Genomic DNA, 57,671 nt, shown 5'->3' with positions numbered 1-57,671 from the left:
CAGCATCTTGATGAACAGAACGTAGGAGCCAGCCTAAGTAATCAGCATCATGCTTTGGCGGATTTATGCTTTTTGGTGATGATAGCGGGAGAACAGAGTACCCTCTTTCTTTTATAAGATCTATCATATCTCCTGGTTGAGGTATAGAAGAAAAAGAGACTTGATGGCCAAAGAATTTCAGGCTATCTGATAATGCAAGGCAGCGCATAATGTGGCCGCTACCAATCCAAGTTGATGCATCTGCGCGTATAACAATTTTCATATTATTTATTTACAATGCTAAAAAGAAGCTTTGCGTATTCCCAATCATCATTCGTGTCTATATCTTGAGCGCGGTGTCTAGGAATCAAAACAGCTTTTGAGTGAGGTAAAAAGATAGGTAATTTCTTCTTGAACGCATCTGCTTTCCCCCAATAAAATTGCCCGGCGTCATGATATGCTTCTTCTAAATCTTGAGAGCGTACTTGTTCATTCCCAGGCATAAACATACTAACATTAAACTCGTGATCAACTTTCAGCGCACGTTGTATTGGAAATGCAAAGCTAGTTGCACTGAATGCATACATGACATTCTGGAGTTGAAGTAAATCTAACCCACGGGCTAAATCTTTAGCATCAAGAAAAGGGGCTGTAGCATATATACAGCAAGCATCGGATACTTCCCATTTTTGCTGCTCACACCAAATTAATGCATGCTGAATGACATCAAGTGTTGTTGCATGATCATCAGAAATATTTACAGGGCGAATGAATGGCACATCAGCACCATACTGTTTTGCCACATAGGTAATTTCGTTATCATCAGTAGATACAATTACTTTATCAAAACATCCTGAATTTATAGCTGCATGTATTGAGTAAGCAATGATGGGTTTTCCATGAAAATCTTTAATATTTTTTCTTGGAATTCGTTTACTACCACCTCGAGCAGGGATAATAGCTAGTCTCATGCAATTAGTTCCTTACGCTGATGCCATTACTTAGTAAAAACTGCTTAGCTAAATTTGGTGTCTGCTCTGTAAAATGGTAGATGGCAGAAGCAGCTATTGCATCAATACCTGTTTTATCAAATGCCTCATACATATCTTGATAGTCTTTTATTCCCCCTGCTCCAATGACAGGAATATTTACAGTATCTGCCGCTAATTTTAACAATTGAAGGTCACACCCTTGTAACGTACCATCAAATTCTATTCTGGTGACTAATAATTCACCAGCACCAAATTGCTCAACCATTTTTGCAGCATCAACTAGTGTATAGCTAGTCTCGTTCTTACCCGAATGAGTAAAAATTTTGTATTCATTGTTAATCAATTTCACATCAAGGGAAACAATGAGGCACTGACTACCAAATATTTCAGCTGCTTCTTTTATTAGGCTGGGGTTGGTAATTGCAGATGTATTTAAAACAACTTTATCGGCACCTAATAAGAGAATTTTTCGGATCTGTTCTACAGTAGATATGCCTCCACCGACAGAGAATGGCATAAAACATTCATTTGCTATATCACAAATTAATTGATAGTCAGGCTCTCTACCTTCTGAAGTGGCTTTAATATCGAGAAAGACTAGCTCGTCAACATTTCTCATATTATACACTTTGACTGTTTGCATAACTGAGCCAGTACGACGCCAAGAGTTAAATCCTTCACCTTTGACTAGGCCAAAGTCAGAATAAAGCATAGTTGGAATGATTCTTCGTTTTAGCATGCTTATAGCTCCAAGAAGTTTTTTAATAGCTTGAGGCCATATTGTTGGCTTTTTTCAGGATGGAATTGTGTTCCATAAATATTATCCTTATGAACAGCGCATGTAAATGTTTCACCATGTTGAGTCTGTGCGATAGTATGTATCTCGTATTGTGTTTTAAAATAATAGCTATGGACAAAATAAAAATCAGAATTAGAAGGAATGTTGGTAAATATGGGAGACTCTAGGCTGTAACTAACTGAGTTCCAACCAACATGTGGAACTCGTATATCTTTTTTTTGTGATTGCAAGTGAGATACCGTTCCTGGAATTAGATTCAATCCCTTAGTTTTTCCATGCTCTTGGCCTTCTGTAGCTAAAATTTGCATTCCAAGACAAATTCCTAGAGTTGGAATTTTATCCTCTAAAGCCGACTGAATAATTGCGGCTTCAAGGCCACGGCTTCTTATTTCAGTCATTGCTTTATTGAAAGAACCAACACCAGGCAAGATAATTTTATCTGCAACCATGATATCTTGCGCAGTTGATGCGATTTTTGAATTAAAACCGCAAGCAGAAATAGCTCTTTTTATAGAGCCAATATTCCCCATTCCATAATCTACAATATATACCATCATAATCAATTAATTATCATAGTTGATTTTTATTAGGTTACCTTTCGCATCTCGAATCAAATTTTCTTGGCGATCAGTTTTAAATAATTTTTTATTTGTAAACCTATCACAAATTTGGTCAAATTCCTCTTTAGTTATATCTATTTCGTTCAATATGCTTTCTAGTGGGCGTTTTAAATAAACAGATGGATAGTTTCCATCGTTTTCTTTTAAAAACTCAACAATATCACTTCTCTCCAAACGGCCTCGCCTAATATGATTATTAGCTTGATCTGTTGATCTTCCAAATCCATATTTTAAATATTTGAAGTAGTCATGTATGCGATGATAATAGTTATCTAAGTTCTCATAGTTTACGAGACTGCCTTCAGTTGGAGTTGGATAAGTTTCAAATCCATAAGCCTGCGCAAGTAAAGTATTATTGTATCCATCCCAAGGAAAGTAGTAACCAAGGAAAATACCTGTCACTTTAACTCGTTTTAGCTCATCATCTGAAGGATAAAAATATGGAATTAAGTTATTTCTTGTGATTCCATCTTGGCCTATAAGGTCTGCGACTCGCATGCCTAACATCCCACCAAATTCTTCCAACCATCTACGGTCTAGTATGTTATTTTCAGCTGCTGAAGCTGGTCCTCCATACTCATGTTGAGAGTTTTCCCCCCAAATAATTAGTGGAATATTCTTTTCTACAGCGACTTGAATTGGGATAGTAAAAATAGTTACATGTTCAGCCCATTGAATGTCACCCACTTCTCGGAGTGCTAAACGGGATAGTTTGCGGCGAATTTTTGGATTTGGTGTAACATTAATATGATCAACACCTAAGAGCTTCAAATTTTCTAAATTACGCCGACCAATTTCAGATAAAGAATCTGTTTCGGCTGTTACACAAAGAGGGTTAAGTCCAGTTTGTAGCACTCGTATTACTTGATAAGTACTATCTTTGCCACCACTTACAGGTATAATACAGTCATAATTTGAACCATCAGTAGATTTATATCTATTGGTTATTTCTATAAATTCTTTTTTACGTTCTTCCCAATTAATCTCACTACGAGATTCGTAATTAATACATGCACTACATTTACCTTCATCATTAAACCAGATATCTGGTTTAGTTTCTGGATACATACAGGTGTTACAGTATTTGATTTTCTTCATGTTATGCCTATTAATTAATTTTAATGATTTGTTTCAAGCAGTTAACAATTTTAAGTTGCTGCTCATTGCTCATTGAATGAAAAATTGGTAAGGATATTGCTTCTTTATAGTAATTTTCTGAATTAGGAAAGTCACCAAGTTTAAACCCTAGTTTTTTATAGTAAGGCTGAGTATGCACAGGTATGTAATGTAAATTTACACCAATGCCTTGTTCTCTTAACTGGTCAAAAACCTCTTTGTGAGATAGAGATATTTTATCTAATTGTAGCTTGATGACATATAAATGTAATCCAGAATAAGTATTTTCGAGCTGGTATGGTAAAGTGATAGGTAAATCAGCTAATAATGTATTATATTGAAAAGATAACTTATGTCTCGACTCTACAAACTTATTTAGTCGCTGGATTTGAGAAATACCTAATGCAGCTTGGAGTTCAGTCATTCTATAATTAAAACCAAGCTCAATTTGTTGGTAGTACCAATCTCCATGTGTCTCGCCTTCCATTTCAGATGGGTTTCTTGTAATTCCATGGCTGCGAAATAATGCCATTCTTTCTGCGAGTTTTGGATCATTTGTCAGTGCTGCTCCGCCTTCTGCTGTGGTGATTATTTTTACAGGATGAAAGCTAAAAATTGTAATATCAGAAAACTCACAATTCCCAATAGGGCTATTATGATACTTCCCACCTATAGCATGAGATGCATCTTCTATTATTTTGAAACCGTATTCTTTAGATAGTTCATATATAGCTTCCATGTCACATGGTTGACCGCATAAATGAACAGGAATAATAATTTTAGGGAGGCGGTTTTCAGATTTAGCTTGCGCAAGTTTTTCGGCTAATTTTTTCGGACAAATGTTATATGTTTTGGGATCTATATCTACAAAGTCTACTTGAGCCCCGCAGTATAAGCCACAGTTAGCAGACGCAACAAAAGTAATTGGCGACGTCCATAGCCAATCATTTGGGCCTAGGCCTAATGCTAGACATGCAATATGTAAAGCGGAGGTGGCGCTATTAACTGCTAATGCGTAATTAGCACCTGTATGCTCAATTAATTTTTGTTCAAACGCAGGAACTTTAGGGCCTTGAGTAAGAAAATCTGATTTTAATACATCAATGACGGCATCTATATCTTGCTGACTTATTTCTTGCTTTCCATATGGGATCATTTTATCTCTCACACAGTGAAGTTAGGGTCAACATGAGTTTTAATTAGCGCACGTAAACTCTCTATTGATTCCCATTCTGTATTAGTTCCAGAATTGTATTTAAATCCAAATGGCACTTTTTGGGCATTATGGTGCTTTAAGTAATCCTCTTCAGTATAGGTAAATGAAACTGATGGTAAAATGGCATAATACTTACCAAAGTCTATAGTATTTAATGCGTCAGTATCTGTTATCATTTCTTCATGTAATTTTTCGCCAGGGCGTATTCCTACAATTTCAATTTTGCTATTTGGAGAAATGGCTTTAGCGATATCAATAATTCTATATGATGGGATCTTAGGAACAAAAATTTCACCACCTAAATGGTTTTCTAAAGCATACATAACCATATTTACTCCATCTTGGAGAGAAATATTGAATCGGGTCATTTCTTCATGAGTAATGGGTAATATGTTATCTGCTCGTTTATTTAAAAAGAAAGGAATTACAGAGCCTCGAGAGCCCATTACATTACCATAACGCACGACACTGAATTTACTGTTTTTTGAGCCTTTAATGTTATTTGCGGCTGTGAATAGTTTGTCGGATGCTAACTTAGTAGCGCCGTACAAATTTATAGGTGCACAGGCCTTATCTGTAGATAAGGCAACTACATCATTTACGCCACACTGAAGAGCTGCTTGAATAACATTTTCTGCACCATCAATATTAGTACGTATGCACTCAGTAGGATTATATTCAGCAGTATCAACTTGCTTGATTGCGGCAGCGTGTATAATAACATCAACGCCTTCACAGGCTTGAATCATGCGGTTACGGTCACGAACATCCCCAATAAAAAAACGTAATTGAGGATAAAGGGGGGTAGGGTATTGCTGTTTGAGCTCAAATTGCTTTAACTCATCTCGAGAAAATATAATCATTTTTTTAACTTGGGGGAATCTATCTAAAATTGTTTTTACGAATTGTTTTCCGAACGAACCTGTTCCGCCAGTAATAAGTACTGTTTTATTATTTAACATATTGAATTCCTATTAATTTATTTAATCTAAAATTTTTCTACCAGTTACAATTTATACTATAGATATCTGAATCAAGTAAAAGATATCTTATTGAGATATTTTAATTCCCTCCTCTAATGGTGAATCATTACGTTATATCAATAACATTTACTTAGTGAGGGAGGGGATACAGTGGTAGGATTGTTAACTTTACAGAATCAATCTTTGTTAAATTGAATAAAAATAATAAATTAATATAATTTTTCTTCATAAATGTTTGTACAATAAGCATGAAAGATTAACTATTTTAAAAACGGTATTTAGTTGCGATAGCTTTAGCTTTTTTTAATTGATGAGTATAACTAAGGTATAAATATCCATAGCTACCGCACTAGGTTTTTGGCTCCCAGGACGCCTATAGAATTCTCTAATCTTATCCACCATATTGATTTTCCAGTACTTTTATCTGTCGTAACAAAAAGTAACGGGGGATAAGATTTTGTAACTATTTTGGGGGAGAATAAACTGTAAGCTTCCCCGGGTCAAGCTTAATACGCTGCTTGTTTAATTAATTGATAAAATAAGGCGGCCAATCAGGGGTTTTGATGGTTTTTTGTTAGAATCGTTTCTGTGATTGGATTTGAGGTTATTTACTGGGTGAGAGTCAAGTTCGGTAGACTTAAGAAGGATTCAGTTAGCTGTTTAATTAAATGAGGGTGTGAAAATGTTATCTTTTCTGATCTGTGGGGATGCTTTGAAGGGTTTAGAATAATATAATTTTTTATTAAGTTCTTTCTCCTATATCATAATCCTGTGTTTTTGGAGTAGAGCCATTCAGTTCAGTACATAAGGCATTTCCTCCATTCAATGTTGTCCACAATGATAGTCCGCTATTTATACTTCCTATTTTTCTAGAATATTGGTTAACTTTAACACCATTACATTGTGAAGAAATTCTTTATAATTTTATTCACTTGAGGTCCAATATTAATTTTTTGATATTACGGGGGTTGATGGCGGTTAAGAATGAGCCTAAAGAAACGCCGATACATAGGATGAATAATTTTATGGATATAGATTCATCCAGAAGGAAGTAAGCAAAGAATATTGCCCAAACGGTGTAGGTGATGTTTAAAGCCATCGCACGAATGGGTTGGAGTATGCTGATTGCTCGATAGTAGAAGAGGTATGATACGGTAGTTGTCAGTGAGGTTATTAGTAGCAGGCTGGATAGTGTTAAACTTGAGAAGATGTGTATTGCATTAGGTAGTGAGAATATGAAGGTTATGATAAGGATAATATAACCTACCGAAGAGGAGAGTTGTCTTATAAAATAGGCGATGTCAGCCGGGATGTTTTTGTTCATTCCGTAGGAGCTGATAACAACTTCAGATCCCCAGCCCAATGCGCAGATAAAGGCAAAAAGGAAACCTGTCCAGTTAGATATTGTTTGGGTTGTTGTTGAATAGCCTAGTATTATGGTACATACAACGGCTAATATTAGGCCTAATGTTCCTATCAGGTGAATTTTATCTTTAAATAGGCAGAATGATATTAGAGAACCAATGGCAGGGTAGGTTGCAGCAATAATTGCTGTATAACCAACACCAATATGTTGAATTGCCAGGATATAACAAGACATGCCTATTGGGCCACCCAGCATAGCGGCCAGTACGATTATCCAGTATTTTTTATTCTTGGTGATGGCGATTATTGTCCGATATTTTTGTTGATATAATAGGTATATAAACATGTATGCACATGAAATCAGGTCATTTAAGAAGGCAATGATTATAGGAATGAGGAAATAAGAGGAAAGAGTGTTGCTTTTTAATAAAATAGCTAAAAGAACACCAGTGAGTCCCCAAAAAATACCAGAGAATAATCCATAGGCATTGGCTGTTATTTTATGGTTTGCGAGCATAGCTATTTGGATACTTTTTCATAAGTTTATCGGCTCATATTAAGAAGTTAATTCCATAATTTCTATTTTCCTTTTTTGAGGCTAGAATTGAAGGAAGTATAATGCATATGATATATCCAATGATGAGGTTTTTGTTGGCTTGTTATTTTAATTTTTTGAATTATATGATTTTTAATGACTTGTATGTTAAAAATTTTATAGGATTGTTGTTTAGCCAGATGGTTAATGTCGGCAATATGGCTTTCAGTCGGCTCTATGACATGAATATATTAACAGATGCTGTGTATGAGCGGATGTAGCCGGTGAGAAAGCGTCGATGCTATTTTAAAAGATCGTAAGTACAATCTTCTTTGGGTTGAAACTCAATAGGCGCATTAATAAGAGTCTTTCTGATGTTTTCGAAATCATAATTTTCGCAAGATATCTTTAAGTCATTTAATAATGAATCTAATTTATCCCAAGGTAAAAATATTTCGTTTGCCGTCATTATCCTGGGGTGATTGGTGATAGAAACGTTATCACCAATGAGTAACTCTTCATAAAGTTTTTCACCTGGTCTTAATCCTGTTATTTTGATTTCTATGTCACCATGAGGGTTGGTTGTATCTTTAACTGTCAGGCCAGAGAGGTTAATCATTTTTCGGGCAAGGTCATAAATTTTTACTGATTCGCCCATATCCAGAACAAAAACGTCGCCGTTGTTACCCATCGCTCCTGCCTGGATGACTAATTGGGCGGCTTCTGGGATAGTCATGAAGTAACGTGTGATATCTTTGTGAGTTAGTGTTATTGGTCCACCATTTGCCATTTGTTGCTCGAAAAGGGGTACCACTGAGCCAGATGAGCCAAGTACGTTGCCGAAACGAACCATCGAGAATTTTGTATGGCTGTTTTCTTTAGCAAAGGCTTGCAGTATAAGTTCTGCAAATCTTTTTGTTGCTCCCATTGTATTGGTCGGGCGGACAGCTTTGTCGGTAGAGATTAATACAAATTTTTCAACTTTTTGCTTAATTGCTGCTTGTGCAAGTGAGAGTGTGCCAAAGATATTATTATTTATACCCTCCAGTGTGTTCATTTCTACCAGTGGGACGTGTTTATATGCAGCAGCATGGTATATTGTGTTAATATTGAATTTGTTTATGATTTTGTTTATTTTTTCTGAGTCTTTTATATCACCTAGAATTGGAATGATATTTATATTGAGATCTCTTTCTAGATTTATTTTTTGCAGATCCATTTCTATTGAGTAAAGGCAATACTCTGTTAGCTCAAATAATATTATCTGAGATGGTGACTGGTTGATGATTTGTCTACACAGTTCAGATCCTATTGAGCCGCCAGCTCCTGTAATAAGGACGTTTTTATTTTTGATGTTTTTGCTGAGTAAATCTTGTAATGGGTTAACTTGTTCTCTTCCTAGCAGATCGTTAATAGAAACCCGTTTTAGTGAGTTTATTTGGGCTTTTCCTTCAACCAGATCGTTGAAGCTTGGAATGGTGAGTATTTCACAATGTTCTTTTTGAAGTCTTTCAAGTATTTTTTTTCTATCAGATATTGATGCACTAGGTATGGCGAGTAATATTTTCTTTATGTTATATTTTTCTACTAAAGATGTTATTCCTCCTGGAGGGAAGACATAAACTCCATGAATAGATAAATTATGTAATTTAGTGTTATCATCAATAAAAGCAATAGGATTGAACTCTCTATGCTCTCTTAATATCGGTAGAAGTTGCCGGCCAGATTCTCCTGCTCCATATATAATTACTGGAGAGCCTTTATCTTTTAATAAATTACGCAGTGTCCTGTATAAGAATCTTGTACCACAGAGTGATATTACTAGAAAAGAGAAGTAAATAATCGGTACAGTTCTGGGTAAGAATGCCTGTTGATATAAGGAGAGTGCTGCTAGTAATAGAGAAGATAGAAATGAACCGATAATAGCCCATTTTAATATACTCATATTAACGTATTTTATTATAGATCGGTAAAAGCCAATTTTTAAGAAAATAAAGAGCGTGCAGGGGATGACAAATATAATAACTAGCCAATGTTGTAAACTAGAGATTGGCACTTCTCTATCAAGACGTAGCCACATACTTAACCAGTATGAAATACTGATCATCAGTATATCTACTGCCAGGAGAGTTATGGTTTTTATTAATCTATCTTGGCTAAATACTATTCTTTTATTCATAATTTTTAATTACCTAAAAACTACTTTATAAATGGTTTTAAAAATAATATTCAGATCATGGAAAAATGATTTGTCATTAACATATTCTAAGTAGTATTTGGCTTTTATAGGCATCACAATATCAATATAGGCTTGATGAGGATTTGCATATTTAGCTAATATTTGATTTTCATCAATCATTTCTATAGAAGCCAAATCTGTTATCCCAGGTTTGACAGATAATATTTTGTTTCTTACGTCATCTGGGTATTTATCCATAAATTGTGGGACTTCTGGTCTTGGCCCGACTAGACTCATTTTTCCTTGAACAACATCAATGAGTTGAGCTAATTCATCAAGTTTGTATTTGCGTATAAATTTTCCAGAGTTTGTAATACGTCGATCATGACCTACAGTGAGTTGGCCTTTTTGTTCTGAACCGGTAGTCATACTTCTAAATTTGTGAATATAAAAATCTTTATTATATTGACCTACGCGCTTTTGCCGGAAAAAAATAGGCCCTTCCGAGTCTATTTTTATCCAAATGGCAATTGCGATTAATATAGGAGAGAGAATAATTAGCCCAATTGAAGATGCAATGAAATCAAAAACTGTTTTTATTATTGAATAAGTTATTTTCATTTATTCAAGAATCCCTTTAATTGTTTTGATAACGTAGATCTGGTCTTCTTGGGTCATTTTTGTGTATAAAGGAATGGATACAATTCTTTTAAAGTTTTCTTCTGCTACAGGAAAGTTTTTTTTATCAAGAGAATAGGTGTTTTTCCATATGGGTTGTTTATGTAGTGGGATAAAATGGACAGAGCAACCTATATTTTTTTCTGCCATTTTTATGATAAAGTCGTCTCTTGATATCTTAACTTTATCATTCAGTCTGATAGTATATAAATGCCAGGCATGCTGGCTATTAGGTTCTTTAGGTTTAGTCGGTAAAATAATGGGTAAGTTTTTTAATTCACTATCGTAAAATTTAGCCATCTCTTCCCTTTTCTTCTGAAAAGAGTCTATTTTCTGTAATTGGTGAATACCAATGGCTGCACAAATATCTGGCATATTATATTTATAGCCTGGTTCAATCACTTCGTAGTACCAGGCGGGTGTTTTAGATTGATATCTGTCAAAAGCATCTTTGCTAATGCCGTGGAGACGCATGATTTTTGCTCTTTTTATAATATCTGGATTTCGGGTTACTAGCATCCCGCCTTCAGCCGTTGTCATGGTCTTATTGGCGTAGAAACTAAATACGGTGACATCGGTGTCCAGAGTGCCAATTTTTTTTCCTTTGTATAAGGTTGGGAATGAATGAGCGGCATCTTCAACTATTCGTAGATTGAATTCTTTAGCTAGAGCAATGATTTCATCCATATCACAGGATAAACCGGCAAAGTGTACTGGTATAATCGCTTTAGTTTTGGATGTGATTGCTTTTCTTATTGCGGTTGGATCAATATTCAGGCTGTTAGGTAAAGAATCAACAAAAATAGGGTGAGCACCCAGATAACGGACAACTTCTGCCGTTGCAGTAAAGGTGTAGGTAGGGACGATGATTTCATCACCAGGTTGGATACCAATGGCTTCCAACGCTAAATGTAATCCAGCCGTTGCTGAATTTACCGCGATTGCTTCAACATCAGAATCTAAATATTGAGCAAAATCTTGTTCAAATCTTCTGGCTTTAGGCCCAGTAGTTATCCAACCCGTTTTAAGTGAGTCAATGACTTCATCAATTTCTTCTTGGCCGAGCTCTGGAAGTGCGAAAGGGAGAAAAAAAGAGTTCATGATATAATCCTTATCTTTTATTTTTTACGTGGAATTTCTTATTGAATATAATTTTCATTATTCCAATGAGATACCCTGATCCATAAGATAAATGTATGCACAGAAATATTAAGGGTAAGGACATGTAATTTTTTTTATTTTTAATATGGGCTTTTATTGATATCAGTAAAGCCAGAGATAAATAGATAAAAATACAACTTATATATAGATATAAAAATATTGGGTTAATGAATGAGAAGATTAGCCCCAGGATTAACCCTAAAACAAAAGTCGGTGGTATTAATTGTCGGAATGATGTTGTTTTTTTTAATTTTAAATTGACTAATGGTTTAAATAAACCGTATTGATAGAACATAGAGCAGATTTTTTTAATTGAATCTCTGGGATAGTAATCAATAATAACATCTGGCACAAGATATATATTACCTCCATGTTTTATAATTCTGCTGTTAAATTCATCATCCTGGTTTCTAGTTAAATCCTCGTCAAATAGCCCTATTTTATCGAATATATTTCTTCTGAAAAAACCAAAAGGTACTGTATCAACTTTTTTTATATTATTGACACCAATTCGAAAATGGGAATTACCCATGCCAAAGTGACTACTTAAGGCATATGCAATAGTATGAGCAGTAATCGTAGGATTGCATGGTTTTGTACTAAGAACTCCACCTATATTATCAATGTCAAATTGTTTTGATAAATTATATAGTTTGGATAAGTAGTTGCTAGGATAGTTAGAATGAGCATCAATTCTGGCTATATATTCTCCTGATGAATTTTTTATACCAATATTCAGAGCAGTAGGTACATGTTTCTCAGGGTTGTATAGTAGCTTGATGAATTCATATTTCTCGGTATAACTTTGAATGATTTTTAAAGTACCGTCTGAGCTATAGCCATCTATAAAGATAATCTCTAATTGTTCGGTAGGATAATCTTGTTTTAGAAGTGATTCGATACATCCTTTTATATATTTCTCTTCATTTAATATAGGGCAAATTACTGATATATTTATCATGATTGAATAATAACCTCTATTTGGACAGTAATAATAGTTATTTAAGTGTAATTTCTATATTTTGTTCAAATCTTCTGGCTTTGGGCCGGTAATTATCCAACCAGTTTTAAGTCAATCAATAATTTTATCTATTTTAGATTGTTTAATTTCAGGTAATGCGAAAGAACAGCCTTTGTTATTTGTGATTTATTATTGCCTTTAAGAATTTATTTGATAAATTATTATATGTGTGGTTTTTTAATGCGTATTTTGTACCGTTATTTCTTAATTCAATTTTCTTTTCCTTTGGGAGTTTATTTAATTTAAGTAATCCATTCGCAATGGCTTGCGGCGATTCAGGTGGGATAGATAATCCGCAATTTGCATCAGCAACAATGTCATTACCCGCTTCAACAGAATGTAATACTATGCATCCTGCCATCATATAATCTATAAGTTTATTCGGTGAAATCCCAAATCTATATATAGATTTTCTATGCCAACCTATATAAGCAATATCGAATAATGGGAGCAGAGCAGGGATCTGTGTTTTCGGTATTGGATCACTAAAGGTAATGTTTCTCAAATTAAGTAAATTAGCTTGTTTTACCAGATTTTCTTTTTCCAGCCCAGAGCCTACCAGCAGAAAATGAAAGTTTTGTTCTTCTAATAATTTTGCAGCATCAATCAGGTAGTTCATGGCATTGGGTTTTCCAAGCGATCCGGCATAACCCACAATGATTTTATTCTCTGCTTTGCAGTGATTGATTATTGCTTTGATATGAGGTGAAATAGGATCGATATTTTCAGTTTGCCAATCATTTTCAACGATACCATTAGGTATAATATGCAATTTTTTCAGGTCTAAGCCATGTTTTTTCATATGATCATGTACATTAGGGAGTATTGAAATTACCGTATCTGAATGGCGATAAGCATAATTTTCAGCAAATTGACATAATCTTATGAAAGGATGTTTTGGCGACATGCCGCCTATTTCGATAGGAGAGAGAGGCCATAAATCGTGAACTTCATAAACTAATTTAGCTTTAGCCTTTTTTGCCAGGTGTTTTGCGATCCAAATGTCCAAGGGGTAAGTACTTGATGCAATAACGATATCTGGTTTATTCTCTTTTATTATATTATTTGTATCGAACCATATCTGCTTTAAGAAAGAGAATATATTTTTTATCCGGCCTAATCCATTATTATAGTAATTAGGGGTCGGATACCAGATAAACTTTAATCCACAAATATTTTCGGTGGTTTTTTTATTTTCTGTGAGTTCGGGTTGTTTTGTACGGACATGGGAATAAGAAGCTGCAAATATGGTAATATTATGTCCAGATTTAAGCCACTCTTGGCCTAGATAATATGGTCGAAATTCCATACCAAGATCTGGCGAACCGGCATAATGGTTTATGTAGACTATATTCATAGTGATTTTTCTAATTCGTCAGCAATTTTTATGGCAGCAACGCCGCCACCATATATAGATTGAACAGCGTGTATATTAGTATTAATCATATTATGAACTGATTGGGTTATTTTTTTATTCTCAGCATCGGATAATTTGTTCACACCTGTTTCAATTAATTCTACCCATTCAGTTTGATCTCTCACTGTTACACACGGTTTTCTAAAGAAAAAAGCTTCCTTTTGTAGTCCTCCACTATCGGTAATAACCAGATCTGTATTTTTAAGTAGCCATAACATTTCTAAATATCCAACCGGTTCGATTAAGTGAACATCTAAATGTAAGTTATATTTCTCCAACATTTTTTTAGTTCTTGGGTGAAGAGGAAGCACAACGGGGTAAATTGTTTTATGTATGTCATTTAATGCGTTCACTATTTCAGTTAATCGTTTTTGATTATCCGTATTTTCAGCGCGATGGAGTGTTGTTAATATGAAATGTTGTGTGGGAATAAGTTCATCAGGTCTTTTTGCTATTCGGCTAAAATATAAAGCAGCATCTTCCATTACATCACCCACTTTTTTTATATTAACCGGCTTTGAACTGAATCCTTCTCGTTGTAGGTTATTGATTGCTGTCTCTGTGGGACAGAAAAGAATTGAGCTAACATTATCTGTGAGTATTCTATTGATCTCTTCTGGCATCTCCATATTAAAGCTACGTAAACCGGCTTCAATATGGATCACTGGAATATGTAATTTGGATGCAGATAATGCTCCCGCTAAAGTAGAGTTCGTATCACCATATACCATGACTGCATCGGGTTTTACTGTGATAAGTACCTTTTCAATTTCAATTAACATTTTTCCTGTCATTTCACCGTGCGTGCCACCATGAATATTGAGAGTGTAATCAGGTTGAGGAATTTTTAATTGATTGAAAAAGATATCAGACATATTAGTATCAAAATGCTGGCCGGTATGAATGATAATTTCTTTAAATTTATTATGATTTTGTAAGGCGCGAGACACCGGGCTGGCTTTAATGAATTGGGGTCTTGCTCCTAATACCGTTATGATTTTCTTCATATTTGATTAATTTCCAAATTGTTGATAAAATTCAACAAGTTTATTTTGTTCAATATCCCAATTGTATTTTTTATTTACTGCTAAAAACCCGTTATTACCCATTTTTTCCGCTATATCATAGTTACTCGATAAATAATCTATCGCATCAGCTAACTCTTTAGGGTTTAATGGATCAATACAAATTCCACAATTGTTTGTGACAATAATATCTTTCCATAATGTGAAATTTGAAGCGATAACGGGAATGCCTGCACTCATATATTCGAACATTTTATTCGGTTGGGCATCGATATGATTGGGTAATGGATGAAATAGAACAATTCCAGCAATAGATTTAGATAAAAGTTCTTTTGTTTCTATCCGATTTAGAAAGCCAAGTTCATCTATTTTATGCCAATTCCCCATGCTTTTTATTTTATTTTCTAAATCTTGTTCAGAGAAACTGCCTGCTAATTTCATTTTTGTGTCAGTTTTCAGGTAAGATATTGATTCCACCATTTCTTCTATGCATCTAATGGCAGATATGCCTCCTACATAGCATATTTGTTTTTCTTTCTTATCCCAATTATTGTTATTATTACTTAGTTCGCCTAATATTGGGTAATTATTAATGTCTATTGTGTTTTTATTTAATTTTAAGTATTTATCTCTTATTGCGGGTGTCGCAGTAATAATTCCGTTAAATTTAGGGATAGCATAATTTTCATAGAGGGAGAATGTTTTAGAGATAATTGTTTTTGTTAATTTATTTAAATAAGGTTTACTAAGAATCTGTTTGGGGACATCTTCATGGGCATCAAAGATGACTGTTTTACCTTTCTTTTTAAGTCGTAATCCTATAGGTATTAATTCCGGATCATGGAAATGATATAGGTCAGAATCTAATTCTAACGCTTTTTTATAAACTCGTTCGGTTGTTTTAAAGATTCTATTTAATCGGCCTGGCAGCATATCCACGTCAATGATAGTTATATTATTCTTTACTTCATTACCTTTACCATCTGCAACAATAAGAGATACTTCATGTTTTTTTTGTAAACCAGAACATTCTTTTAGGAAAATACGTGTATCAAAACGCGGATGTGCCGATGTCATATGTGTGATTTTCATAAGGAGTTCTTGTTATTTTTCGTAGGAAATAAGAATAATAGTATGCTTAATATTAGCAGCCCATATGTCAGGAGTAGTGCTGTAATTGCCGTGTTTGATGCCGTGTATACGAACGGTAAATATAATGTTGTTGAAAATTCAAATGGAACTTTTTTTGCACTCAGGTTCATTGCGAAGATGAGCATATTAAATATAAAGAAATTTATTATTAAGCCAATGACACCATATCTGGCTATACCGTCCCCAATAAAGCCAGTATTTGCAGATCCTATGGTGCCATAATATATATGAGAAATTATTTTGGGTGCGTCTTTAGTGAATTCCTTATTATTATTGAAGGTATAATCATAAAAATAAAAGGTATTTAATGTTGGTGTGAAGAATATTCTGCGTAACCAGTGTATAAGTGGGTCATAGAAATCGAAAATAAAATACAGTAATCCGGCAGCAAGGAATGTGTAGAGGATTATATTTATCACGGAGTTACTTATGTTTCTTTTCCCTTTTATATAGAAGAATAGTGTTATAACGGTGAGATTCATGAATGCGATACTTTTTAATCCTGAAGAGCAATAGATTAAATAAGAAATTATAATGCTTATTGCAATAAACAGATATTTAACAAAACCTCTTACATAAAATGAAGCTAATAATAATAAGGGTGAAATTACGTATCCCCCACTTGTTATAATATACATGGTTAATAATGATGTATTTTCTTTAAAGTTTTCTCTCACTGAATAAACTTTAAATATATTAGGTGGTATTAAACTGAATGCAGGGTTAGTAATAACAAAGAATAAAACAATAATACCGCATCCTATTATAATTATTTTATATAAATCCCAGGGGATTTGTAGTTTTGGTAACGTAATTCTATTTATTATTCGAAAGAATAATATAGACAATAAAAATAATATATTTATTGTGGATATGAAAATCACTGAGTATATAGAAGCTGAATTAATTAAAGGGAATATAATTGATATGGGTATGATGTAAATTATATATATTAACCATAAGAAAACCATAATTGGATTTTTTTGGTTATTAAGTAAGATTAGTGGTAGTAATGATATCCAGCAGAATAAGATACTTAAGTGACCTTGTGGGCTAATATTATAGCCTTTTACCTCTTGGAATGTGTCTAATATAAGCACAGCATTCAGATATATAATTACCTGATATAGGAATATTTTTAGTATTATTTTGATTTTGTTTTGCATTTTTTTCTAATGAAAAAGTAAATGATTGATAATACTAATATGGACAGAAAGTACATGGTGATAAACTGATAGTATGCCCAACTGATAGGTCCATGTTTTATGTAATAATAGCCGATATTAGACACGGATTTATTCCAATTGTTATATAAGTTTATTATTTCTTTGTTTTTAAAATGTTGATTTCTATTTATAAGATCTTTTAACAGAAGGGTATGTATTCTATGATATTTCATATTGCTTGGGTTACCAATTAAATCATAGCTCGACCATTCATTTTTTATGTCGAATTTAAATATATTGCTACTGATTGATTGATATAAACTTTCTGACTTTCTTTCACTTTTATCTATATTAAGATGATTTTCGAAGGATTCAATGCCATAAGTAGAGTAAATCATTCCATTTAATACAAAAGCCAATGTGTCTGAACTTGCTTTAGGATCAACATATTCTTCAATCCAGGGCATATTATTTAAAGTGGTTAGGCTACCCCCTTTATTGATCGGCGCTAGTGATGATTTGTACAGTAAATGGGAGGTTAATAGATACTTATCATCACTGAAATAGTCATGCGCTCTCAATAAGAGAATTATTGCATATGCATCGGTTAATCCAGACCACCAAGGGGCGGAGAGTTTATTATTTTCATATCCTTTATATGGCCAATCAAAATCATATAAATAATGATTTTCACCTTGGAATAACTGGATGTTGTTTAATAGCCAATCGGCTGAGAATTTAAAATTAGCAATTAATTCCTCTTTATTGAATTTAGGTGGTGGCACGTTCCATCCTGGTAAGGAGGAATCCGTTCTCCATAATATATTGGTATTATCTTTTCCTGAGCCTAAAGAAGAGTATATTATTCCATAGTGAACGACATAAAACGGAGATAGAAACGGCTCGGGAATATGTGGTGAATGTGATAGGGGAAAGCCATTGCTATTAAATTCGCGTTGAGTAAATTTCCCGTTTATGACTAAATTTCTGACACTACTATTGAATTCATCTAATTCATAAGCATATTTATTGAATGCATAGCTCACAAGCATCACGATAATGATATAGGGAATTATTTTCATTATTTTCTTTTTTTTCTGCATGTTAACCTTCTTTTTTGCGTATGAACGATAATTTTAAAATATAAGCAGTACTGATCAGATAAAGTGTAAGACTGGTGAATGAGAATAATAGAATGGAGAGATAAATGTCTCCTAATATATATCCAATGGAAAGAGCCATAAATCTTAATATAATAGATGTTGTTTGAATAAATAAATTGCTCTTCTGGTATTCATAAATGGATAAATATATTGATAATGATGAATATATTATTTGTCCAGATAAATGAGGTATTAGGCATAATAGATATTTACCTGATTCATGCCATTCTTCACCAAAAATAAATGTTATAATTGGTATGCCAACCAAGTATGTTACTGTGGCAAATAAGAGAGAAATGAGTGTTAGGTAATAGCATGTTTTTTTGATTTTTAAGAAAGATGATGCAGGCGTACCTTTTAAATATCCTTGTAATATAGATGAAACTGTTTGGTTTAGTAGTGTAATCGGTGCACCTGATATTTTAGATGCGATTAAATAAAATCCTGCGGATTTTAGCCCGTAGGCAGACATTATAAACAATTGAGGGAGTTCATTACTAACCGTATTAATTAAGCTGGCAGGGAAGTCATAAACTGGAAATTTGTAATATTTCTTAGCAAGTAGTCTTATTTTTCTAAACTCGTTTTTCCTTATCATCAGGCGATATTGAGATTTTTTACTCAAAAATAGCACACCTAATGATTGGCCTAATATTTGCCCCAGGATAAGACTGCTTGCGCCTAAACTAGCGATACCCCCGATTATTTGAACACTAATCATCGTGACCGTTTGAGCTATTTTAGTGATAGAGAACTCACGGTATTGTTTTTTTCTTATGCTGTTGAAGCTCATTGCTCTATAAAACCCATAAGTAATAATACCTAGAGGTATATAGTATAGGTGGTTTCCTATAATTATTTTTTCTGGGATGTTAACTATTGCAAAAGTAGTGATTACTATAAAACTAATGATGATTGAAATTATACAAGATAATGTGACTAATGAATTAATTTCACGTTCTTTTTCTGATGCGCTGATTGAAAATTCATAACGGAGGCAAGCACCTACTGCCAAAATACTTAAAATGGAGGAAAGTGAAGCATAAATCCCTAATTCTTCAGGTGAAAATAATCTTGTCAGTACTGGTGTTGATAGCAGTAGTAATATCTGGCTTATTAATGACGAAAGTAATAAGCCAGATAGATTCCTTAGAAATTTATTATTCATAGAATTTAAATTGAGCTGGAGATTTTGTTAATTAAATCTATGGATAAATAAGGATGCATAGGCAAACTAATCACTTCCTGGGCTATTTCATCACCGACAGGCAGAGCAATATTGCTGGCAACCGCAGGTTGTTTATTCAAGGGAATGGGGTAATGCACCGCGGTTGGAATGCCTTGTTCTTTTAGTCTGCGTTGCAATTCATCGCGGTTTTTAACCCGAATAGTATATTGTGCATAGGCAGAGAGATTGTGGGGTTCAATATATGGTGTGGTTGTGATGCCGATTTTGTTTAACGCTTGATTGTAGTTTTCTGCCACACATTGACGTAATGCTATTTCTTCCTCAAAGATGTCCAGTTTGGGCAGCAGAATGGCCGCTTGTAGCGTATCTAAACGGCTGTTAATGCCTATTCGGATATGATGGTATCGTCTGTCTTGACCATGACGGGCAATTTGACGAATAATTTTCGCCAGTTCTTCATCGTTGGTGAAAATAGCCCCGCCATCACCGTAGCACCCTAAGGGCTTGCTGGGGAAGAAGCTGGTGCACGAGAGTGTGGTTAAATTGCAGGAGCGCTTATCTTTATAAGTTGCGCCAAAACTTTGGGCCGCGTCTTCTATTACGGTCAGGTTGTATTTTTCTGCGATGGCATTAATTTCATCAAAATCGGCACATTGGCCGAATAAAGAAACCGGAATAATTGCCTTGGTTTTCGGGGTAATCGCGGCTTCCAGCAGGGCCGGATCTACGTTATAGGTTGTGGGCTTGACGTCAACATAGACCGGAATGCCACCCAGTAGCGCAACGGTTTCCGCGGTGGCGATATAGGTAAATCCGGGGGTGATAACTTCGTCGCCGGGTTTGAGGCCAATGGCCATTAAGGCAATTTGCAGGGCATCGGTGCCGTTCGCACAGGTAATACAATATTTGGCCCCGGTGTAGGCCATCAGCTTTTCTTCTAATTCCGCCACTTCGGGCCCTAAAATATATTTTCCGTGGGTGAGGACTTTCTGGATATTCGCGTCAATTTTATCTTTAATTCTGCGTTGCTGGGCCGCGAGATCGGTGAATTGCATTGTTCTTTACCTTTTATACTTTAATTCGGGTCACGGTATGATGGTTGAGTTGATAAATATGCTGCGTGTGCGGGCAGGTTGTTATGGCTTGCCCGTGCAGCGGTAAATCTAATTGTTCACCAAATTCACTCATCCAGCCAATGTGTTTGGCCGGCACGCCGACCATCAGGGCATAATCCGGTACATCTTTATTGACGACCGCACCGGCACCAATAAAGGCATAGGCACCGATGGTGATACCACACACAATGGTGCAGTTGGCACCTAATGTGGCACCTGTTTTCACCCGGGTGGTTTTATATTCACTTTTTCTTTCAATCAATGAACGTGGATTATACACATTGGTAAATACCATGCTTGGGCCACAAAATACCCCCTCTTCTAAATGCACGTTGTCATAAACAGAGACGTTATTTTGTATTTTGCAATGATTGCCGAGGGTGACTTGATTACCAATAAAGACATTTTGTCCTAAAGAGCAGCCTTCACCAATTTGGGCACCGGAACACACATGGGTAAAATGCCAAATGCGGCTGTTTTTCCCGATTTGCGCCCCTTCATCAACGATGGCACTGGGATGTATCATTACGTGTTCAGTTGACATGAGATCTTTTCCCTTTATTTAATACGTTAAAGGTAACGAGATGGTTTTATTATCTCTGGCTGAGAGATAGGCAGCGATAAGCAGTTCTAATGATTTTAATCCTTCCCGGCCATCCGTAATGGGATTAGCTTCGCCTTTCATGACCTCAATGACATTTTGATAATAAAGTGGGTGACCAAAGCCATAAACGGAAGTGGTTTCATAATTTGCTTCTTTGACTTGCCGGTCATACTCTTTTTCGTCGGAAAAATGCCACTCCTGGATTTCATTGACGGCTAAACCTCCCACCCGGACGGTGCCTTTTTCACCCAGAATGGTGATGGAGCCTTCAAGGTTTTGAGGATAAGTGCACAGGGTGACGGCCATCGAGCCTAATGTTCCGTCTCGCCAGCGGATGTTCAGTACCCCGGTATCTTCGGTTTCGATATCCAGGTGGGTTGATGTCATGGCCTGTACATCTTTGACCGGGCCGATTAACCATTCAATTAAGTCAACATAATGGCTGGCCTGATTCATGAAGGCACCGCCATCAAATTCCCATGTGCCCCGCCAGGCGGCTTGATCGTAATATTCTTGCGGTCGGGTCCAGAAAACATTGAGGTGAACCAGATGGATTTTACCAAACCGTTTTTCACTGACCGCCCGTTTCAGTAATTGTAATGTGGCGTTCAAGCGATTCTGTTTGACGACGAAGAGACGTTTTCCGGCTTTATCTGCGGCTTTGACCATGTTTTCGCCATCGGCCAGTCGTGTCGCCATGGGCTTTTCTGTGACGACATGAAAGCCTTTATTAAAGCAGGCAATGGCTTGTTCGGGATGCAGCCCGGAGGGGGTGGTCAGGATAATGATATCGGCAGTGATATTATCCAGCATCGCATTGAGGCTGCTAAAACCCGGGACGCCGGTTGTTTCTATCGCCGCTTTTAATACCGTTTGATCGTTATCACAGATTGCCACTAATTCAGCGTTTTCCTGATGTGTTGCCAGAGAATGAAAGTGATTTTTAGCAATTCTGCCACAACCCACTAAAGCGAATTTTATTTTTCGGTCTTTAATTATGTTAAGCATGGTTTGTCCTGGATTAAGCTTTGATCACGTTTGGGTGATTTGGGGAATATTTACCGCGGGTATCAACGATTAGTTTTGCGTTATTGATGATGAGTTCATAATTAAATTTGTCGTGATCGGTGGCTAAAATAACGCAGTCAAATTCTTTTAGGTTCTTTTCAGTGACAGGCTGGCTGATTAAGTTAAAATGGTGTTCACGCATTTTAGGGAATGCCGGGACGTGAGGATCGGAATATTCTACGTTGGCACCCAGTTCTTTTAATTTCTCCATGATATGTACCGAAGGGCTTTCTCGCATGTCATCGACATTCTTTTTATAGGCGATACCTAAAACTAAAATGCGGCTATTATTAATGGATTTATTCGCTTTATTCAGGGCTAAGACGGTTTTGGAAACAACATAGTCGGGCATGGATGAGTTGACTTCACCGGAGAGTTCAATAAAGCGGGTATTGATACCGTATTCTCTGGCTTTCCAGGTTAAATAGAAGGGATCAATGGGGATGCAATGACCGCCTAATCCCGGGCCGGGGTAATAGGGGACAAAGCCGAAAGGTTTGGTTGCAGCGGCTTTAATCACTTCATGGATATCAATGCCCATTTTGTCGGCAACCAGTTTCATTTCGTTGACTAAACCAATGTTGACCGCCCGGTGTATATTCTCAAGCAATTTAGTCATTTCGGCCGCTTTGGTTGAACTGACGGGAACCACCCGGTCAATGGCTTGTTGGTAAACGGCCATCCCGGCTTTTAAGCAGTTTTCAGTATGACCGCCAATGACTTTTGGGATGGTGCGGGTTTCGAAATCAGGATTACCAGGGTCTTCGCGTTCGGGTGAATAGACCAGGAAGATATCTTCACCCACGGTTAATCCGTTTTCTTCCACCCGAGGTAATAACTCCTCTTCGGTGGTGCCGGGATAAGTGGTACTTTCCAAGGAGAGGAGTTGTCCGGCTCTTAAATGGGGTTTTATCATTTCGGTGGTGTTAATCACGAAACTGATATCGGGTTCCCGGTATTTATTTAACGGCGTGGGGACGCAAAGAATAATCGCATCGCATTCGGTTATTTTTTCGAAATCTGTTGTAGCTTCAAAACCGGTATGGATGGCCTGATTAATTTTGGTTGCGGGAATATGTTCAATATAACTTTGACCTTGATTTAATTTATCTGTTTTTGCTTTATCAATATCAAACCCAATAACTTTAAAGCCAATATCGTTATATCTCAGCATTAAAGGTAGGCCAACATAGCCAAGGCCAACAATGGCAATAATGGCTGTTTTATTATCAAATTTATCGGTGAGAATGTTTAGTGATGACATATTTTGCCTTTAATATTATGACCTGAAAATGAACTTGTGAAAATAAATAATATTTCGCAGTTTTTAATTAGGATGCTATTTATTTTCACAAGTGCTATTTGGCAGATGAAACTTTAACAGGCTATTTTTAAATAGTTTACGTAAAGTCTATTGTTGAAATAATAAATAGTGAAATAATAATAAAGCTACCGCACTAGGTTATTGGTTCCCAGAAATCCATATAATTCTATAAATTCATTTAATATTTTGATTTTTCAGTGTTTTTTTTCTGCCGCTTGTCGTAGCAATAAGCAGGTAAAGATAAGGTTTATTAATGATTATTAAAAAGAGTAAACTGTCAGCCCTTCTGGGTCAAGCCTGACAGAATACTTGTTTGATGAATTGATAGAATAAGGTTAGGCGATCTTGATATTTGTATTACCGCCCATGAAGCGGTAGCCAGATGACCAGACGTAAGCCGCCTAATGGGCTGTCTTCAGCACGTACCCAGCCGCGGTGCTGGCTAACGGCGGTTTCAACAATCGCCAGGCCAAGGCCTGTGCCGCCGGATTCCCGGTCGCGGGCTTCGTCTGTACGGTAGAAAGGACGGAATATGTGTTCGCGGTCTTCCGGGTTGACGCCTGGGCCATCATCATCAACGGTAATGGTGATCCCTTGATGATCAGCATGGAATGTGACCGCAATATGGTGGTGGGAGTAGCGTAAGGCATTACGCACGATATTTTCAAAAGCACTGCCAAGCGCTAATGGGTTGCAGTAAATGGTCCAGGAGCCCGGTGGTAAGGTTGCCTCAAGGGTTTTATCCATTTGTTCAGCTTCGAAGATGGCGTTATCAAGAATATCGTTCCATAAATCGGTTATTTTGATATTTTCCCGCAGGAGTTCGTTTTTATGCTGGCTGCGGGAGAGCACTAGCAGATCGTTAATCATGCTGTCCAGACGTTGGGCTTCTGTCTCGATTCTTTCCAATTCTTTGCTTTCACCGTGGCGGCGGCGAAGTAATGCCGTTGCCAGTTGCAGACGGGTAAGAGGCGTGCGCAGTTCATGGGAGATGTCGGAGATGAGCCGTTGTTGTGCTGTAACCATTCTCTCTAATACCCTGATCATTTGGTTAAAGCTGTTACCTGCCGCCAAAAACTCTTGTGGTCCAGCTTCCAATTCGGGATGCTGACGCAGATTACCTTTCGCAACGTCGTCTGCGGCATTTTTTAATTTACGGGCAGGTTTGGCTAAACTCCATGCCAGCCATAATAGTAATGGCGCACTGATTAACATGGTGGCCGTTAATAATAATAGTGGCCGGTCAAACATCAGGTTAATAAAGTCTGATTGCGGGCTGTTCGCCGGGCGAACTAAATAAAGTTGGTAATGATCTTCCCCATCCCGGATAGAAAATGGTCCTAACATCTCAGAACGGCCATATTTTTTCTTTTTCGGATGATCCGCGTTATCGGATTGGCCGATAAAGTTGCGGACAACTTGCATTTCGCTTCTCTGGGCACCAATAATCCGTCCTTCACTCGTCGCCAGTATTAGGCGTTGTCCTGGTGGTGCCCATTTTTCAATTGCGCGAAATAAACGGCGCCACCAAAGTAAATCATTAGCCGGATCTTGAGCTAATTCTGCTTCAATATGTTGTTCCAGCATGACGCCCTGCCGGTATTCATTTTCCAGCAGGGAGGTTAGTTGCCGGGAATCCAGTTTCGGCACCATTAAGACCAACATCAGGACTAATGCCAGGGTAAACCAGAAAATGGCGAAGATGCGTGCTGTTAGACTGTTTATCATGTTGGGGAAATCATTAAATATCCGCGGCCACGTAACGTTTTAAACCATTGCAGGCCATCCTCCCGTTCAGGTAATTTACGGCGCAGGTTGGAAATATGCATATCAATTGCCCGGTCAAACGGAGTCAGTCGTTTACCTAATACTTCCTGGCTCAGTTGTTCGCGGGAAACAACTTTGCCTAAGTGTTGAGCCAATAAATAGAGTAGGGTGAATTCAGTCCCGGTTAAATCTAATATTTGATTAGCAAAGCTGGCTTCCTGTCGGCCTGGGTTTAAGTGCAGTTTATCAACCTGAACGGGAGGAGGGCCGTTTTCTGTCTGTTGCTGTTCACTCCAGTTTGAACGGCGCAGAATAGCGCGTATACGTGCTACCAATTCACGATCGTTAAATGGTTTGGCGAGATAGTCGTCTGCCCCTAATTCCAGTCCCAGAACACGATCTAAATCGCTTCCACGTGCTGTCAGCATAATCACCGGGGTTTGATGGTCTAGCCGGAGTTCTTTCAGCGTTGTAATGCCATTTTTACGCGGCATCATAATGTCGAGTAATAGCAGATCAATTGAATCGTCAAGGAATTTTAATGCCTGCTCTCCGTCATGAGCGATAACAACGTTAAATCCTTCCATTTCAAGTAATTCTTTTAATAGTGATGTCAGTTCTCGGTCATCATCAACTAATAGGATTTTATGCATTGATTACTTCCTCCAAGAGCAAAATACGATAACGAACTTTGCTATTCCACGACTTTACGTTCTTTTACAAGCTCTGACGCTAGTTTGCAGCCACGTAGGTATAGTTGTCTACAATTTGAATCGAATAGCATCGTTCGGGGAAACGAGGAGTTGTTTAATGCGTAACATAGCAGTGTCAGTTTTAGCGTCAATATTTGTTCTTGGTTCGACGGCATCTTTAGCTGAAACAGCAAGTATAGTACACGCTGCTACGATACCGGGTCATTGTGTACCTTGTGGTTATAAAAGTGAGGGGAACCATCATTACCGTAATAGTGAAATCGGTGATAACGACCATATGTTTAATGGTATTACTTTGACTGAGCAACAGCGTCAGCAAATGCGTGATTTGATGGGGCAAAAACATCAACAGCATTCATCAATGTCCATGAGTCGTGCAGAACGTGAAGAGATGCGTAAGCTGGTCACTGCGAAAGATTTTAATGAAGTGGCAGTAAAGGCTCAGGTTGAAAAGATGCTCAAATATAATGTTGAACGTCAGGTAGAAATGGCCCGTATTCATCATCAGATGTATCAGTTGCTGACTCCTGAGCAGCAGGTGCAATTGGAGCAACATCATCAGCAGCGTATGTCTCAGTTACCGAACTGATTTGTAATACCCATAGCAGTTAAGCAGTAAAGTAAATAGTAGCAAACGAAATTTTTCCTTGCCATAGACACCATCCCTGTCTTTCAGGCCCTTTTTAGGGCCTTTTTTTTCAGTCACTTACAACGCATTTCTTTGTAAAACAACAACATAAAAAAGTATGAGGGGGTTGGAAAGTATACGAAAGTTTTTGAGTGTGGACGCTTGGTGGACGTTCGCCACACTCTCTAGCTTTATTCTACTTCTATCCCACCCTTAAGAGGGTTTAATGTAATGGCATGTTGCAGATAGTCCGGGGCAAGGTGTGCATAGACCATTGTTTGGATTATGCTGGCGTGTCCTGATATCTGTTGTAATGCAATTATATTCCCTCCATTCATCATTAAGTGGCTGGCAAAAGTGAGCCTGAGGACATGAGTTGCTTGTCCTTTAGGTAAGTCGGGCTTTACTACATGTAAGATCTTACAGAAATTTATGTAGTCAACATTGAACAGCTTGCCCATTTTCTTTTTGCCGCGAATTTCTTTCTCTAATTTGTCAGAAATGGGAACGATGCGTTGATCTCCATTTTTGGTATTTAGAAAAATTACACGGCCTTTTAGTACCTGTTGAGCGGCCAGACTTTCCGCTTCCCCCCAGCGAGCGCCAGTGCTAAGGCAAAGTAAAGCCAGCTTTTTTTCCTCTTTATTTAGAGAATTAAGCAGTAGTTCTATCTCTGGTGTTGTGAGATAGGTCATAGCAACATTTTTCTCGCTTATTCCATCAGCCAGCCGTTTTCCCCGATGTTCCATGATGACTCTCTTTGTGAGGTGACCTATTGTGGGGTTGTTAAGCTGCCTCATTGTTTTGGTGAGATGTCGCTTCTCTATTGCTCCATTGTCTGTGTTTTGTCCGTAATATAGCCACCAAATATTGATGAAATCACTCAGTTGTGTCTTATCATTCGTGGTGGATGGTTCACTAAATAAAGCACGTTAATTCGGCAACAGTGGTCGTAGTGGTCTATGCTGTTGCGCCAGAGGTAATCCCCAGCTAGGTTGATATGCTCCTACCCCAGCGATAACAGATACTGCAATAGTGACTTATCGAGGGTACTTTCCTGTTCGGCCTTGATAAATGAAGATGGTTCAACCGTAAAGGTGGTCGTCGCCAACTGACGTGGAAAAAGCTGAATCTGATCCTGAAAATGATGGGTTATCCAACGAAATGGAAAACCCGATCAATATTCAGGGCTCGCTGAATATGTGTGGGGGTTCTGATCTGTTGGGAGCCGGATGCGGTAGTTCCGCACGTCCGGTTCTAAGGAGGGGTCCGTCCGGGTAACCGGCGGGTCTACTCAACTCAAGCCCCAATTAACAAACTTAAGAAGCGAAAAATGACGTCATTGTTTGACATCATAATGGGACCAAAATAGAATGATATCATCAAATGACGTCAATGGGATGAAAGATGATTAAGGTTAAAGAGCTGAGTTCAAAGCACCGCAAGATCCTTGCGGATGTGCTGACCATCCCGCCGAAATCCGGCATAAAATGGGCTGATGTAGTCAGCCTGATTAACAAACTGGGGGGGAAGATCAAGAACGGCAACGGATCACGCCGGAAGTTTATCCTCATGGGCTCAGTCTATCAGACTCATCAACCTCATCCTGGTAACGTAATGGATAAAGGCGCAGTCAATGGCCTTCGTGAGTGGTTCGAAAATGTAATAGGAGTCGAACATGATTAAAAGCAACAACATTATGACTATCGACGGCCATCCCGCTTCTGTTACCTACGAAGCAGAAATTAGGGCCTTTCGCGGCAAATTTCTGGATGTCACCGGATATTGTGATTTCGTATCAAACAGTATTGACGGGCTTGAAAAAGAGGGACAAATCTCACTGGCTGAATATATAGAAACGTGCGAGGAAGAGGGAATTAACCCATTCAAGGAAGAGGGCAAGCTAAAATCTTTTACTCTTCGTTATCCTGGCTGGCTGGAAGCTCGCTTGACTGCGGTGACAATATCACACGCAGTCTCAAAGAACCAGTTCATAGTTCAGCTGCTTGAGCGGGAACTTCAATAAAATAGATAACGCCGGACAGTGACGAAACTTGTTTTTATTGCTGCTTGGGGTTGTTGGGGTCTACTCAACCACCCCAGCGATAACAGATACTGCAATAGTGACTTATGTTAATCATAAACTTAACCGTCAGTTATTAAAAATGTAGTTAATGTGGGCTATACTGGTCCCTACATTTGTTGGTTTTTTACTTTTGCTTAATGCTTTGAAGTGATCTGCGGTGTTTCGTCATTGTCGCCGTAGAGAACAATCTCTGACGTGTCGATTTCATCTTCCAGTTGGCGCAAGTCGTAGTTCGTCTGTAAGCGCATCCAAAACGCTGGAGTTACGCCGATGTTTTTAGCAAACTAGCGAACGCCAACCCCCCAAATCCTCCAGCATGTTGGATACCATAACGCCCGGATGAGAAACAATAGCTTGTCTCATTAGTGATAATCCTCCAAGTTTAAAGTATAAGCATCACCATTTTTAAATTCGAACATGATGTGCCAGTTATGTTCTGATAGTTAACAGCGATTTATGATTTTCATATCGAAGATCATCGTTATCATAAATCAGGCTGCAATTCAGACCTGCTAACTATAATTTCCCATAAGTAGCGTGGAAATTTTTAAGTGTGGACACTTTTGAGTGCTACGGTTGCTTAACAACGTAGCATCCGCCCGCTCAAAGAAGATGACGGGGGTGATTCATCTGTTGATGAAGGATACGCGCAATCAGAATATCGGTATCCCGGATAGTATAGAAAACCGTGTGGCGGTGAAACTCAACCCGCATTACACCTGGGACAGATGGGTATTCCCTCCCTATATGTGGCATCTCAGCTAGCGTGTCAAAAAATGCTTCCAGTGCCTCCGTATAATGGTCAGCTTGAGCTTCACTGAACTGCAAAAGTGTATAATCATAAATCCCAGCAAAATCTTCAGCAGCCTGATCCGTGAGCTTATACATTATGTCTGCGTTTCCGTTGTTCCGCTATATCCCGTAGGGTCAGCGAGCTTTCCCCACTTTCCAAGCCAGCAATAACCGCCTTGCGTACAATCTCATCGTAAGTTTCTTGTTGCTCCAGCAAACGCAGAGCTGAACGCATAACTTCACTGGCATTTCCATAACGACCACTTTCAATCATGTGCTGTACGAACCTGTCAAGCTGTTCGCCCATACTGACAGTAGTAATTTTTCTCATATCTCACCAATGTATTAATAGTTAATACGTCAAGTATACGGCAGATCAGGCCGCATTACCAACGTTCTGCTTAGTCCTACCAACCCGATCAGTAATGTTATCATCTTGATATTTTGGGCTGTTGCTGCCAAAAAACACTATATTTGCACTTTCTGCAACCCACGAAAACGGGTATAACGGTGTCTGTGATGTTGCTTCGCATCCGCAAAACTGCGCTCTATCACCTCCTTTCGTCGTTTGTAGATCTTTATTCCCCCATAGGGTTAATCGGTTTTCTCTGGCCTGTTCTTTACTGGTCTCCCAGATATGGCGGGTTATCATTTTTTTGTTTTCTTTGAAAACAACATTGTTGTTATAGGCTATTGTGCTAATGTGACAACACAAATGACAACATGAACTAAGGAGGATGAATGGAGACGATTCATTTTCGTATTGATGAAGAAACCAAGCGTTTAGCCATGCAAACTGCCAAACGCCATCAGACAGACTTAACAAAGTTAATGAGACAAAAAGCCGAAGAGTTGGCGAATGAAGAACGTGAGTATCAAAAAAATACCCATGTTCACTGGTTAGAAGCGGAAATTGAGAAAGCAATTGACCGATGTGAAAACGGCTTGGCTCATTTTATTGATGATTCAGAAAGTCATCGCCGGATGGCTCTACTGCGTAATAAGTTGAGCAGGGGATAAAGTGATACGTATTTCATGGGAAGAAACCGCCCACACTGACCGGGAGCAAATTTATCTCTACTTCTTTGAACAGGCTGAGTTGTTATTGGCTGATGAAATTAATACAAAATTTTCGGAAATGGCTGAACTTTTGAAAGTTAGCCCATATGTAGGCATAAAGGCTCGTAACAGCCCAGATGAACGTTATAGAAAACTCGTTGTCCCTCATTTTCCTTTCATCATGCTCTACCGTTACGATGAGGATATAGAAAATATAAAAATTCTCAGAATATTGCACACCTCCAGAAGAATAACCGGGCTTTTTTAAGTTACTTACAACACATTTCTTTGCAAAACAGCAACATAAAAAGTATGAGGGGGTTAGAAAGTATACGAAAGTTTTTGAGTGTGGACGCTCTCTAGCTCAACCCCTCCATTAAGAGGATTTAATGTAATGGCGTGTTGCAGATAGTCCGGGGCAAGGTGTGCATAGACCATTCTGTCAGCACCGCCATTGTTGGGCTGGCCTGTACAGCGGATGATGCTGATACCAAAATCTTTCCCTCCTCCCTCCGGCAGGTTTTTTTATTGTTGTTATTCTAACCAATCCTGTTTATCTTATTTCATTTAACTTAAGTGGATTTGATTGTTCATTTGTTTTTTGAAAGGGAAATGATATGTCTGGTAATGAGGTAAAAGATAGGCGTCCGATAAAAACACGTAATGCAATATGGGTCGGGAAAACGGCTAAATGGCTGCAATATAGAGGGGTGACACCAAATGGCATATCTGTTGCCAGTGTTGTTTTTGCTGTATTAGCTGGGTTGTGTTTTGCGGTTTGTTTTCTGATCAGACCTTTCTGGCTAACTTCAATTTTATTGATTACTGGGGCGCTACTTATTCAAGCCAGGCTAATGTGTAATTTATTGGATGGGGTGGTTGCTGTTGAAGGAGGATTGAAGACGGCTGCCGGCGCTGTTTTTAATGATCTTCCAGATCGTATTGCGGATTCTTTTATTCTGATTGGATTGGGATATGGTTTAACACTTTTTCCATTTGCGATTTCTCTTGGCTGTATTGCTGCATTATTGGCTGTTTTGACAGCTTATATTCGTTTATTAGGTGGTACTTGTGGTTTACCTCAGCGTTTCCTTGGCCCCATGGCGAAACAGCACCGGATGGCATTAATTACGGTTGGTTCAATCGTCGCCGCTTTTTTATCTCAGTTATGGGGCCAGTATCTTTTGTTTGCGATATTAGTTGTTATTACATTAGGTTGTCTCTGGACATGTATTCGGCGAACCAGAGTCATATTGGCTGAGTTGCAAGAGAAGGATGCTTGTAATGAATAGATCACAAGAAGTGACATTGGTAAGTAAAGGGATGGGCTCTTTTCTGTCCGGGCTTTGCCGTTTATTAACCGGGGTGAGTATTCGTTGGATTGGGTGTAAGCCATCGGTAGTTGCCCGGATTTATTATGCCAATCACACCAGCCATTTGGATGGATTAGTTATTTGGGCCGGATTTCCCCGGGTATTACGCTATCGGGTGCATCCGGTCGCTGCCCGTGATTATTGGAGTAAGACGGGTCTGCGCAGATATTTTATCAATAAAGTTTTTCGGGCTGTCCTGATTGATCGCAAAGGGGAGGATGGTTTAAAAGAAAATACGCTTATACCAATGGAGGATGTATTGAGACGTGGGGAGTCTTTGATCTTGTTCCCGGAAGGGACGCGGGGAAGTGGCGAGCAAATCAATAAGTTTAAAGGTGGTCTGTATTATTTAGCCAAGAAATACCCTGATGTTGAGCTTATTCCTGTCTATCTGGAGAATTTAAACCGGGTTTTGCCAAAAGGTTCGGCACTTGTTGTTCCGGTTATTTGTTCGGCGACATTTGGCCAGCCTTTGGAAAAATTAGATGAAAACGAGGAAAAAGCTGATTTTCTACAGCGGGCTCGCCTGGCATTGGAGGCGTTAATACTATGACCATACTTAATAATAAATTGCTTTTGTTACTGGGTGGCATGTTTGTGCCGTTAATTGTTGCCAGTATTGTTGGGGCAATGTTGGCCTCTAAGCATTCAGGGGGAAGCCATCCGACAATTGAGAATCTGAATGCCCGCATCCGTGGTTGGTGGGGAATGTGCATTGTTTGTGTGTTGTCCGTCATTGTTGGGCCAATCGGTTCAGTTTTATTATTTGCAAGTATGTCATTTTTTGCTTTACGGGAATTTTTCACTTTGACACCAACACGACGAAGTGACCATGAGGCCATGTTCTGGTGTTTCTTTATTTTCATGCCATTGCAATATATTGCTGTTGGTATTCAGTGGTATGGCGTGTTTTCTATTTTCATTCCTGTTTATGTTTTCCTGTTTTTACCTGCCCGTATTGCTTTGGCTGGCGATACGACAAACTTTCTGGAGCGGACAGCTAAAATACAGTGGGGAATGTTAGTTGCTGTATTCTGTATTAGCCATGCGCCTGCTTTATTGATGTTGGATATTCCAGGCTATGAAGGGGAGAATGTCGAATTATTACTGTTTTTAATGATTGTGGTGCAGATGTCGGATGTTTTGCAGTATGTGTTTGGTAAATTGTTTGGTAAACATCCGATTGTGCCTAAGTTAAGCCCGAATAAAACCGTTGAAGGTTTTGCCGGCGGCATTTTGGCTTCCGTTTTATTGGGAATGTCACTTTACTGGGTAACGCCATTTTCTCCGTGGGAGGCAGGTTTGATGTCGTTGGCGATTACGTTGATGGGTTTTATCGGCGGTTTGTGTATGTCAGCGATAAAACGCGATAGTGGCATCAAAGATTTTGGTGAAATGATTGAAGGTCATGGCGGAATGTTAGACAGAATCGATTCTTTATGTTTTGCCGCCCCAGTATTTTTCCATCTGACACGTTATTTCTATACGTAGTGGAAAGATACCAGTGTAATGAATGAGGGTTATAGATGATTGATCAGTACTGTGGTGTAGGTTGCCACAGTGCTGGCCTCTTTTTTATTGCTGATAAGGCGTATTCCTGATCAGTATGAGGAGTCGCGGAGTTATAATTAAATTATTTTCAGTTAAATTGATCTCAAAAAGGGATCCATTGTTAATGCAGACTTGGTTTTTTACCGTATTATATGCAAGGTTGAATCAATTCAGCATGATTGCCTCAGTGCGCTGGGCGATAACAGGTTAAAAAGGCAGATTTCTGTTTCAGGCAAAGTGATAGCATACGAAGTCCGCCGTTAGCGGGTTTGCAATTATTACATCTACAAGTTTAGAGGTCATCATGATCAACGAGATCAAAAGAATCGGTGTCTTAACGAGTGGCGGTGATGCGCCGGGTATGAATGCGGCTATTCGTGGTGTGGTTCGTGCAGGATTAACCGAAGGGTTAGAGGTTTTCGGTATTTATGATGGCTATCTTGGCTTGTATGAAAACCGCATGAAGAAACTTGACCGTTTCAGTGTATCCGACATGATTAACCGCGGTGGTACTTTTCTGGGTTCAGCTCGTTTCCCTGAGTTCAGGGATGAGAAAGTTCGTGCTATCGCTATTGAGAACATGAGAAAAATCGGTCTTGATGCATTGGTAGTTATTGGCGGTGATGGTTCTTATCTTGGGGCGAAGAAACTGACCGAAGCCGGTTTCCCATGTATCGGTTTGCCGGGGACCATTGATAATGATGTGGCGGGTACGGACTATACCATCGGCTATTTCACCGCGCTAGAAACGGTTGTTGAAGCCATTGACCGTCTGCGTGATACTTCAACTTCCCACAAACGTATTTCCATTGTTGAAGTGATGGGGCGTTATTGTGGTGATCTTACTCTGTCAGCCGCTATTGCAGGGGGGTGTGAGTTTATCGTTTTGCCTGAAGTCTCATTTAGTCGTAATGAACTGGTGGCTGAGATTAAAGCAGGTATTGATAAAGGTAAACGCCATGCGATCGTTGCGATTACCGAGCATGTTTGTGATGTCTATGAACTTGCGCGGCATATCGAAAAAGAGACTCATCATGAAACCCGTGCAACCGTCTTAGGCCATATTCAGCGTGGTGGCTCCCCAGTCGCTTACGACCGTATTCTGGCTTCCCGTATGGGGGCATATTCCATTCAATTACTGTTGGAAGGTTATGGTGGCCGTTGTGTTGGTATCCAGAACGAGAAACTTGTTCATCATGACATCATTGATGCAGTGCAGAATATGAAACGTGTGTTTAAACAGGATTGGCTGGAAACTGCGAAAAAGCTGTATTGATCACGTCAATACAAGCAAATTTAAATCTGTTGCAGCCTCTCTGGAGGCTGTAATTACTTTTCAGTATATTCCTCTTGCATATAAGTAAATGTTTTTAATTATTTCTGAGTGATAACGCTTTCTGTCAGCCTTGAATTTCATAACAGTGAAAACAGTTTGTGGAGAGATTCAAATGAGAGTCAGATGGCATGTGGCATTGGCGTTACTGTTGATGACCGGTAGCAGTGTATGGGCAAAGAATCTTCAACTTCTTAATGTTTCCTATGATCCAACCAGAGAGTTATATCAGCAATATAATCAAGCTTTCAGTGATTATTGGCAGCAGAAAACCGGGGATAAAGTGACAATCCGGCAATCTCATGGCGGTTCCGGTAAGCAGGCAACATCTGTTATCAATGGCCTTGAGGCGGATGTGGTGACACTGGCTCTGGCCTATGATGTGGATGCCATTGCCGAGCGTGGCCGGATAGATAAAGGATGGATTAAGCGTTTACCCGATAATTCTGCTCCTTATACTTCAACAATTGTTTTTCTGGTGCGGAAAGGCAATCCAAAACAAATTAAAGACTGGCCGGATTTAATTCGTCCAGGTGTGGCTGTTGTGACACCAAATCCAAAAACATCAGGCGGCGCACGCTGGAATTATCTGGCTGCGTGGGGCTATGGGTTGGCGCATAACAATCAGGATCAGAATAAAGCCAAAGCGTTTGTTAAAGCGCTTTACCAGAATGTTGAAGTGCTGGATTCCGGCGCGCGAGGAGCGACCAATACTTTTGTTGAACGTGGGATCGGCGATGTCTTAATTGCCTGGGAGAATGAAGCTTTATTGGCTATCAATGAGCTTGATAAAGATAAATTCGAAATTGTGACACCCAGCGTTTCAATCCTTGCTGAACCGACAGTTTCTGTTGTTGATAAGGTAGTGGATAAACGTGGCAGTCGTCAGTTGGCAACGGAATACTTGCAATACCTTTACTCTCCTGTTGGGCAGGAGATAGCGGCTAAAAACTATTATCGCCCACGTGATAAAGCCATTGCCGATAAATACCGGGCCTTTTTCCCGGAATTGACGTTATTTACGGTCGATAAAGTATTTGATGGCTGGGGAAAAGCGCAAAAAGTGCATTTTGTGACTGGCGGTGTATTTGATGAGATTATTCAACGTCAGCAGTGAATAACCGCCGTAGGTGTACGGCGGACAATGATCACTAAAATTTGAATCAGGCTCTTTTCGCTGCGGCGGCGGCTTTTACGATAACAGCGAAAGCGTCAGCTTTCAGGGAAGCGCCGCCAACCAGTGCACCGTCAATATCCGGCTGGGTGAATAATTCAGCCGCGTTACCTGCGTTCACAGAACCACCGTACTGGATAATCACTTGCTCTGCGATTGCCGCGTCGCTCTTCGCAATGTGGTCACGAATAAATTTGTGCACAGCCTGAGCTTGCGCTGGGGTTGCTGATTTACCGGTACCAATCGCCCAAACGGGTTCGTAAGCGATTACCGCATCTTGGAAGGCTTCTACACCTAATGTGTTCAGAACAGCATCAATTTGTCTTGCGCATACGGTTTCAGTTTGGCCGGCTTCATTTTCCTGTTCAGTTTCACCGATACACAGAACCGGGATCAGACCTTGTTCTTTAAGAACGGCAAATTTTTTCGCAATGAATTCGTCACTTTCTTTATGGTAAGTACGGCGTTCAGAGTGGCCGATAATGATGTATTCTGCGTCAATGTCTTTCAGCATTTCAGCGGAAGTTTCACCGGTAAATGCGCCAGACAGGTTGACGTCAACATCTTGTGCGCCCAGAGCCATGTGGCTGCCAATCAGCGCTTGTTTAGCCTGAGAGAGATAAAGTGCTGGTGGCGCGATAGCGACTTCACAGCCAGCAATATGGTTCAGTTCTTTACGCAGGCCAGTGATAAGCTCGTTGACCATATGGGTGCTGCCATTCAATTTCCAGTTACCCATAACTAATGGATGTCGCATGTTTTTTCCTCCAACCAGAGAATTTTTAAGTAGTGGATTGAATGAAATTCATTCTTGGGATCAAGTCGTTAGATCAGTGGTCCACAGTATAGTGATCATTACAAACAATAGCTTTGCTTTTTATCACTAATTTTGATTAGTTTTCTGGTCCAGATAACGATAGCTTAATCGGTTCAATGGCAAAAGTAAGCGCTTTTTCGCGACTGTTTACCACAATATAGAGAATGGCGCCGATATTGTGGCGGTAAAATGGCAATTTTTTGCTGTTTTTCAGTAAATTATCAATATTTTCTTTGCCTTGCTCCGGTGAAAGGGTCGGATTAAAATGGCGCATTAACGCTATCATGTACTGCTCTGTCAGAATTTGATTTTTCTGAGTTTCTGTTTCATTTTCTGAGAGCAGTAATGTCAGTTGCAGACTTTTGATTTTTTCACTTCCCCGTTCCAATACCGCCGAGGAGTAAAGTTTCTCATTGATTTTGCTGGCTGCCCGTGTCAGTGGCAGATAAATGTCTTTGCCGGTAATGACCCGATACTCGTGTAGTGGCAATGCCGGGTTGCGGCGATTATATTTTTCACGAAACTGCGGAATGGTTTCATCAAAAGAGGGGGCATTTGGCAGAAGGTAGGCCGCTTGTACGATGGGGCCAGTTGTTTTGGATTTATCGGCATGGGTTACTAACGGTAAGCCCGCGCTGCTTGCCATTAACGTTATCGCCAGAAATTTATAAATGTCCATTTTCATGTTGCCGCTCGCTTGGGTTAAACTGCACCGAAAAATAGAATACACGATTGGAAAAGAATAGATGACATTACAACAATGGGGTTTTTCATTTAAAGGGCGAATTGGGCGACGGGAATTCTGGATTGGCATCGGTGTTTGTCTGGCCTTGATGTTTGTTATCTTGACTATTCAGGGAATGAGTTCTTTGACCATGCACTATGCTGTTTTTGCGCTGGTTTTGGTAATGTATCCCGCAGCGGCAATAATGACGAAGCGTTTGCATGATCGCAATAAACGAGGAGGCTGGTCGCTGCTTTTATTGCTGGCATGGTTGCTGATTGCCGCTGATTGGGGTGGAATGGAACCCTTTTGGCAATGGGGGATTGGCCGTTTTATCCCCACATTAATCATCGTTATGATGGTGCTTGATTGCGGTGTATTCCGTGGCACGGATGGGCCAAACCAGTTTGGTGAGGGGGCAGAAAAAGTGGATTTTATTTCTGCCAAAGATGATTAAAATTACCAGTACTGTTCGCTGGTGATATGCCCTGGTTTGCGGCGCAGGTGTTTTGCCATTCCACGCTGCTCTTTTAGCCGTTGTTGGGTATCTTTCACCATTTGGGGGTTACCGCATAGCATAATATGGCTGTTGTCGCTGTTCATCGGCAGCCCGACAGCCGCCTCAAGTTCGCCATTTTCAATCAATGCCGGAATACGGCCAGTTAATGAGCTAGGATTTTGCTCGCGGCTGACAATCGTCTGAATTCGTAATTTGCCATTGAAGCGCTGCACTAATTGTTCCATTAAGGGCAGGTAGCTTAAATCTTGTGTTAGCCTGACTGCATGCACTAATACGATGTTCTCGAATCTGTCCAGATAATCCCCTTGCTGAAGGATTGACAGATAAGGGCCAATGGCTGTCCCCGTTGAAAGCATCCATAATGTTTTGCAATCCGGTATTTCATCAAGAATAAAAAATCCGGCGGCTTGTTCTGTAACTAATAGGTCATCACCGGGTTGCAGTGCTGCTAATCGTGGGCTGAGTTTGCCTTCAGGAACCGTCACTAAATAGAATTCAAGATTATTATCTGTCGGCGCATTAACGTAAGAGTAGGCCCGTTGAACCCGTTCATCCTCTATTTCCAGCGCTAGTTTAGCGAATTGACCCGCGGTAAACTCTTCAACCGGTGCATGCATCCTGATGCTGAATAAGGTATCCGTCCAGTGAATCACTTGTGTGACTTTTCCTGTAATCCAGTTTGCCATTGGGATTAATCTCCTATCCTGAAACCCCGGAACAGTTTGTTTTTATGCCGTGATTTTAGTCTATCGATATAAATACCATTATCGATTCTGTGTCATAGGGAAATGAATCTGTTTTCTTAATTTCTGGTTTGAATAGTTGAGGTTATCTTAATAGCCGATAAGAATTTCAGTAGAAAATTCAGAAAACTAACAGTTTGCCATGCTATAGATTTTATCTATAAATGTAGAGATAAATTATCAAAGGAATATTCTGATCCTATCTACGAGATAATAAAAAGTTTGTCGAAATTAGGCTTTACGTTAGATCTTAATGTTCGATTCAGTTTTAAAAGAAAATTTCTGAAAATAGGAAAGAAATAGAATTTCAAAGGGTGGAAAATTCCACCCTTTCTTTATCTTTCTATCTATCAGCAAATCTTAGTTTTTATCTTCCCAGACTTGCGCGCGGGCAACCGCTTTTTTCCAGCCATTGTATTTGTAATTACGCTCGGTGGTTTCAATACCCGGACGGAATTCTTTCTCAATGGTGGCTTTGCTTTTCACTTCATCCAGATCTTGCCAGTAGCCTACAGCCAATCCGGCGAGGAATGCGGCTCCTAGTGCAGTGCTTTCACGCACTATAGGGCGTTCTACGCGGGTACCTAGGATATCTGATTGGAATTGCATCAGGAAGTTATTAGCAACGGCACCTCCGTCTACACGCAGGGCTTGCAATCGGGTACCTGCATCCGCTTGCATGGCATCCAGTACATCACGGGTCTGATAGGCAATGGATTCCAGTGTTGCACGGATAATGTGATTGCTGTTTGTGCCACGGGTCAGGCCGAAAATGGCACCACGGGCGTAAGGGTCCCAGTAGGGCGCGCCAAGACCGGTAAAAGCGGGAACCACATACACGCCGTTGCTGTTTTTAACTTTGGTGGCAAAGTATTCGGAGTCAGCCGCATCAGCAATAAGTTTCAGCTCATCACGCAGCCACTGAATAGAGGCACCACCAACGAAAACCGCACCTTCAAGCGCATAGTTCACTTCGCCGCGGGGACCACAGGCAATGGTTGTCAGTAAGCCGTGGTTGGAGCGTACGGCATCTGTACCCGTGTTCATCAGCAGGAAACAGCCTGTTCCGTAGGTGTTTTTCGCCATACCGGGCTGGACACAAAGCTGACCATACAGTGCTGCCTGTTGGTCACCGGCAATGCCGGCGATGGGGATCCGGGTGCCGCCTTTACCGCCAATGTTGGTCTGACCATAAATCTCAGAAGATGAATGAACAGTGGGTAGCATGGCTCGTGGGATTTGTAACTCATCAAGAATATGTTGATCCCACTCCAGATTGTGAATATTGAACAGCATCGTACGGGACGCGTTGGTGTAGTCCGTAACGTGGACACGGCCCTGGGTCATTTTCCATACCAGCCAAGTGTCTACAGTACCAAACAGTAGCTCGCCTTTTTCTGCCCGCTCACGGGCACCTTCAACATGATCCAGAATCCATTTTGCTTTGGTGCCAGAGAAGTAAGGGTCCACGACCAATCCTGTGTTCTGGCGAATATATTCTTCCAGACCTTCTTTTTGTTTCAGTTTGGTACAGGCATCTGCGGTACGACGACATTGCCAAACAATGGCATTGTAGATGGGTTTACCGGTTTCCTTTTCCCAAATAATTGTTGTTTCACGTTGGTTGGTAATGCCAATGCCGGCAATCTGATCAGAACTAATATCCGCTTTCGCTAGTACTTCTACCAGCGTTGAGCTTTGGGTTGCCCAAATTTCCATGGGATCATGTTCGACCCAGCCCGGTTTAGGATAAATTTGAGTAAATTCTCTTTGGGAAATAGAGATAATATTGGCATCGTGATCAAGAATGACTGCCCGGGAACTGGTCGTTCCCTGATCAAGAGCGACAATATATTTTTTCTCAATCATATTTTTTGTTGTCATGATAATAACCTGTTCTGGTAATGCTCTACTTTAGGCTTTCTTTTTGTTTTGGTCTTTAGTCTTGTTGGCATCAGATGGTAAATGGCGGCCAATAAGTTTGCGGTAGCCGAATGCTCCTATAATACCGCCGATAATCGGTGCGGTCAGAGTAACCAGACAGTAAGGGATTTCACGTCCACCAGTCAGGGCGATATCTCTCCAACCTGCCAGATAAGCAACGAGTTTAGGACCAAAGTCACGGGCTGGGTTCAGGGCGAAGCCGGTTAATGGGCCAAAGGCGCCACCAATAACGGCAATCAGAATACCAATCAATAACGGAGCCAGAGGCCCGCGCGGAACACCGTTACCATCGTCAGTCAGTGACAGAATCAGACACAGTAGCGCTGCGGCAATGATGGCTTCTACCATAAATGCTTGAGAAATAGATAGTGATGCCATCGGGTAAGTGGAGAATACACCTGCTGTAAACAGGCTTTCAGGGGTACCGCGAACGATATTATGGACTTGCTCGTAATCAAGGAATACGCTGTAGTACATCATATAGATGATAGCGGCAGCGATAAAACCACCGATCATTTGGGCAATAATAAAAGGAACGACTTTTTTGCCCTCGAAACGGGCAAACAGCCATAAGGCAATTGTCACCGCCGGGTTAAGGTGACCACCGGAAACACCTGCGGTGAGATAAACTGCCAGTGCGACACCCATCCCCCAAATAATACTGATTTCCCACAAGCCCAGTTGTGCGCCAGCAATACGGGCAGCGGCAACACAACCTACGCCAAAGAAAACCAATAGTGCGGTACCAAGAAACTCAGCGATACATTGTCCGGTTAATGTCGTGCTAGTGGTTTGGCTCATATGTTCTATCCTACGAAGAAGATTTTAGAGTGGTAATTATTTTCGCCTTTCAGCATTGAAAGGAAGGTGTTGTAAATTTATCGTTAATGCGCGGAAACGAGAAATAGCGAAATTGAAATGTGTGTGTTGTGTCAACAAAATGAGCAATTCCGCATTTTTCTGGCGTTTTGCTAAAAATTAAAGTGTAAGGCACTTTGTAGTTTTTATTTGATAGTTATTTTTCAAGTGTTGGGGATGTTGCTAGACAGGGGCGCTTCGGCTACATACAATCAGACGATTGCTTATAAGGGGGAACCGAGAATGTCATTTGAAGTTTTTGAAAAGCTGGAAGCCAAGGTTCAGCAGGCGATTGATACTATTACCCTGCTACAAATGGAAATTGAAGAATTAAAAGAAAAAAATAAGTCTTTGTCTCAGGAGATTGAAACCGCAGCCAGCAGCCGCGAGTCTCTGGTTCATGAGAATGAGCAATTACAACAAGAGCAGCAAGTATGGCAGGAGCGTTTGCGTGCCTTGTTAGGCAAAATGGAAGATGTCCAGTAATTACACATTGCTGGCAGACAAAAAAGGGCGATCCAAAAAATCGCCCTTGGTTTTATTACGCTGTCGTTAGATGATCTCTTCATCTTCGCTGTCATCAAGTGCCAATGGCTCTTCGGATAGAATGATACCCGTATTGTCAGCATACAGATAATCGCCAGAGAAGAAGGTTACACTACCGAAATTTACCCGGATATCGCTTGCACCGGTTCCTTCATCACGACAACCGGCAGGGATGGCCGCTATAGCCTGAATACCAAGGTCGAGCTCTGCCAATTGGTCAACCTGACGTACTGCACCGTAAATGACGATGCCTTCCCATCCATTTTGCACAGCGAGTTGTGCCAGTTCTGCGTCAATCAATGCCTGACGTACAGAACCACCACCATCTATCAGTAAAATACGGCCGTGACCGTTGTCTTCAAGTAGGTCGTAAATTAACCCGTTGTCTTCAAAACATTTGACTGTGATGATTTGACCACCAAATGAAGTACGCCCACCAAAATTGGAGAACATAGGCTCTACCACATTTACTTCTTCTTGATAGATGTCACAAAGCTCGGAAGTATCATATTTCATAGGATTTACGTCTGGTTAAGGTATGGAACAGTAAGTATATCCCTTTCAGGCTGATGTTAGCAAAATCATCAATAATTAAGAACAAGCCCAGCCGAAAACAGAATGTTAGTCAGCAATGCCGCTTTAACCATGTGTTCCAGCATTGGGCGGATGCCTTCTGGTGTGGGTTCATTAAACACATGCCACATGTGTTTGATTAACAAAGGTAATGCGAGCAGGAACAGCCAACCGGACCAGCCCGGCAGGTTTTGTATGGTAAACAAGACCAAACAGAAGATTGCTCCGATGATGAGGCAGGCATGGTAGTAGCGGGCTTTTTGGGGGCCGAGGCGGACAGCAAGGGTGTTTTTGCCATTCCGTTTGTCATCTTCAATATCACGCAAATTGTTAATATTTAAAACAGCAGCGGAAAGAAGACCACAGGCGGTGGCTGGCAGCATAACAATTGAGTCAAAAAAACCCGCTTGAAGGTAATAAGCCCCGGCAACACTTAACCAGCCAAAGAATATCAATACGGAAATATCGCCAAGTCCTATATAGCCATAGGGTTTTGTGCCGACGGTATAGGTAATTGCGGCAACAATTGCCAGCAGACCAAGGACCAGAAAACCGAATATGTCCCTGGGTTTTTCACAAGCAACGGCAATAAGGGCAATGCCGGACAGGCAAGCCAACAGCACCGTAATCTCTAGCGCTTTTTTCATCTGTGAGGCGGTGATAACGCCTTTTTGCATACCGCGTAGTGGCCCGATACGTTTTTCAGTATCACTTCCTTTGATAACATCGCCGTAATCATTGGCAAGATTGGACAGGATTTGTAATATCGCTGCTGTTAACAGAGCCAGTAAGGCGACAGGCAGCTTGAAATGTCCTGTCCAGACAGCAAGGGCGGAGCCGGTAATAATGGCTGCGAGGGCGAGTGGTAGCGTTTTAGGGCGTAAACTCTCTAGCCATGCTTGAGTTTGACTGACGGAAGTTGGTGAGTTCATTTCTACGTTAACTTACTCCTTCAAATATTATAAAAAATAAATGGGAGGCAAGCCTCCCATCAATAATTATAGCGGATAAGAAACCGTATATTACGATTATAGGATAAATCGGCTCAGATCTTCATCTGCAACCAGCTCATCTAAATGTTCTTTGACGTAATTGGCATCAATATCAACTGATTGACCAGGACGTTCGCTGGCGTCAAAAGAGATATCTTCCATCAATCGCTCAAGAACAGTATGCAAGCGACGGGCACCGATATTTTCGGTTGATTCGTTTACCCGCCATGCCGATTCAGCGATTTTGCGGATGCCATCAGCGGTGAAGCTGATGTTCATTCCTTCTGTTGCCATCAGCGCTTTGTACTGTTCCGTCAGGGATGCATTGGGTTCAGTCAGAATACGTTCAAAATCTTCTGTGGTTAATGCCTGTAATTCCACACGGATTGGCAGACGCCCTTGTAATTCAGGGATTAGATCTGAAGGGCTGGAAACCTGGAATGCGCCGGAGGCGATAAACAGGATATGGTCTGTTTTTACCATGCCGTGTTTGGTGGATACTGTACAGCCTTCCACCAGTGGCAACAGGTCACGCTGAACACCTTCACGGGAAACGTCAGGGCCTGAGGTCTGGCCGCGTTTGCAGATTTTGTCGATTTCATCAATGAAGACGATACCGTGCTGTTCAACCGAATCAATGGCCTGTTGTTTCAATTCTTCCGGGTTAACCAGTTTAGCGGCTTCTTCTTCCACCAGCAGTTTGAAAGCATCTTTGATTTTCAGCTTACGGGATTTATGTTTTTGACCGGCAAGGTTCTGGAACATGGATTGCAATTGGTTAGTCATCTCTTCCATGCCAGGAGGTGCCATGATCTCTACGCCCACCGGTGTGGTGGCAACATCGATCTCGATTTCTTTGTCATCAAGCTGGCCTTCACGTAACTTCTTACGGAATGCCTGACGAGCGGCTGAAGGCTCAGATTGCGTCTCCGCTTGTCCCCAGTTATTTTTTGCTGGTGGGATTAAGACATCCAGAATGCGCTCTTCTGCCAACTCTTCAGCTCGGTAACGGTTTTTTTCAATGGATTGCAGACGAACCATTTTAACCGCAGCATCGGTCAGATCGCGGATGATGGAGTCTACTTCTTTACCAACATAGCCAACTTCGGTGAATTTTGTCGCTTCAACTTTGATGAATGGCGCGTTCGCCAGTTTTGCTAGCCGCCGGGCGATTTCGGTTTTACCGACACCTGTTGGGCCAATCATCAGAATATTTTTAGGCGTCACTTCATAACGCAGCATTTCATTCAGCTGCATACGACGCCAGCGGTTACGGAGTGCGATAGCTACAGCACGTTTCGCTTTGTCCTGACCAATGATGTGGTTGTCAAGTTCGCTGACAATTTCGCGTGGAGTCATTTCAGACATACTATCTACCCTTACGCTTTTGAAGGAAGTTCTTCGAAGTTGTGATTATGGTTGGTGTAAATACAGATATCACCGGCAATTGTCAGTGCTTTCTCTGCAATTTCTCTGGCACTGAGATCGGTATTTTCCAGCATTGCCCGTGCAGCGGATTGCGCGTATGGACCACCGGAACCAATGGCAATCAGGTCATTTTCCGGCTGAATGACATCGCCGTTACCTGTAATGATCAGGGAGGTATTTTCATCTGCGACTGCCAGCAATGCTTCCAGTTTGCGTAGCATGCGGTCGGTCCGCCAGTCTTTGGCAAGTTCAACGGCTGCCTTGGTCAGATGCCCTTGATGCATTTCAAGTTTACGTTCAAACAGTTCAAACAGAGTAAAAGCGTCTGCTGTACCGCCAGCAAAACCCGCGATTACTTTGTCATTATAGAGGCGGCGAACTTTGCGGACATTGCCTTTCATGACGGTATTACCCATCGTTGCCTGTCCATCACCACCGATTACGACTTGGCCGTTACGGCGAACACTTACGATTGTAGTCACGAGTAAGCCCTTGGTTACAAAAATAGATAAATGTGGCGCACGGTACTTTCGACAGTGTATATGGCTATCGAAAATACCGTGTGCACGGTGTTAGCAGTATAAATGGGGGAGAATTATCATTTTTCAACCCCCAGTAACACGGAGAATGCAACCGGGTACGCCAGCGCCTTTCAGGCGTTCCTGCATTTTTCCTGCGGTGCTTTTACTGTAAGGGCCAAGAACGACACGATGCCAGCCGTCTCCGGTGGTGATTTGGCTTTCAATACCCGCAAATGCCAGGCTGGCGCGTACTGACTCAGCTTGGTCCATATTGCGGAATGAACCACATTGCAAAATCATACGTTGTGCATTTTCTGTTGGTTTAGGCTTGCTGGTTTCAGCCGTTGGCGGTGTCTGTGGCTGAACTGGCTGAGTCTGTATTTGTTGTTGTGGCAATGTTTGCTGAGGTTGCGGATGTGGTCTTGTTTCCAGCGGTTGTTGCGTCTCTGCTGATGGTTTGATGATCACTTGTGAACGCGGCACTTGAACGCCATTGTATGGAACTTCTGGCAGTGAGGTCGCTGGTTGACGCATATCTGCCTGCATTTGTTCAAGTAATTGTCGTTGTTCTGCGGTCAGCTGAGTTCGTGAATTTGTCTGCCCACCGGATGATGGCTCACGTGGCGTCGCGATACCAACAGGGCGGTTTTCCAATTCTTTGATATAGCGCCAGCGCTCTTCTGGTTTGGGCGGTAAACCATTATTTTGTTGAGGATGTTTTGGTAGTACGTCTGGCGCGCTTTTTTGTCCATTATGGGTAATAAAGTAAAGGCCGCTAATAAAGATAACAACCAATGCTACCGCGACTGCCAGAGTGGTTTTTGGCAGACCCTGGGACTGGTGTTTTTTCTTATCGGTGTTTTTACGGTGGGCGTTTGAACGCCCGCGACTCACATAATCTCGTTGTGCCACTGTCTAATTCGCTGAGTTATTTAAATAAAAGGAAATAAACGACATGTTACTTAACCTGGCGTTATTTGCCTAGCTTTTAGGCGAACAGGTGCTTTGCCGGATGATTAATTCAGATTCCAGTAATTGAGAACCGCCAGATGTTGTATGGCCCTGGATTTGATCCAACAACAATAACATTGCTTTTTGACCAATCTCATAACGGGGTTGTCCAACGGTTGTTAATGGCGGATCGCTGTACATGGCCAGGCTTAAGTTATCAAACCCAATGATGGATAAATCTTGCGGTATTCTTAAGCCCATTCTTTTAGCCTGCCACATAACGCCAATCGCCATCACATCGCTGTGGCAGAAAATAGCTGTTGGGGGTTCTGGCAGAGACATCAGCTGCTCGGTCAGCTTTGCGCCGCTTTCATGGGTAAAGTTACCCTGGACGATATAATCTTCACGGATTGTCCCGCCAGAACGACGCAACGCCTGAATATATCCCTGAAGTCGGTAGCGGCAAAGCAGGATATCGTCCGGCCCGGAGATACAGGCAATGTGTTTATGCCCCAGTGTTTGCAGGTAATGAGTGGCATTGAATGCTGCGGTCAGGTTATCAATATGAATAGTCGGCAGTTCCAGCTCTGGTGCAAATTCGTTTGCCATTACCATAGGGGGCAGGTTTTTTTGTTCTTCTTTACTGGCGTCAAACGGGATATTGGATCCAAGCAGCAACAGGCCATCAATTTGTTTGGTGACAATCAGGTTGAGAAATGTGTGTTGCTGTTTTTGCTGATGTTGACAATCACCGACTAAAACCAGATAACCTTGTTGTGTTGCTGTCTCTTCAATCCCGCAAATCACATCAGTGAAAAAGGGGTCACTGATATTTGGCACTATGACTAAAACCGTTTTTGACTCATTGCGTTTAAGATTGCGGGATAAATTATTTGGGTAATAACCCACAGCCAGTACAGCTTGTTCCACTTTTTGTCGTGTCTGGGAAGAAACCTTTTCTGGATTCATGAGTGTTCTTGATACTGTTGCGGTAGAAACGCCAGCCACTTCAGCGACATCTTTCATCGTTGCGGAGGTGCCATTCTTTTTCTGCTCCAAAACTCACTCCTCATTTCCTGACTGATTAGTTAAACGATTGTCATTTTCTGGTTGCCGAGAGACCGTCAGTGACCTTAGGAAAGTCACGACATTTTGGTTTAAGGTGATGACAATGTTATTAAGGGACCATTCTAAACAGTTTGGCAAATTCGTTTGTTCTTTAGTTTGTAAAAAAGTGTGATATGAATCATTTATTCGATATGGCTCGCAAATTAGTGAATAATTTTTTATTAATTGAGGATGACTTAGTGTGATGTTACTAATTCGTTAATAGAAGTATGCTTAATCTGATAACGTTATATGTTTTAAAATAAAGATGATTAATCACTAACCATCCGTTGGGTCAACATCAATATTCCATTTCACTTTCCGGGTTTGCGGCAGAGCCATTATTTGTGGATAAACCATCATCATGATTTTTTGTAAAAAAATTCTGGATGGATGTTGAATCAATAGTTGCCAGCGATAACGTCCACCTCTTTTTGCCTGTAATGCGGGAACTGGCCCCATTATCCATAAGTTATCATCACGCAGAGGATGATTTTCAAAAAGCAGGCGTAATTGCTGTAAAAAAGCCGGTGCTTGCTGATTATCGTGATCTTCTGACCGCAAGATAATATGGCTGGTAAATGGCGGCAAAAATACACTTTGGCGTTCATCCATCGCTTGAGTAGCGAAGGTATCGTAGCCTTTATTTAACAAAATTTGCAGTAACGGATGGTCAGGATGATGAGTTTGGAGAACCACTTCTCCTTGTTTACCTGCCCGGCCAGCCCGACCGGAAACTTGTGTATAAAGCTGTGCGAAGCGTTCTGCTGCCCGGAAATCGGCTGAGAACAGGGCACCGTCAACATCCAGCAAAGCGACCAGTGTGACATCGGGGAAATGGTGGCCTTTTGCCAGCATTTGGGTACCAATCAATATACGGCTACCACCAGCGTGAATGTCGGCCAGTTGTTGTTCCAGTGTTCCTTTGCGGCTGGTGGTATCCCGGTCAATGCGGGTAACCGGTACATCAGGGAACAGCGTAGCAATACCGTCTTCAAGCTGCTCTGTACCCAAGCCAACAGGTTGAAGATGAGTTGAGCCACATTGTGGACATTGGCGGGGAACCGGGCGTTGGCTGTCACAATGATGGCAACGCAACTGACGATGGTGCTGATGCAAGGTGTAATAATGGTCACAACGTTGGCATTCTGCAATCCAGCCACATTCATGGCAGAGTAGGGCAGGTGAGTAACCACGGCGATTGAGAAACAGCATGACCTGATTGTCGGCTTGTAGGTGTTCTTCAATGCGCTTTATCAGTGGTTGAGATAACCCGACTTTGAGTGGCAAGCCTTTTAAATCCAACAGATGTTGAGTTGCTGATTGGGCATGGCCTGCTCGTTTGGATAATGTTAGCTGGCGGTATTTGCCCTGTTGTACATTATAAAGTGTCTCCAGTGCCGGAGTGGCAGAACCCATAATCACCGGGATATTCTCTTTTTTTGCCCTGAATACGGCTAAATCACGGGCATGGTAACGCCAACCTTCCTGTTGTTTGTAAGAGCTGTCGTGTTCTTCATCAATAATGATGACGCCAAGGCAGGCAAAGGGGGTAAATAAAGCTGAACGTGTACCGATGACAATCGCGTTCTCACCACGTTGCGCCCGTAGCCATACAGCAAGGCGTTCACTGTCATTCAGTGCTGAATGAAGAACATCAACCGGAGCATTGAAGCGTTCTCTGAAACGATGGATTGTCTGTGGTGTCAGGCCGATTTCCGGTACCAGTATCAGCGCTTGTTTACCTTGCGTCAGAATGTTTTCCAGCACACTGAGATAAACTTCTGTTTTACCTGATCCGGTAATACCAGCCAGTAACCAAGGAGAAAATTGCTGGTCTTCTGCGCGGATAGCGCCAACCGCTGTGGCTTGTTCTGTGTTTAATTTTAGGCGTTCGCCGGTGATTTGGAAGTGATTTCGCCAGTTCTGAGATTCAGGTTGCACCGGGTATAAATCAATAAGTGACTTCTTTTTGAGTGACTGGAAGGCACTTTCGCTTAATTCCAGCTCTGTAATCTGATGGCGATATATCGCTTTCTGGCGCAGTGCTGCCAGTACCTGTTGCTGTTTTGGTGAACGTTTCAATTGTGCCAAGGGTATTTCAGTTCCCGCCGGAGTCAGTTGCCATTGCCAGAGCGGGGCAGATTCAGCGGGTTTTCCTTGACGAAGCAGTATCGGCAATGCATGGAACAGCACTTCTCCGATGGGATAATGGTAATAGCTGGATGCCCAGAGTAATAATTGCCAGAGATCTTCTGCAAACAGGGAGTGAGTATCGAGAATAGATTCTATTGATTTCAGTTGTTCTGTTGGAATATCACTGCTATCAGTGGTTCCTGTGACAATGCCAATCGCCTTGCGGTTGCCAAATGGGACGGCTACCCGCATTCCTGCAACGGGTACTTGGCTCTCTGCGGGCAACAGATAATCAAAAGAGCGGGCAAGGGGGATAGGCAGGGCAACCTGAACAACAGCCATAAAATTATTCCTGGCAATCAATAAATAAAGCAAAGATGGCCTATAGAGTATCATAGACAATCAACGGATTTCATTGCGGGATAGGCAGATATTCTGTATGATCCGCCGCCTTTGGTACAAAAGATACCAAACTTAATTTTATCAACACGACGTGTGGTGTCTGGCGGCAACAGGGCTGGATAGCGACACGGCCTTAACAGAGGTTATCCCATGAAAAAAGATATTCATCCTAAATATGAAGCAATTACTGCAACTTGTTCTTGCGGTAATGTAATGCAGATCAAATCTACCGTTAATCGCGCTCTGAATCTGGACGTATGTGGTCAATGCCACCCATTCTATACTGGTAAACAACGTGATGTTGCTACCGGTGGTCGTGTTGATCGCTTCAACAAACGTTTCAATGTTCCAGGTGTTGGCAAGTAATTGCCAAATTGTGTCTGCTGATACAGCAGATCAACTGGTACGAACAAACGCCCGATGTTTTGCATCGGGCGTTTTGTATTTTAACAATCGGGTGTTTTGTATTTTAACGTAGTAAAAAACCCCCTGAATTTCGCAGGAGGTTTCGTTATGCCACTATCAATATTCCCAGGTATCGGGATCAATGCCTAATTCCCGCATGATCCCTTTAGCGGCCTCTGGGATTTCGTCATTACGCTCTTTGCGTAAATCAGCGTCATCGGGCAGTGGTTGCCCGGTGAATGCATGTAGGAATGCTTCACACAGCAATTCACTGTTAGTCGCGTGACGCAGGTTATTTACCTGGCGACGGGTGCGCTCATCAGTGAGGATCCTCAACACTTTCAAAGGAATTGAAACTGTGATTTTCTTCACCTGTTCGCTTTTTTTGCCATGTTCAGCATAAGGGCTGACATATTCACCGTTCCACTCAGCCATGGGGTACCTTAAATAGTCGTGAAGTCATAAAAGTAAGCCGGATAACAGAACCCGCTTTCGTCGCAAAATATTGCCATTTTATCGTGATTTCCTTATCAATTATACAGTTATAGTATATGCGATAAGATAATGACGACTAATAATAAAAGCAGCATAGTTGTGATGGATAATTATCCCATTACTTAATCTAACCGTAAAGAGGTTTAGATGTCTAGATGTGTTGACGTCTATTGTGGTGGCGGGTATTCTTCCCTGACTTGAATTTATGGCAGGCAGTGGTGACTGATATGACACGCAAACAGGCAACAATAGCAGTTCGCAGTGGGCTGAATAATGATGAGCAGTATGGTTGTGTTGTTCCGCCTATTTATCTTTCCAGTACCTATAATTTTACAGATTTTAATCAGCCGAGAACACATGATTATTCCCGCAGGGGTAATCCAGGCCGCGATATGGTGCAGAGGGTATTGGCTGAACTGGAGGGGGGAGTCGGCGCTGTTATGACCAGCAGCGGCATGTCAGCGATTCACCTGTTATGTACGGTTTTTCTTAAGCCGGGTGATCTGTTGGTTGCTCCCCATGACTGTTATGGCGGCAGCTACCGTTTGTTTGACAGCCAGAGTAAACGTGGTGCTTATGACGTGGTTTTTGTCGATCAGAGTGATGAACAGGCGTTAAAGCAGGTATTGTCCAGAAAGCCAAAGCTGGTATTAATTGAAACGCCAAGTAATCCTTTATTGCGTATCGTGGATATTGCCCATATATGCCGGCTTTCCCATGAGGTCGGTGCGACAGTGATTGTTGATAACACTTTCCTGAGTCCTGTATTACAAAAACCGCTGGCATTGGGGGCAGATCTGGTTGTTCATTCCTGTACTAAATATCTTAACGGACATTCTGATGTTATTGCCGGAGCCATTATTGCAAAAGATGAAGATATTGCGACGGAGCTTGCCTGGTGGGCGAATAATATTGGTGTGACCGGTGCGGCGTTTGATAGTTATCTTCTGTTGCGTGGGATGCGTACTTTATCGCCACGGATCCTTTTACAGCAAAATAATGCGCGGGAGATTGTGAATTATCTTCAACAGCAACCGTTAGTGAAGAAACTTTTTTATCCTGCTTTAAAAGATCATCCAGGGCATGAAATTGCCTGTAAGCAACAATCCGGTTTTGGTGCAATGATAAGTTTTGAGTTAGATGGCAGTGAATCGGCAATACGCTGTTTTCTGTCTGAGTTGAAATTATTTACTTTGGCGGAATCGTTGGGAGGCGTGGAAACGTTGATTTCCCACACTGCTACCATGACTCATGCGGGAATGTCAGCACAGGCAAGAGCGGAAGCGGGTATTACGGATTCACTGTTGCGTGTTTCTGTGGGTATTGAAGATAGTCAGGATTTAATCGCTGATTTAGAAAATGCATTTCAGGCAGTATTAAAGGAGTGACCATGAGTGCACTGGCAGTAGCAGGGGCGGAAAATGGCCGCCAATTACATAAGTTTGGTGGTAGCAGTCTTGCGGATGTGAAATGTTATCAACGGGTAGCCAAGATTATGGCTAATTATAGCCAACCTGGTGATTTGATGGTGGTATCCGCGGCAGGCAGCACAACCAACCAGTTAATTAACTGGCTTAAACTCAGCCAGAACGACCGTATTTCTGCCCATCAGGTACAGCAGGTTTTGCGCCGTTATCAGCAGGATCTTATCAGAGGTTTGCTGCCTGAAACTGTTGCTGAAGAGCTGGTGAAGCGTTTTATTGCCGATCTTGAAAGGTTGAGTGCATTACTGGATAAACCGGTAAGTGATGTGACTTATGCAGAAGTTGTGGGTCATGGAGAGATCTGGTCTGCACGTTTAATGTCAGCGGTACTTGAAGCTCAGGGCATCGCCAGTGACTGGGTGGATGCCCGTCAGTTTTTACGCGCGGAACGGGCGGCTCAACCTCAAGTTAATGTTGACCTTTCTCAGCCATTACTGAATCAGTTGTTAACTCAAAATCTTAATAAGAGACTGGTTGTAACGGGGTTTATCTCCAGTAATCATGATGGAGAAACGGTTTTACTGGGGCGAAATGGCAGTGACTACTCGGCGACGCAGGTTGGTGCTCTGGCAGGGGCTAAACGGGTAACTATCTGGAGTGATGTCGCTGGTGTTTACAGTGCTGATCCGAGAAAAGTAAAAGACGCTTGTCTGTTACCTTTATTACGTTTGGATGAAGCGAGTGAACTTGCTCGTCTTGCCGCACCTGTGCTGCATACTCGTACCTTACAGCCTGTTTCCGTCAGTGATATTGATTTACTGCTGCGTTGCAGCTACCAGCCGGAGCAGGGTTCCACCCGTATTGAAAGGGTTTTGGCTTCCGGGACTGGGGCAAAAATTGTCACCAGCCATGATGACGTTTGTCTGATTGAGTTGCATGTGGCTGCTCATAATGATTTTAAACAGATATATAAAGATATTGATCTGTTGTTAAAACGGGGACAAATCCGCCCATTGGCAACCGGTATCCATCCGGACTGTAATCTGATTCAGCTCTGCTACACTTCCGAAGTGGTGAATAGTGCACTGGAGGTTTTGGAAGATGCTACGCTGCCGGGGAAACTTTCCCTGAAAGAAGGATTGGCGTTGGTGGCGCTGGTTGGGGCGGGTGTCTGTAAGAATCCATTGCATTGCCATCGTTTTTATCAGCAGCTTAAAGATCAGCCGGTAGAATTTATCTGGCACGCGGAGGAGGGTATCAGTCTTGTCGCTGTGTTGCGGACCAATCAGACGGAACATGTGATTCAGGGGCTGCATCAGAGTTTGTTCCGTGCTGAAAAGCGAATTGGCCTGATTTTGTTTGGTAAAGGGAATATTGGCTCCCGCTGGTTGGAGTTATTTGCCCGTGAGCAGAAAAATATTTCTGCCCGCAGTGATTTTGAATTTATTCTGGCAGGAGTGGCTGATAGTCGCCGGAGTTTACTCGACTATCAGGGGATTGATGCCAGCCGGGCATTAGCTTTCTTTGATACTGAAGCGACAGAGCATGATGTTGATGAGTTGTTCCTGTGGATGCGGGCACACCCTTATGACGATCTGGTGATCCTGGATGTGACAGCCAGTGAAGAACTGGCCCAATGTTACAGTGATTTTGCCAGTTATGGTTTCCACGTTATCAGTGCTAATAAAATTGCCGGTGCTTCCAGTAGTAACGATTATCGTCTTATTCGTGATGCATTTGCCAAAACCGGTCGTCACTGGTTTTACAATGCAACTGTTGGTGCAGGCTTACCGATCAACCATACAGTGAGAGATTTACGCGAGAGTGGCGATACCATTTTGTCCATAAGTGGTATTTTCTCCGGTACGTTATCCTGGTTGTTTCTGCAATTTGATGGTTCAGTGCCATTCAGTGATTTGGTTGAACAGGCGTGGCAGCAGGGACTGACAGAACCTGATCCACGTATTGATCTGTCTGGTCAGGATGTCATGCGTAAACTGATTATCCTCGCCCGTGAAGCTGGCTATGAGATTGAGCCAGAGCAGGTGCGTGTTGAGTCATTAGTTCCGAAAGAAGCGAAATCAGGTTCTATTGAGCAATTCTTTGATAACAGCGGTGCTATCAATGAGCAAATGGTACAGCGATTGGCTGCGGCACAAGAAATGGGTATGGTATTGCGCTATGTTGCCCGTTTTGATGCGAATGGTAAGGCTAAAGTCGGTGTTGAGGCGGTACGTCCCGATCACCCATTGGCTTCCTTGTTACCGTGCGACAATGTATTTGCAATTGAGAGCCGTTGGTATCGTGATAATCCGCTGGTGATCCGTGGGCCGGGTGCCGGTCGTGATGTCACCGCCGGCGCGATTCAGTCTGATCTTAACCGTTTGTCACAACTGCTTTAGGTTGCAAAACCCTCATTTGTTATCTGATGTGATTTCCTTCGCCTGATATTTGAGGTAGCGAGAGGAAGCGTGTTCTGGTAAAGACACCCTTCTTCATCGTTGCCTTGGGCATCTTGATCTGCCAACTCGATATAAACAAAGTTAAATATTCTCTGATGAATTTTTTTCAGATTCAGTATGAATATTACTCATTCTCTTAGCTCAAATTTATTGTTGACTAAAAAATCCCAATCCTTCATCTTATTTAGACGTCTAAACGTATAGGTGGTTAGGTGGTTAGGTGTTTAGATGTTTAAATAAAAGTAACTGGCAAATTATAAGACAGGAAATTATTCCGCTTGTTTAACGAGGTACAGGGTATGAGTTTTTTTCACGCTAATCAGCGAGAAGCGCTAAATCAGAATCTGGCTGAACTGGAAGGGCAGATCCGTGTTTCATTTGAATTCTTTCCACCGCGTACAGCTGAGATGGAAAAAACCCTGTGGAAATCCATTGGTCGCTTGAGCACCCTCAAGCCTAAATTTGTTTCTGTTACTTATGGGGCTAACTCTGGTGAACGTGACCGTACCCATAGCATTATCAAAGGAATAAAAGAGAAAACCGGCCTTGAGGCTGCTCCGCACCTCACCTGTATTGATGCCAGCCGCGATGAATTGTGCGAAATCGCCCGTGATTATTGGAATAATGGTATTCGTCATATTGTGGCTCTGCGGGGTGATTTACCTGATAACAGTGAAAAACCCAAAATGTATGGGGCTGATCTGGTTGAATTACTTAAGAAAGAAGCTGATTTTGATATTTCAGTGGCTGCTTACCCTGAAGTTCATCCTGAAGCGAAAAATTCTCAGGCTGATCTGATTTGCCTGAAACGAAAGATTGATGCGGGTGCGAACCGTGCGATTACTCAATTCTTCTTTGATGTGGAAAGTTATCTGCGTTTTCGTGACCGCTGTGTTGCCGCCGGAATTGATGTGGAAATCGTACCGGGTATTTTGCCGGTATCCAACTTCCGTCAGCTAAAACGTTTTGCGACAATGACCAATGTTCGTATTCCAAGCTGGATGACCAGAATGTTTGAGGGGTTGGATGATGATCCTGAGAGCTCTAATCTGGTTGGTGCTTCTATTGCAATGGATATGGTGAAAATTTTAAGTCGTGAAGGTGTGAAGGATTTCCACTTTTATACCTTAAACCGTGCGGAACTGAGTTATGCAATTTGTCATACTCTGGGTGTTCGTCCTTAATCATTGGCTCTTATTAAGAAATGTCGCTTAGTAAGAGCATATTTTTTTCCGCTGTATTGCCATGAATGGTGAGTTCTTATTATCTTTATGGATATTAAGGTTAATATATTTTTGATATAATTACTCTGCGAGTAGACAAATTTGCATTCGATTAAATCATTTATTTGCGGATTTTGTTATTCCTATGTTTCACGAATAATTATTTAACTAGCTGATAAAGAATTCACTCTCCGGTTGAAAGCGTTATTAAATTCGGTTCTTCTTTTAATATGCTGCCTGATTAATCCATTATATATTATTATGTGTCTTTTTACAGGGTATATAAGCATTAATAAAGCCAATGCTTTTTCTCATTTTCACTGATAGATTTATGGTGGGTAGGTTTTTAACCTCTGGTTTTAATTGGTATAATAAAGTTTTAACCGTTGTTTTTACTGTTTTTAACACTTGGTTTTTATTAAGTTTAATCAATGTTAATCATATTCGCTTTTTATCTTTACTGATGTTGTTTTACTGGTGATTATGAATGGTTTTTATAAGTTTTTTATCTTCATAAATCAATCCTTAAATAGCTTGGTGGTATAAAGATACTCCGTTATGTTTTTTTGGATAATATTCTTTTTCTCGCTGATTTATTTTAAGTTTTCTGTTAATAGTATTTAATCGAAAATCATTAACCATTAATCCAAAGTTGAAAAGAAATTGCACGTAAAATAACATTATCCGAATAAATGGATATTAAAGCGCTTTCTCACCAGTTATTTAACAGCATCAGAAAAGATAAAAAGTGAATATAATCCACGTTCGTTAAACATAAAGCACGATATCCGATGATGATTAAACTTAACAAAAAACAGGTGTTAAAAGGGATAAAAACAACGGTTAAAACTTTATGCTAATTAAATCCAAAGTTGAAAAGAAATCGCACGTAAAATAACATTATCCGAATAAATGGATATTAAAGCGCTTTCCCAGTAGTTATTTAACAGCATCAGAAAAGATAAAAAGTGAATATAATCCGCGTTCGTTAAACATAAAACACGATATCCAATGATGATTAAACTTAACAAAAATCAGATGTTAAAAGGGGTAAAAA

General features: G+C 40.8%; 56 protein-coding genes and 1 pseudogene (1 of these 57 running past the window's edge). 16 read left to right on the top strand and 41 right to left on the bottom strand.

Translation table 11 applies throughout. The annotated features are described in order from the left end of the window. From pseG to cpxR, 24 genes are all read right to left on the bottom strand, one after another. Positions 1 to 262, bottom strand: the 5' end (the start) of a protein-coding gene (gene pseG / locus ACGF7G_RS01285) for a UDP-2,4-diacetamido-2,4,6-trideoxy-beta-L-altropyranose hydrolase (RefSeq protein ID WP_387463031.1). It extends 1,241 nt beyond the left edge of the window; only the first 262 of its 1,503 coding nucleotides appear in the window; the start codon lies at positions 260 to 262; the stop codon falls past the left edge of the window. A 1-nt stretch (position 263) separates the two neighbouring features. Continuing rightward, a complete protein-coding gene (gene pseF, locus ACGF7G_RS01280; RefSeq protein WP_387463029.1) occupies positions 264 to 950 on the bottom strand; it encodes a pseudaminic acid cytidylyltransferase in 687 nt (228 codons plus the stop codon). Between the two features lie 4 nt (positions 951 to 954). Further along, positions 955 to 1,710: an imidazole glycerol phosphate synthase subunit HisF gene (gene hisF, locus ACGF7G_RS01275; RefSeq protein WP_387463027.1), complete on the bottom strand. Its 756-nt coding sequence runs from the start codon at positions 1,708 to 1,710 to the stop codon at positions 955 to 957. A 2-nt stretch (positions 1,711 to 1,712) separates the two neighbouring features. Next, positions 1,713 to 2,327, bottom strand: coding sequence for an imidazole glycerol phosphate synthase subunit HisH (gene hisH, locus ACGF7G_RS01270; protein WP_387463026.1), 615 nt, complete (start codon positions 2,325 to 2,327; stop codon positions 1,713 to 1,715). 6 nt (positions 2,328 to 2,333) lie between these two features. After that, a complete protein-coding gene (locus tag ACGF7G_RS01265) occupies positions 2,334 to 3,488 on the bottom strand; it encodes an N-acetyl sugar amidotransferase (RefSeq protein ID WP_387463024.1) in 1,155 nt (384 codons plus the stop codon). 10 nt (positions 3,489 to 3,498) lie between these two features. Beyond that, on the bottom strand, positions 3,499 to 4,662 hold the full coding sequence (gene pseC / locus ACGF7G_RS01260; RefSeq protein WP_387463023.1) for a UDP-4-amino-4,6-dideoxy-N-acetyl-beta-L-altrosamine transaminase: 1,164 nt from the start codon (positions 4,660 to 4,662) through the stop codon (positions 3,499 to 3,501). An 8-nt stretch (positions 4,663 to 4,670) separates the two neighbouring features. Next, positions 4,671 to 5,684, bottom strand: coding sequence for a UDP-N-acetylglucosamine 4,6-dehydratase (inverting) (gene pseB, locus ACGF7G_RS01255; RefSeq protein WP_387463021.1), 1,014 nt, complete (start codon positions 5,682 to 5,684; stop codon positions 4,671 to 4,673). Between the two features lie 949 nt (positions 5,685 to 6,633). Next, entirely contained in the window at positions 6,634 to 7,587 is a 954-nt protein-coding gene (locus ACGF7G_RS01250; protein WP_387463020.1) for a DMT family transporter, read from the bottom strand. A 319-nt stretch (positions 7,588 to 7,906) separates the two neighbouring features. Continuing rightward, a complete protein-coding gene (locus ACGF7G_RS01245; protein WP_387463019.1) occupies positions 7,907 to 9,784 on the bottom strand; it encodes a polysaccharide biosynthesis protein in 1,878 nt (625 codons plus the stop codon). A 9-nt stretch (positions 9,785 to 9,793) separates the two neighbouring features. Beyond that, positions 9,794 to 10,405 carry a sugar transferase gene (locus ACGF7G_RS01240; RefSeq protein ID WP_387463018.1) on the bottom strand — a complete coding sequence of 204 codons (612 nt, stop codon included), beginning with the start codon at positions 10,403 to 10,405 and terminating at the stop codon, positions 9,794 to 9,796. Next, on the bottom strand, positions 10,406 to 11,563 hold the full coding sequence (locus tag ACGF7G_RS01235) for a DegT/DnrJ/EryC1/StrS family aminotransferase (protein WP_387463017.1): 1,158 nt from the start codon (positions 11,561 to 11,563) through the stop codon (positions 10,406 to 10,408). Between the two features lie 10 nt (positions 11,564 to 11,573). Further along, entirely contained in the window at positions 11,574 to 12,584 is a 1,011-nt protein-coding gene (locus tag ACGF7G_RS01230) for a glycosyltransferase family 2 protein (protein ID WP_387463016.1), read from the bottom strand. 175 nt (positions 12,585 to 12,759) lie between these two features. Next, positions 12,760 to 14,001, bottom strand: a complete 1,242-nt coding sequence (locus ACGF7G_RS01225; RefSeq protein WP_387463015.1) for a glycosyltransferase family 4 protein — start codon at positions 13,999 to 14,001, stop codon at positions 12,760 to 12,762. Then, a complete protein-coding gene (wecB, locus tag ACGF7G_RS01220) occupies positions 13,998 to 15,068 on the bottom strand; it encodes a non-hydrolyzing UDP-N-acetylglucosamine 2-epimerase (protein WP_387463013.1) in 1,071 nt (356 codons plus the stop codon). The genes ACGF7G_RS01225 and wecB overlap by 4 nt, the downstream gene beginning before the upstream one ends. 6 nt (positions 15,069 to 15,074) lie before the next feature. Beyond that, positions 15,075 to 16,178, bottom strand: coding sequence for a glycosyltransferase family 4 protein (locus ACGF7G_RS01215; RefSeq protein WP_387463012.1), 1,104 nt, complete (start codon positions 16,176 to 16,178; stop codon positions 15,075 to 15,077). Continuing rightward, complete coding sequence (locus ACGF7G_RS01210) at positions 16,175 to 17,404, bottom strand: hypothetical protein (protein WP_387463011.1); 1,230 nt, start codon at positions 17,402 to 17,404, stop codon at positions 16,175 to 16,177. Before ACGF7G_RS01210 ends, ACGF7G_RS01215 begins: the two co-directional genes overlap by 4 nt. Continuing rightward, positions 17,383 to 18,507, bottom strand: a complete 1,125-nt coding sequence (locus ACGF7G_RS01205) for a D-glucuronyl C5-epimerase family protein (RefSeq protein ID WP_387463010.1) — start codon at positions 18,505 to 18,507, stop codon at positions 17,383 to 17,385. Before ACGF7G_RS01205 ends, ACGF7G_RS01210 begins: the two co-directional genes overlap by 22 nt. A gap of 1 nt (position 18,508) precedes the next feature. Next, the gene (locus ACGF7G_RS01200; RefSeq protein WP_387463008.1) at positions 18,509 to 19,735 is read right to left on the bottom strand and encodes a lipopolysaccharide biosynthesis protein; all 1,227 of its coding nucleotides are present in this window, start codon (positions 19,733 to 19,735) and stop codon (positions 18,509 to 18,511) included. A gap of 5 nt (positions 19,736 to 19,740) precedes the next feature. Beyond that, a complete protein-coding gene (locus tag ACGF7G_RS01195; RefSeq protein ID WP_387463007.1) occupies positions 19,741 to 20,811 on the bottom strand; it encodes a DegT/DnrJ/EryC1/StrS family aminotransferase in 1,071 nt (356 codons plus the stop codon). Between the two features lie 13 nt (positions 20,812 to 20,824). Then, complete coding sequence (locus tag ACGF7G_RS01190; protein ID WP_387463005.1) at positions 20,825 to 21,415, bottom strand: DapH/DapD/GlmU-related protein; 591 nt, start codon at positions 21,413 to 21,415, stop codon at positions 20,825 to 20,827. Between the two features lie 18 nt (positions 21,416 to 21,433). After that, positions 21,434 to 22,483 (bottom strand): Gfo/Idh/MocA family protein, encoded by a 1,050-nt coding sequence (locus tag ACGF7G_RS01185; protein ID WP_387463004.1) that lies wholly within the window; start codon positions 22,481 to 22,483, stop codon positions 21,434 to 21,436. Positions 22,484 to 22,496: 13 nt separating this feature from the next. Beyond that, the gene (locus ACGF7G_RS01180; protein WP_387463003.1) at positions 22,497 to 23,807 is read right to left on the bottom strand and encodes a nucleotide sugar dehydrogenase; all 1,311 of its coding nucleotides are present in this window, start codon (positions 23,805 to 23,807) and stop codon (positions 22,497 to 22,499) included. A gap of 417 nt (positions 23,808 to 24,224) precedes the next feature. Next, the gene (cpxA, locus tag ACGF7G_RS01175) at positions 24,225 to 25,595 is read right to left on the bottom strand and encodes an envelope stress sensor histidine kinase CpxA (RefSeq protein WP_387463002.1); all 1,371 of its coding nucleotides are present in this window, start codon (positions 25,593 to 25,595) and stop codon (positions 24,225 to 24,227) included. Further along, positions 25,592 to 26,287 carry an envelope stress response regulator transcription factor CpxR gene (gene cpxR, locus ACGF7G_RS01170; RefSeq protein WP_387463000.1) on the bottom strand — a complete coding sequence of 232 codons (696 nt, stop codon included), beginning with the start codon at positions 26,285 to 26,287 and terminating at the stop codon, positions 25,592 to 25,594. Before cpxR ends, cpxA begins: the two co-directional genes overlap by 4 nt. Before the next feature lie 157 nt (positions 26,288 to 26,444). Between cpxR and cpxP the strand changes: the two genes are divergently transcribed. After that, positions 26,445 to 26,936: a cell-envelope stress modulator CpxP gene (gene cpxP, locus ACGF7G_RS01165; RefSeq protein WP_387462998.1), complete on the top strand. Its 492-nt coding sequence runs from the start codon at positions 26,445 to 26,447 to the stop codon at positions 26,934 to 26,936. 230 nt (positions 26,937 to 27,166) lie between these two features. Here the strand turns inward: cpxP and ACGF7G_RS01160 are convergent, their stop codons facing one another. Continuing rightward, a complete protein-coding gene (locus ACGF7G_RS01160) occupies positions 27,167 to 27,862 on the bottom strand; it encodes a tyrosine-type recombinase/integrase (RefSeq protein ID WP_387463191.1) in 696 nt (231 codons plus the stop codon). A 520-nt stretch (positions 27,863 to 28,382) separates the two neighbouring features. On the opposite strand from ACGF7G_RS01160, the gene ACGF7G_RS01155 reads away from it, so the two are divergent. Then, positions 28,383 to 28,661 (top strand): type II toxin-antitoxin system HicA family toxin, encoded by a 279-nt coding sequence (locus ACGF7G_RS01155; protein ID WP_387462996.1) that lies wholly within the window; start codon positions 28,383 to 28,385, stop codon positions 28,659 to 28,661. Further along, on the top strand, positions 28,654 to 29,001 hold the full coding sequence (locus ACGF7G_RS01150) for a type II toxin-antitoxin system HicB family antitoxin (protein ID WP_065388623.1): 348 nt from the start codon (positions 28,654 to 28,656) through the stop codon (positions 28,999 to 29,001). Before ACGF7G_RS01155 ends, ACGF7G_RS01150 begins: the two co-directional genes overlap by 8 nt. A 663-nt stretch (positions 29,002 to 29,664) precedes the next feature. On the opposite strand, the gene ACGF7G_RS01145 is transcribed toward ACGF7G_RS01150, so the two are convergent. From ACGF7G_RS01145 to ACGF7G_RS01135, 3 genes and pseudogenes are all read right to left on the bottom strand, one after another. Next, complete coding sequence (locus ACGF7G_RS01145; RefSeq protein WP_065388624.1) at positions 29,665 to 29,949, bottom strand: type II toxin-antitoxin system RelE/ParE family toxin; 285 nt, start codon at positions 29,947 to 29,949, stop codon at positions 29,665 to 29,667. Further along, positions 29,942 to 30,184, bottom strand: a complete 243-nt coding sequence (locus ACGF7G_RS01140; RefSeq protein ID WP_387462994.1) for a type II toxin-antitoxin system ParD family antitoxin — start codon at positions 30,182 to 30,184, stop codon at positions 29,942 to 29,944. Before ACGF7G_RS01140 ends, ACGF7G_RS01145 begins: the two co-directional genes overlap by 8 nt. Positions 30,185 to 30,213: 29 nt before the next feature. Continuing rightward, positions 30,214 to 30,508: pseudogene (locus ACGF7G_RS01135) on the bottom strand (transposase); the annotation flags it as partial. An 86-nt stretch (positions 30,509 to 30,594) separates the two neighbouring features. Here ACGF7G_RS01135 and ACGF7G_RS01130 point away from each other — a divergent pair. The 7 genes from ACGF7G_RS01130 to ACGF7G_RS01100 all read left to right on the top strand — a co-directional run bounded on the left by ACGF7G_RS01130 (position 30,595) and on the right by ACGF7G_RS01100 (position 36,286). Then, positions 30,595 to 30,873 (top strand): damage-inducible protein J, encoded by a 279-nt coding sequence (locus ACGF7G_RS01130; protein WP_387462993.1) that lies wholly within the window; start codon positions 30,595 to 30,597, stop codon positions 30,871 to 30,873. A gap of 1 nt (position 30,874) precedes the next feature. Continuing rightward, positions 30,875 to 31,180 (top strand): type II toxin-antitoxin system RelE/ParE family toxin, encoded by a 306-nt coding sequence (locus ACGF7G_RS01125; protein WP_387462992.1) that lies wholly within the window; start codon positions 30,875 to 30,877, stop codon positions 31,178 to 31,180. 349 nt (positions 31,181 to 31,529) lie between these two features. Beyond that, positions 31,530 to 32,204 carry a CDP-alcohol phosphatidyltransferase family protein gene (locus tag ACGF7G_RS01120; protein ID WP_387462990.1) on the top strand — a complete coding sequence of 225 codons (675 nt, stop codon included), beginning with the start codon at positions 31,530 to 31,532 and terminating at the stop codon, positions 32,202 to 32,204. Further along, positions 32,197 to 32,838, top strand: a complete 642-nt coding sequence (locus ACGF7G_RS01115; RefSeq protein WP_387462988.1) for a lysophospholipid acyltransferase family protein — start codon at positions 32,197 to 32,199, stop codon at positions 32,836 to 32,838. The genes ACGF7G_RS01120 and ACGF7G_RS01115 overlap by 8 nt, the downstream gene beginning before the upstream one ends. Next, positions 32,835 to 33,776 (top strand): phosphatidate cytidylyltransferase, encoded by a 942-nt coding sequence (locus tag ACGF7G_RS01110; protein ID WP_387462986.1) that lies wholly within the window; start codon positions 32,835 to 32,837, stop codon positions 33,774 to 33,776. The genes ACGF7G_RS01115 and ACGF7G_RS01110 overlap by 4 nt, the downstream gene beginning before the upstream one ends. Positions 33,777 to 34,140: 364 nt before the next feature. Then, positions 34,141 to 35,112, top strand: coding sequence for a 6-phosphofructokinase (gene pfkA / locus ACGF7G_RS01105; RefSeq protein ID WP_133814005.1), 972 nt, complete (start codon positions 34,141 to 34,143; stop codon positions 35,110 to 35,112). A gap of 172 nt (positions 35,113 to 35,284) precedes the next feature. Continuing rightward, on the top strand, positions 35,285 to 36,286 hold the full coding sequence (locus ACGF7G_RS01100; RefSeq protein ID WP_387462983.1) for a sulfate ABC transporter substrate-binding protein: 1,002 nt from the start codon (positions 35,285 to 35,287) through the stop codon (positions 36,284 to 36,286). Positions 36,287 to 36,332: 46 nt separating this feature from the next. Here the strand turns inward: ACGF7G_RS01100 and tpiA are convergent, their stop codons facing one another. After that, entirely contained in the window at positions 36,333 to 37,100 is a 768-nt protein-coding gene (gene tpiA / locus ACGF7G_RS01095) for a triose-phosphate isomerase (RefSeq protein WP_387462981.1), read from the bottom strand. Positions 37,101 to 37,236: 136 nt separating this feature from the next. Beyond that, complete coding sequence (locus ACGF7G_RS01090) at positions 37,237 to 37,839, bottom strand: DUF1454 family protein (RefSeq protein WP_387462979.1); 603 nt, start codon at positions 37,837 to 37,839, stop codon at positions 37,237 to 37,239. Positions 37,840 to 37,906: 67 nt separating this feature from the next. Here ACGF7G_RS01090 and ACGF7G_RS01085 point away from each other — a divergent pair, with 67 nt between their 5' ends. Further along, on the top strand, positions 37,907 to 38,341 hold the full coding sequence (locus ACGF7G_RS01085; RefSeq protein WP_387462978.1) for a DUF805 domain-containing protein: 435 nt from the start codon (positions 37,907 to 37,909) through the stop codon (positions 38,339 to 38,341). Between the two features lie 2 nt (positions 38,342 to 38,343). Here the strand turns inward: ACGF7G_RS01085 and fpr are convergent, their stop codons facing one another. From fpr to ACGF7G_RS01070, 3 genes are all read right to left on the bottom strand, one after another. After that, on the bottom strand, positions 38,344 to 39,090 hold the full coding sequence (gene fpr / locus ACGF7G_RS01080; RefSeq protein ID WP_387462976.1) for a ferredoxin--NADP(+) reductase: 747 nt from the start codon (positions 39,088 to 39,090) through the stop codon (positions 38,344 to 38,346). A gap of 417 nt (positions 39,091 to 39,507) precedes the next feature. After that, a complete protein-coding gene (glpK, locus tag ACGF7G_RS01075; RefSeq protein ID WP_387462974.1) occupies positions 39,508 to 41,031 on the bottom strand; it encodes a glycerol kinase GlpK in 1,524 nt (507 codons plus the stop codon). Positions 41,032 to 41,061: 30 nt separating this feature from the next. Then, on the bottom strand, positions 41,062 to 41,892 hold the full coding sequence (locus tag ACGF7G_RS01070) for an MIP/aquaporin family protein (RefSeq protein WP_387462973.1): 831 nt from the start codon (positions 41,890 to 41,892) through the stop codon (positions 41,062 to 41,064). Positions 41,893 to 42,192: 300 nt separating this feature from the next. Between ACGF7G_RS01070 and zapB the strand changes: the two genes are divergently transcribed. Then, on the top strand, positions 42,193 to 42,435 hold the full coding sequence (zapB, locus tag ACGF7G_RS01065; RefSeq protein ID WP_133813997.1) for a cell division protein ZapB: 243 nt from the start codon (positions 42,193 to 42,195) through the stop codon (positions 42,433 to 42,435). A gap of 66 nt (positions 42,436 to 42,501) precedes the next feature. Here the strand turns inward: zapB and rraA are convergent, their stop codons facing one another. The 7 genes from rraA to priA all read right to left on the bottom strand — a co-directional run bounded on the left by rraA (position 42,502) and on the right by priA (position 50,545). Continuing rightward, positions 42,502 to 43,011 (bottom strand): ribonuclease E activity regulator RraA, encoded by a 510-nt coding sequence (gene rraA / locus ACGF7G_RS01060; RefSeq protein WP_133813996.1) that lies wholly within the window; start codon positions 43,009 to 43,011, stop codon positions 42,502 to 42,504. Positions 43,012 to 43,079: 68 nt separating this feature from the next. After that, entirely contained in the window at positions 43,080 to 44,000 is a 921-nt protein-coding gene (locus ACGF7G_RS01055; protein ID WP_387462970.1) for a 1,4-dihydroxy-2-naphthoate polyprenyltransferase, read from the bottom strand. Between the two features lie 96 nt (positions 44,001 to 44,096). Next, complete coding sequence (gene hslU, locus ACGF7G_RS01050; protein ID WP_133813994.1) at positions 44,097 to 45,428, bottom strand: HslU--HslV peptidase ATPase subunit; 1,332 nt, start codon at positions 45,426 to 45,428, stop codon at positions 44,097 to 44,099. Between the two features lie 11 nt (positions 45,429 to 45,439). Next, positions 45,440 to 45,970 (bottom strand): ATP-dependent protease subunit HslV, encoded by a 531-nt coding sequence (gene hslV / locus ACGF7G_RS01045; protein ID WP_133813993.1) that lies wholly within the window; start codon positions 45,968 to 45,970, stop codon positions 45,440 to 45,442. 123 nt (positions 45,971 to 46,093) lie between these two features. Further along, a complete protein-coding gene (gene ftsN, locus ACGF7G_RS01040) occupies positions 46,094 to 46,921 on the bottom strand; it encodes a cell division protein FtsN (protein ID WP_387462967.1) in 828 nt (275 codons plus the stop codon). Positions 46,922 to 46,990: 69 nt separating this feature from the next. Beyond that, positions 46,991 to 48,019: a DNA-binding transcriptional regulator CytR gene (cytR, locus tag ACGF7G_RS01035; protein ID WP_387462965.1), complete on the bottom strand. Its 1,029-nt coding sequence runs from the start codon at positions 48,017 to 48,019 to the stop codon at positions 46,991 to 46,993. A gap of 327 nt (positions 48,020 to 48,346) precedes the next feature. Next, positions 48,347 to 50,545 (bottom strand): primosomal protein N', encoded by a 2,199-nt coding sequence (gene priA / locus ACGF7G_RS01030; RefSeq protein WP_387462964.1) that lies wholly within the window; start codon positions 50,543 to 50,545, stop codon positions 48,347 to 48,349. A 210-nt stretch (positions 50,546 to 50,755) separates the two neighbouring features. On the opposite strand from priA, the gene rpmE reads away from it, so the two are divergent. Next, a complete protein-coding gene (rpmE, locus tag ACGF7G_RS01025) occupies positions 50,756 to 50,971 on the top strand; it encodes a 50S ribosomal protein L31 (protein WP_387462962.1) in 216 nt (71 codons plus the stop codon). 156 nt (positions 50,972 to 51,127) lie between these two features. Here rpmE and metJ read toward each other — a convergent pair whose 3' ends face one another. After that, on the bottom strand, positions 51,128 to 51,445 hold the full coding sequence (gene metJ / locus ACGF7G_RS01020) for a met regulon transcriptional regulator MetJ (RefSeq protein ID WP_021325403.1): 318 nt from the start codon (positions 51,443 to 51,445) through the stop codon (positions 51,128 to 51,130). A gap of 287 nt (positions 51,446 to 51,732) precedes the next feature. Here metJ and metB point away from each other — a divergent pair, with 287 nt between their 5' ends. The 3 genes from metB to metF all read left to right on the top strand — a co-directional run bounded on the left by metB (position 51,733) and on the right by metF (position 56,575). Next, positions 51,733 to 52,893 (top strand): cystathionine gamma-synthase, encoded by a 1,161-nt coding sequence (metB, locus tag ACGF7G_RS01015; RefSeq protein ID WP_387462961.1) that lies wholly within the window; start codon positions 51,733 to 51,735, stop codon positions 52,891 to 52,893. Positions 52,894 to 52,895: 2 nt separating this feature from the next. Then, entirely contained in the window at positions 52,896 to 55,331 is a 2,436-nt protein-coding gene (locus tag ACGF7G_RS01010) for a bifunctional aspartate kinase/homoserine dehydrogenase II (protein WP_387462959.1), read from the top strand. Between the two features lie 359 nt (positions 55,332 to 55,690). Next, positions 55,691 to 56,575, top strand: coding sequence for a methylenetetrahydrofolate reductase (metF, locus tag ACGF7G_RS01005; protein WP_021325406.1), 885 nt, complete (start codon positions 55,691 to 55,693; stop codon positions 56,573 to 56,575). Positions 56,576 to 57,671 lie beyond the last annotated feature (1,096 nt).

The organism is Photorhabdus sp. RM323S, assembly GCF_042879375.1.
In the GTDB taxonomy this organism is placed as follows: Bacteria; Pseudomonadota; Gammaproteobacteria; order Enterobacterales; family Enterobacteriaceae; genus Photorhabdus; species Photorhabdus tasmaniensis.
Note: the sequence above shows the minus strand (reverse complement) of the source record. Positions and strands in the feature narration are given on the sequence as shown.

What these genes read in the sequence shown, in the direction of transcription:
- pseF (WP_387463029.1), bottom strand. Translation starts at nt 950, where the DNA reads ATGAGACTAGCTATTATCCCTGCTCGAGGTGGTAGTAAACGAATTCCA.
- hisF (WP_387463027.1), bottom strand. Translation starts at nt 1,710, where the DNA reads ATGCTAAAACGAAGAATCATTCCAACTATGCTTTATTCTGACTTTGGC.
- hisH (WP_387463026.1), bottom strand. Translation starts at nt 2,327, where the DNA reads ATGATGGTATATATTGTAGATTATGGAATGGGGAATATTGGCTCTATA.
- ACGF7G_RS01265 (WP_387463024.1), bottom strand. Translation starts at nt 3,488, where the DNA reads ATGAAGAAAATCAAATACTGTAACACCTGTATGTATCCAGAAACTAAA.
- pseC (WP_387463023.1), bottom strand. Translation starts at nt 4,662, where the DNA reads ATGATCCCATATGGAAAGCAAGAAATAAGTCAGCAAGATATAGATGCC.
- pseB (WP_387463021.1), bottom strand. Translation starts at nt 5,684, where the DNA reads ATGTTAAATAATAAAACAGTACTTATTACTGGCGGAACAGGTTCGTTC.
- ACGF7G_RS01250 (WP_387463020.1), bottom strand. Translation starts at nt 7,587, where the DNA reads ATGCTCGCAAACCATAAAATAACAGCCAATGCCTATGGATTATTCTCT.
- ACGF7G_RS01245 (WP_387463019.1), bottom strand. Translation starts at nt 9,784, where the DNA reads ATGAATAAAAGAATAGTATTTAGCCAAGATAGATTAATAAAAACCATA.
- ACGF7G_RS01240 (WP_387463018.1), bottom strand. Translation starts at nt 10,405, where the DNA reads ATGAAAATAACTTATTCAATAATAAAAACAGTTTTTGATTTCATTGCA.
- ACGF7G_RS01235 (WP_387463017.1), bottom strand. Translation starts at nt 11,563, where the DNA reads ATGAACTCTTTTTTTCTCCCTTTCGCACTTCCAGAGCTCGGCCAAGAA.
- ACGF7G_RS01230 (WP_387463016.1), bottom strand. Translation starts at nt 12,584, where the DNA reads ATGATAAATATATCAGTAATTTGCCCTATATTAAATGAAGAGAAATAT.
- ACGF7G_RS01225 (WP_387463015.1), bottom strand. Translation starts at nt 14,001, where the DNA reads ATGAATATAGTCTACATAAACCATTATGCCGGTTCGCCAGATCTTGGT.
- wecB (WP_387463013.1), bottom strand. Translation starts at nt 15,068, where the DNA reads ATGAAGAAAATCATAACGGTATTAGGAGCAAGACCCCAATTCATTAAA.
- ACGF7G_RS01215 (WP_387463012.1), bottom strand. Translation starts at nt 16,178, where the DNA reads ATGAAAATCACACATATGACATCGGCACATCCGCGTTTTGATACACGT.
- ACGF7G_RS01210 (WP_387463011.1), bottom strand. Translation starts at nt 17,404, where the DNA reads ATGCAAAACAAAATCAAAATAATACTAAAAATATTCCTATATCAGGTA.
- ACGF7G_RS01205 (WP_387463010.1), bottom strand. Translation starts at nt 18,507, where the DNA reads ATGCAGAAAAAAAAGAAAATAATGAAAATAATTCCCTATATCATTATC.
- ACGF7G_RS01200 (WP_387463008.1), bottom strand. Translation starts at nt 19,735, where the DNA reads ATGAATAATAAATTTCTAAGGAATCTATCTGGCTTATTACTTTCGTCA.
- ACGF7G_RS01195 (WP_387463007.1), bottom strand. Translation starts at nt 20,811, where the DNA reads ATGCAATTCACCGATCTCGCGGCCCAGCAACGCAGAATTAAAGATAAA.
- ACGF7G_RS01190 (WP_387463005.1), bottom strand. Translation starts at nt 21,415, where the DNA reads ATGTCAACTGAACACGTAATGATACATCCCAGTGCCATCGTTGATGAA.
- ACGF7G_RS01185 (WP_387463004.1), bottom strand. Translation starts at nt 22,483, where the DNA reads ATGCTTAACATAATTAAAGACCGAAAAATAAAATTCGCTTTAGTGGGT.
- ACGF7G_RS01180 (WP_387463003.1), bottom strand. Translation starts at nt 23,807, where the DNA reads ATGTCATCACTAAACATTCTCACCGATAAATTTGATAATAAAACAGCC.
- cpxA (WP_387463002.1), bottom strand. Translation starts at nt 25,595, where the DNA reads ATGATAAACAGTCTAACAGCACGCATCTTCGCCATTTTCTGGTTTACC.
- cpxR (WP_387463000.1), bottom strand. Translation starts at nt 26,287, where the DNA reads ATGCATAAAATCCTATTAGTTGATGATGACCGAGAACTGACATCACTA.
- cpxP (WP_387462998.1), top strand. Translation starts at nt 26,445, where the DNA reads ATGCGTAACATAGCAGTGTCAGTTTTAGCGTCAATATTTGTTCTTGGT.
- ACGF7G_RS01155 (WP_387462996.1), top strand. Translation starts at nt 28,383, where the DNA reads ATGATTAAGGTTAAAGAGCTGAGTTCAAAGCACCGCAAGATCCTTGCG.
- ACGF7G_RS01150 (WP_065388623.1), top strand. Translation starts at nt 28,654, where the DNA reads ATGATTAAAAGCAACAACATTATGACTATCGACGGCCATCCCGCTTCT.
- ACGF7G_RS01145 (WP_065388624.1), bottom strand. Translation starts at nt 29,949, where the DNA reads ATGTATAAGCTCACGGATCAGGCTGCTGAAGATTTTGCTGGGATTTAT.
- ACGF7G_RS01140 (WP_387462994.1), bottom strand. Translation starts at nt 30,184, where the DNA reads ATGAGAAAAATTACTACTGTCAGTATGGGCGAACAGCTTGACAGGTTC.
- ACGF7G_RS01130 (WP_387462993.1), top strand. Translation starts at nt 30,595, where the DNA reads ATGGAGACGATTCATTTTCGTATTGATGAAGAAACCAAGCGTTTAGCC.
- ACGF7G_RS01120 (WP_387462990.1), top strand. Translation starts at nt 31,530, where the DNA reads ATGTCTGGTAATGAGGTAAAAGATAGGCGTCCGATAAAAACACGTAAT.
- ACGF7G_RS01115 (WP_387462988.1), top strand. Translation starts at nt 32,197, where the DNA reads ATGAATAGATCACAAGAAGTGACATTGGTAAGTAAAGGGATGGGCTCT.
- ACGF7G_RS01110 (WP_387462986.1), top strand. Translation starts at nt 32,835, where the DNA reads ATGACCATACTTAATAATAAATTGCTTTTGTTACTGGGTGGCATGTTT.
- pfkA (WP_133814005.1), top strand. Translation starts at nt 34,141, where the DNA reads ATGATCAACGAGATCAAAAGAATCGGTGTCTTAACGAGTGGCGGTGAT.
- ACGF7G_RS01100 (WP_387462983.1), top strand. Translation starts at nt 35,285, where the DNA reads ATGAGAGTCAGATGGCATGTGGCATTGGCGTTACTGTTGATGACCGGT.
- tpiA (WP_387462981.1), bottom strand. Translation starts at nt 37,100, where the DNA reads ATGCGACATCCATTAGTTATGGGTAACTGGAAATTGAATGGCAGCACC.
- ACGF7G_RS01090 (WP_387462979.1), bottom strand. Translation starts at nt 37,839, where the DNA reads ATGGACATTTATAAATTTCTGGCGATAACGTTAATGGCAAGCAGCGCG.
- ACGF7G_RS01085 (WP_387462978.1), top strand. Translation starts at nt 37,907, where the DNA reads ATGACATTACAACAATGGGGTTTTTCATTTAAAGGGCGAATTGGGCGA.
- fpr (WP_387462976.1), bottom strand. Translation starts at nt 39,090, where the DNA reads ATGGCAAACTGGATTACAGGAAAAGTCACACAAGTGATTCACTGGACG.
- glpK (WP_387462974.1), bottom strand. Translation starts at nt 41,031, where the DNA reads ATGACAACAAAAAATATGATTGAGAAAAAATATATTGTCGCTCTTGAT.
- ACGF7G_RS01070 (WP_387462973.1), bottom strand. Translation starts at nt 41,892, where the DNA reads ATGAGCCAAACCACTAGCACGACATTAACCGGACAATGTATCGCTGAG.
- zapB (WP_133813997.1), top strand. Translation starts at nt 42,193, where the DNA reads ATGTCATTTGAAGTTTTTGAAAAGCTGGAAGCCAAGGTTCAGCAGGCG.
- rraA (WP_133813996.1), bottom strand. Translation starts at nt 43,011, where the DNA reads ATGAAATATGATACTTCCGAGCTTTGTGACATCTATCAAGAAGAAGTA.
- ACGF7G_RS01055 (WP_387462970.1), bottom strand. Translation starts at nt 44,000, where the DNA reads ATGAACTCACCAACTTCCGTCAGTCAAACTCAAGCATGGCTAGAGAGT.
- hslU (WP_133813994.1), bottom strand. Translation starts at nt 45,428, where the DNA reads ATGTCTGAAATGACTCCACGCGAAATTGTCAGCGAACTTGACAACCAC.
- priA (WP_387462964.1), bottom strand. Translation starts at nt 50,545, where the DNA reads ATGGCTGTTGTTCAGGTTGCCCTGCCTATCCCCCTTGCCCGCTCTTTT.
- rpmE (WP_387462962.1), top strand. Translation starts at nt 50,756, where the DNA reads ATGAAAAAAGATATTCATCCTAAATATGAAGCAATTACTGCAACTTGT.
- metJ (WP_021325403.1), bottom strand. Translation starts at nt 51,445, where the DNA reads ATGGCTGAGTGGAACGGTGAATATGTCAGCCCTTATGCTGAACATGGC.
- metB (WP_387462961.1), top strand. Translation starts at nt 51,733, where the DNA reads ATGACACGCAAACAGGCAACAATAGCAGTTCGCAGTGGGCTGAATAAT.
- ACGF7G_RS01010 (WP_387462959.1), top strand. Translation starts at nt 52,896, where the DNA reads ATGAGTGCACTGGCAGTAGCAGGGGCGGAAAATGGCCGCCAATTACAT.
- metF (WP_021325406.1), top strand. Translation starts at nt 55,691, where the DNA reads ATGAGTTTTTTTCACGCTAATCAGCGAGAAGCGCTAAATCAGAATCTG.